The 55,954-nt window shown below is 67.2% G+C and carries 51 protein-coding genes, 1 tRNA gene and 2 riboswitches (2 of these 54 cut by a window edge); of the genes, 18 read left to right on the forward strand and 34 right to left on the reverse strand.

Annotated features, from left to right (window positions below; genetic code table 11):
• The 7 genes from DFLDMN_RS11365 to DFLDMN_RS11395 all read right to left on the reverse strand — a co-directional run.
• Positions 1-169, reverse strand: partial view of a GNAT family N-acetyltransferase gene (locus tag DFLDMN_RS11365; protein WP_423195066.1) — the 5' portion only. 275 nt of this gene lie to the left of the window's left edge; 169 of the gene's 444 nt are visible here — the first part of the coding sequence; it begins with the start codon at positions 167-169; its stop codon lies off the left edge, out of view.
• A 552-nt stretch (positions 170-721) separates the two neighbouring features.
• Positions 722-796 (reverse strand) — tRNA-Cys (locus tag DFLDMN_RS11370).
• Between the two features lie 80 nt (positions 797-876).
• Entirely contained in the window at positions 877-1,362 is a 486-nt protein-coding gene (gene bfr / locus DFLDMN_RS11375; RefSeq protein ID WP_423195067.1) for a bacterioferritin, read from the reverse strand.
• A 223-nt stretch (positions 1,363-1,585) separates the two neighbouring features.
• Positions 1,586-2,041: a PA2169 family four-helix-bundle protein gene (locus DFLDMN_RS11380; RefSeq protein ID WP_423195068.1), complete on the reverse strand. Its 456-nt coding sequence runs from the start codon at positions 2,039-2,041 to the stop codon at positions 1,586-1,588.
• A gap of 182 nt (positions 2,042-2,223) precedes the next feature.
• Positions 2,224-2,820: a GTP cyclohydrolase II gene (gene ribA / locus DFLDMN_RS11385; protein ID WP_423195069.1), complete on the reverse strand. Its 597-nt coding sequence runs from the start codon at positions 2,818-2,820 to the stop codon at positions 2,224-2,226.
• A gap of 265 nt (positions 2,821-3,085) precedes the next feature.
• Positions 3,086-5,440 carry a catalase gene (locus DFLDMN_RS11390; protein WP_423195070.1) on the reverse strand — a complete coding sequence of 785 codons (2,355 nt, stop codon included), beginning with the start codon at positions 5,438-5,440 and terminating at the stop codon, positions 3,086-3,088.
• A 158-nt stretch (positions 5,441-5,598) separates the two neighbouring features.
• Positions 5,599-6,495, reverse strand: coding sequence for a LysR family transcriptional regulator (locus tag DFLDMN_RS11395; protein WP_423195071.1), 897 nt, complete (start codon positions 6,493-6,495; stop codon positions 5,599-5,601).
• Between the two features lie 141 nt (positions 6,496-6,636).
• Between DFLDMN_RS11395 and DFLDMN_RS11400 the strand changes: the two genes are divergently transcribed.
• Both DFLDMN_RS11400 and DFLDMN_RS11405 read left to right on the forward strand, forming a co-directional pair.
• Positions 6,637-7,803, forward strand: a complete 1,167-nt coding sequence (locus DFLDMN_RS11400) for a mandelate racemase/muconate lactonizing enzyme family protein (protein ID WP_423195072.1) — start codon at positions 6,637-6,639, stop codon at positions 7,801-7,803.
• Between the two features lie 112 nt (positions 7,804-7,915).
• Positions 7,916-8,920 carry a tripartite tricarboxylate transporter substrate-binding protein gene (locus DFLDMN_RS11405; RefSeq protein ID WP_423195073.1) on the forward strand — a complete coding sequence of 335 codons (1,005 nt, stop codon included), beginning with the start codon at positions 7,916-7,918 and terminating at the stop codon, positions 8,918-8,920.
• 267 nt (positions 8,921-9,187) lie between these two features.
• Here DFLDMN_RS11405 and glmS read toward each other — a convergent pair whose 3' ends face one another.
• Both glmS and glmU read right to left on the reverse strand, forming a co-directional pair.
• Positions 9,188-11,026, reverse strand: a complete 1,839-nt coding sequence (gene glmS, locus DFLDMN_RS11410; protein ID WP_423195074.1) for a glutamine--fructose-6-phosphate transaminase (isomerizing) — start codon at positions 11,024-11,026, stop codon at positions 9,188-9,190.
• Positions 11,027-11,054: 28 nt separating this feature from the next.
• Positions 11,055-12,425: a bifunctional UDP-N-acetylglucosamine diphosphorylase/glucosamine-1-phosphate N-acetyltransferase GlmU gene (gene glmU / locus DFLDMN_RS11415; RefSeq protein ID WP_423195075.1), complete on the reverse strand. Its 1,371-nt coding sequence runs from the start codon at positions 12,423-12,425 to the stop codon at positions 11,055-11,057.
• 381 nt (positions 12,426-12,806) lie between these two features.
• On the opposite strand from glmU, the gene DFLDMN_RS11420 reads away from it, so the two are divergent.
• Positions 12,807-13,643, forward strand: coding sequence for a DUF6279 family lipoprotein (locus tag DFLDMN_RS11420; RefSeq protein ID WP_423195076.1), 837 nt, complete (start codon positions 12,807-12,809; stop codon positions 13,641-13,643).
• 61 nt (positions 13,644-13,704) lie between these two features.
• Here the strand turns inward: DFLDMN_RS11420 and ttcA are convergent, their stop codons facing one another.
• The 3 genes from ttcA to DFLDMN_RS11435 are packed head-to-tail and all read right to left on the reverse strand — an operon-like array spanning position 13,705 to position 15,984.
• On the reverse strand, positions 13,705-14,670 hold the full coding sequence (gene ttcA, locus DFLDMN_RS11425) for a tRNA 2-thiocytidine(32) synthetase TtcA (protein WP_423195077.1): 966 nt from the start codon (positions 14,668-14,670) through the stop codon (positions 13,705-13,707).
• Positions 14,671-14,717: 47 nt separating this feature from the next.
• On the reverse strand, positions 14,718-15,119 hold the full coding sequence (locus DFLDMN_RS11430; RefSeq protein ID WP_423195078.1) for a dihydroneopterin aldolase: 402 nt from the start codon (positions 15,117-15,119) through the stop codon (positions 14,718-14,720).
• A 10-nt stretch (positions 15,120-15,129) separates the two neighbouring features.
• Positions 15,130-15,984 (reverse strand): SDR family oxidoreductase, encoded by an 855-nt coding sequence (locus tag DFLDMN_RS11435; protein WP_423195079.1) that lies wholly within the window; start codon positions 15,982-15,984, stop codon positions 15,130-15,132.
• A 16-nt stretch (positions 15,985-16,000) separates the two neighbouring features.
• On the opposite strand from DFLDMN_RS11435, the gene DFLDMN_RS11440 reads away from it, so the two are divergent.
• Together DFLDMN_RS11440 and DFLDMN_RS11445 are read left to right on the forward strand one after the other, a co-directional pair.
• A complete protein-coding gene (locus tag DFLDMN_RS11440; RefSeq protein ID WP_423195080.1) occupies positions 16,001-17,230 on the forward strand; it encodes a class I SAM-dependent methyltransferase in 1,230 nt (409 codons plus the stop codon).
• A gap of 2 nt (positions 17,231-17,232) precedes the next feature.
• Positions 17,233-17,427, forward strand: coding sequence for a DUF2905 domain-containing protein (locus tag DFLDMN_RS11445; RefSeq protein WP_423195081.1), 195 nt, complete (start codon positions 17,233-17,235; stop codon positions 17,425-17,427).
• Between the two features lie 7 nt (positions 17,428-17,434).
• Here DFLDMN_RS11445 and DFLDMN_RS11450 read toward each other — a convergent pair whose 3' ends face one another.
• From DFLDMN_RS11450 to DFLDMN_RS11465, 4 genes are all read right to left on the reverse strand, one after another.
• On the reverse strand, positions 17,435-18,673 hold the full coding sequence (locus DFLDMN_RS11450; RefSeq protein ID WP_423195082.1) for a multifunctional CCA addition/repair protein: 1,239 nt from the start codon (positions 18,671-18,673) through the stop codon (positions 17,435-17,437).
• Positions 18,674-18,687: 14 nt separating this feature from the next.
• Positions 18,688-19,371 carry a glutathione S-transferase family protein gene (locus DFLDMN_RS11455; protein ID WP_423195083.1) on the reverse strand — a complete coding sequence of 228 codons (684 nt, stop codon included), beginning with the start codon at positions 19,369-19,371 and terminating at the stop codon, positions 18,688-18,690.
• A gap of 215 nt (positions 19,372-19,586) precedes the next feature.
• Positions 19,587-20,612: a complex I NDUFA9 subunit family protein gene (locus tag DFLDMN_RS11460; RefSeq protein WP_423195084.1), complete on the reverse strand. Its 1,026-nt coding sequence runs from the start codon at positions 20,610-20,612 to the stop codon at positions 19,587-19,589.
• Positions 20,613-20,690: 78 nt separating this feature from the next.
• Positions 20,691-22,640, reverse strand: coding sequence for a transglycosylase SLT domain-containing protein (locus DFLDMN_RS11465; protein WP_423195085.1), 1,950 nt, complete (start codon positions 22,638-22,640; stop codon positions 20,691-20,693).
• Between the two features lie 314 nt (positions 22,641-22,954).
• Between DFLDMN_RS11465 and DFLDMN_RS11470 the strand changes: the two genes are divergently transcribed.
• The gene (locus DFLDMN_RS11470; RefSeq protein WP_423195086.1) at positions 22,955-23,521 is read left to right on the forward strand and encodes a 5-formyltetrahydrofolate cyclo-ligase; all 567 of its coding nucleotides are present in this window, start codon (positions 22,955-22,957) and stop codon (positions 23,519-23,521) included.
• Here the strand turns inward: DFLDMN_RS11470 and DFLDMN_RS11475 are convergent.
• The 4 genes from DFLDMN_RS11475 to ahcY form a co-directional block, all read right to left on the reverse strand.
• Positions 23,499-24,296: a Mut7-C RNAse domain-containing protein gene (locus tag DFLDMN_RS11475; RefSeq protein ID WP_423195087.1), complete on the reverse strand. Its 798-nt coding sequence runs from the start codon at positions 24,294-24,296 to the stop codon at positions 23,499-23,501. The two genes, DFLDMN_RS11470 and DFLDMN_RS11475, sit on opposite strands and share 23 nt — an antisense overlap.
• 82 nt (positions 24,297-24,378) lie before the next feature.
• Complete coding sequence (gene metF / locus DFLDMN_RS11480; RefSeq protein WP_423195088.1) at positions 24,379-25,209, reverse strand: methylenetetrahydrofolate reductase [NAD(P)H]; 831 nt, start codon at positions 25,207-25,209, stop codon at positions 24,379-24,381.
• Positions 25,210-25,245: 36 nt separating this feature from the next.
• On the reverse strand, positions 25,246-25,593 hold the full coding sequence (locus tag DFLDMN_RS11485; RefSeq protein ID WP_423195089.1) for a phage holin family protein: 348 nt from the start codon (positions 25,591-25,593) through the stop codon (positions 25,246-25,248).
• 90 nt (positions 25,594-25,683) lie between these two features.
• On the reverse strand, positions 25,684-27,102 hold the full coding sequence (ahcY, locus tag DFLDMN_RS11490; RefSeq protein WP_423195090.1) for an adenosylhomocysteinase: 1,419 nt from the start codon (positions 27,100-27,102) through the stop codon (positions 25,684-25,686).
• A 203-nt stretch (positions 27,103-27,305) separates the two neighbouring features.
• Positions 27,306-27,430: riboswitch (S-adenosyl-L-homocysteine riboswitch) on the reverse strand.
• Positions 27,431-27,496: 66 nt separating this feature from the next.
• Here ahcY and thiD point away from each other — a divergent pair.
• Both thiD and DFLDMN_RS11500 read left to right on the forward strand, forming a co-directional pair.
• Positions 27,497-28,381 carry a bifunctional hydroxymethylpyrimidine kinase/phosphomethylpyrimidine kinase gene (thiD, locus tag DFLDMN_RS11495; protein WP_423195091.1) on the forward strand — a complete coding sequence of 295 codons (885 nt, stop codon included), beginning with the start codon at positions 27,497-27,499 and terminating at the stop codon, positions 28,379-28,381.
• 4 nt (positions 28,382-28,385) lie between these two features.
• Positions 28,386-28,802 carry a PGDYG domain-containing protein gene (locus tag DFLDMN_RS11500; RefSeq protein WP_423195092.1) on the forward strand — a complete coding sequence of 139 codons (417 nt, stop codon included), beginning with the start codon at positions 28,386-28,388 and terminating at the stop codon, positions 28,800-28,802.
• 103 nt (positions 28,803-28,905) lie between these two features.
• Here DFLDMN_RS11500 and DFLDMN_RS11505 read toward each other — a convergent pair whose 3' ends face one another.
• The 6 genes from DFLDMN_RS11505 to thiC form a co-directional block, all read right to left on the reverse strand.
• On the reverse strand, positions 28,906-29,277 hold the full coding sequence (locus tag DFLDMN_RS11505) for a PaaI family thioesterase (protein ID WP_423198386.1): 372 nt from the start codon (positions 29,275-29,277) through the stop codon (positions 28,906-28,908).
• A gap of 185 nt (positions 29,278-29,462) precedes the next feature.
• Complete coding sequence (locus DFLDMN_RS11510) at positions 29,463-30,683, reverse strand: thiamine phosphate synthase (protein WP_423195093.1); 1,221 nt, start codon at positions 30,681-30,683, stop codon at positions 29,463-29,465.
• The gene (locus tag DFLDMN_RS11515) at positions 30,680-31,519 is read right to left on the reverse strand and encodes a thiazole synthase (protein WP_423195094.1); all 840 of its coding nucleotides are present in this window, start codon (positions 31,517-31,519) and stop codon (positions 30,680-30,682) included. The genes DFLDMN_RS11510 and DFLDMN_RS11515 overlap by 4 nt, the downstream gene beginning before the upstream one ends.
• 3 nt (positions 31,520-31,522) lie before the next feature.
• On the reverse strand, positions 31,523-31,720 hold the full coding sequence (gene thiS / locus DFLDMN_RS11520; protein ID WP_423195095.1) for a sulfur carrier protein ThiS: 198 nt from the start codon (positions 31,718-31,720) through the stop codon (positions 31,523-31,525).
• A gap of 9 nt (positions 31,721-31,729) precedes the next feature.
• Positions 31,730-32,947, reverse strand: coding sequence for an FAD-dependent oxidoreductase (locus DFLDMN_RS11525; RefSeq protein WP_423195096.1), 1,218 nt, complete (start codon positions 32,945-32,947; stop codon positions 31,730-31,732).
• A gap of 3 nt (positions 32,948-32,950) precedes the next feature.
• Positions 32,951-34,831, reverse strand: a complete 1,881-nt coding sequence (gene thiC / locus DFLDMN_RS11530; protein ID WP_423195097.1) for a phosphomethylpyrimidine synthase ThiC — start codon at positions 34,829-34,831, stop codon at positions 32,951-32,953.
• An 88-nt stretch (positions 34,832-34,919) separates the two neighbouring features.
• Positions 34,920-35,021, reverse strand: a riboswitch (TPP riboswitch).
• A gap of 209 nt (positions 35,022-35,230) precedes the next feature.
• Between thiC and DFLDMN_RS11535 the strand changes: the two genes are divergently transcribed.
• Together DFLDMN_RS11535 and DFLDMN_RS11540 are read left to right on the forward strand one after the other, a co-directional pair.
• A complete protein-coding gene (locus DFLDMN_RS11535; protein ID WP_423195098.1) occupies positions 35,231-36,889 on the forward strand; it encodes an acyl-CoA dehydrogenase family protein in 1,659 nt (552 codons plus the stop codon).
• 252 nt (positions 36,890-37,141) lie between these two features.
• A complete protein-coding gene (locus tag DFLDMN_RS11540) occupies positions 37,142-38,803 on the forward strand; it encodes a methyl-accepting chemotaxis protein (protein WP_423195099.1) in 1,662 nt (553 codons plus the stop codon).
• On the opposite strand, the gene DFLDMN_RS11545 is transcribed toward DFLDMN_RS11540, so the two are convergent.
• On the reverse strand, positions 38,755-40,434 hold the full coding sequence (locus DFLDMN_RS11545; protein WP_423195100.1) for a GMC family oxidoreductase: 1,680 nt from the start codon (positions 40,432-40,434) through the stop codon (positions 38,755-38,757). The two genes, DFLDMN_RS11540 and DFLDMN_RS11545, sit on opposite strands and share 49 nt — an antisense overlap.
• 218 nt (positions 40,435-40,652) lie before the next feature.
• On the opposite strand from DFLDMN_RS11545, the gene DFLDMN_RS11550 reads away from it, so the two are divergent.
• Complete coding sequence (locus DFLDMN_RS11550; protein WP_423195101.1) at positions 40,653-42,107, forward strand: coniferyl aldehyde dehydrogenase; 1,455 nt, start codon at positions 40,653-40,655, stop codon at positions 42,105-42,107.
• 34 nt (positions 42,108-42,141) lie between these two features.
• Here DFLDMN_RS11550 and DFLDMN_RS11555 read toward each other — a convergent pair whose 3' ends face one another.
• Positions 42,142-43,089: a Kdo hydroxylase family protein gene (locus tag DFLDMN_RS11555; protein ID WP_423195102.1), complete on the reverse strand. Its 948-nt coding sequence runs from the start codon at positions 43,087-43,089 to the stop codon at positions 42,142-42,144.
• A gap of 196 nt (positions 43,090-43,285) precedes the next feature.
• A complete protein-coding gene (metK, locus tag DFLDMN_RS11560) occupies positions 43,286-44,449 on the reverse strand; it encodes a methionine adenosyltransferase (RefSeq protein WP_423195103.1) in 1,164 nt (387 codons plus the stop codon).
• Between the two features lie 329 nt (positions 44,450-44,778).
• Here metK and DFLDMN_RS11565 point away from each other — a divergent pair, with 329 nt between their 5' ends.
• The 4 genes from DFLDMN_RS11565 (at position 44,779) to DFLDMN_RS11580 (ending at position 48,312) form a co-directional block, all read left to right on the forward strand.
• Positions 44,779-45,666, forward strand: a complete 888-nt coding sequence (locus DFLDMN_RS11565; protein WP_423195104.1) for a lysophospholipid acyltransferase family protein — start codon at positions 44,779-44,781, stop codon at positions 45,664-45,666.
• Positions 45,663-46,556 carry a lipid A biosynthesis lauroyl acyltransferase gene (locus DFLDMN_RS11570; RefSeq protein ID WP_423195105.1) on the forward strand — a complete coding sequence of 298 codons (894 nt, stop codon included), beginning with the start codon at positions 45,663-45,665 and terminating at the stop codon, positions 46,554-46,556. The genes DFLDMN_RS11565 and DFLDMN_RS11570 overlap by 4 nt, the downstream gene beginning before the upstream one ends.
• Positions 46,557-46,574: 18 nt before the next feature.
• Positions 46,575-47,441 (forward strand): diaminopimelate epimerase, encoded by an 867-nt coding sequence (gene dapF / locus DFLDMN_RS11575; RefSeq protein ID WP_423195106.1) that lies wholly within the window; start codon positions 46,575-46,577, stop codon positions 47,439-47,441.
• A gap of 61 nt (positions 47,442-47,502) precedes the next feature.
• Positions 47,503-48,312 carry a polyphosphate kinase 2 family protein gene (locus DFLDMN_RS11580; protein ID WP_423195107.1) on the forward strand — a complete coding sequence of 270 codons (810 nt, stop codon included), beginning with the start codon at positions 47,503-47,505 and terminating at the stop codon, positions 48,310-48,312.
• Between the two features lie 40 nt (positions 48,313-48,352).
• Here DFLDMN_RS11580 and DFLDMN_RS11585 read toward each other — a convergent pair whose 3' ends face one another.
• Both DFLDMN_RS11585 and pyrE read right to left on the reverse strand, forming a co-directional pair.
• On the reverse strand, positions 48,353-49,795 hold the full coding sequence (locus tag DFLDMN_RS11585) for a DUF3734 domain-containing protein (protein WP_423195108.1): 1,443 nt from the start codon (positions 49,793-49,795) through the stop codon (positions 48,353-48,355).
• Between the two features lie 88 nt (positions 49,796-49,883).
• Positions 49,884-50,561, reverse strand: a complete 678-nt coding sequence (pyrE, locus tag DFLDMN_RS11590) for an orotate phosphoribosyltransferase (RefSeq protein WP_423195109.1) — start codon at positions 50,559-50,561, stop codon at positions 49,884-49,886.
• 31 nt (positions 50,562-50,592) lie between these two features.
• Between pyrE and DFLDMN_RS11595 the strand changes: the two genes are divergently transcribed.
• Together DFLDMN_RS11595 and argC are read left to right on the forward strand one after the other, a co-directional pair.
• Positions 50,593-51,369: an exodeoxyribonuclease III gene (locus DFLDMN_RS11595; RefSeq protein WP_423195110.1), complete on the forward strand. Its 777-nt coding sequence runs from the start codon at positions 50,593-50,595 to the stop codon at positions 51,367-51,369.
• A 167-nt stretch (positions 51,370-51,536) separates the two neighbouring features.
• Complete coding sequence (argC, locus tag DFLDMN_RS11600; RefSeq protein WP_423195111.1) at positions 51,537-52,484, forward strand: N-acetyl-gamma-glutamyl-phosphate reductase; 948 nt, start codon at positions 51,537-51,539, stop codon at positions 52,482-52,484.
• 96 nt (positions 52,485-52,580) lie between these two features.
• Here the strand turns inward: argC and DFLDMN_RS11605 are convergent, their stop codons facing one another.
• Positions 52,581-53,087: an excinuclease ATPase gene (locus tag DFLDMN_RS11605; protein ID WP_423195112.1), complete on the reverse strand. Its 507-nt coding sequence runs from the start codon at positions 53,085-53,087 to the stop codon at positions 52,581-52,583.
• Between the two features lie 29 nt (positions 53,088-53,116).
• Positions 53,117-54,172 (reverse strand): M48 family metalloprotease, encoded by a 1,056-nt coding sequence (locus tag DFLDMN_RS11610; RefSeq protein ID WP_423195113.1) that lies wholly within the window; start codon positions 54,170-54,172, stop codon positions 53,117-53,119.
• 225 nt (positions 54,173-54,397) lie between these two features.
• Between DFLDMN_RS11610 and DFLDMN_RS11615 the strand changes: the two genes are divergently transcribed.
• Positions 54,398-55,678, forward strand: a complete 1,281-nt coding sequence (locus DFLDMN_RS11615; protein WP_423195114.1) for a muropeptide transporter — start codon at positions 54,398-54,400, stop codon at positions 55,676-55,678.
• A 186-nt stretch (positions 55,679-55,864) separates the two neighbouring features.
• Here the strand turns inward: DFLDMN_RS11615 and DFLDMN_RS11620 are convergent, their stop codons facing one another.
• Positions 55,865-55,954, reverse strand: the 3' end of a protein-coding gene (locus DFLDMN_RS11620; protein WP_423195115.1) for an acyl-CoA thioesterase. It continues 765 nt past the right edge of the window; the window shows 90 of its 855 coding nt (coding positions 766-855); its start codon lies beyond the right edge, outside the window; it ends in the stop codon at positions 55,865-55,867.

Genomic DNA, 55,954 nt, shown 5'->3' on the forward strand with positions numbered 1-55,954 from the left:
AGCGTTCCGCACAGGCGCAGCCGACCAGCTGGCCTTCCAGCACCGCGACATGGAATTGCTCCATGAGCCGGGAAACCTCGCCACACGGCAGGCCGCACCGCTCCAGAACGGCCTCGATGGCAGGAATGTCCGCGGGTTGGGCCGCACGGAGCTGCATGTCTTTGATCATCGGGAGCCTCTGTCTCGCTTAAACGCTATGGGTCGCTTTTACGCCGCCAACGTTGCCTGTTGTAGACGCTTGCAAAACGCTTAACGCTATGGACAACGTTCGCCATGGAAGCCCTGCATGGTGTCCGCATGCGCACGACATGGGAGGATGTCGTACGACGACGCACTTCGCGTGAGCGGAGCGATGCTGGCCAACACGAAGCGCGCGGCCTCACAGTAGCGCAATCGGCCGCGGCTTGCCAGTGGTGCGTGGCGTTCAACGGTGAGGGCGGATCACACCTCGGTATAAACCGCACCATTGGCGCCCCGGCGCCGGGGTCTGGCGCTGACTGCGAGCATGAACCGCGCCAGCCGCGCGCCATGCCGGCAAGCACGATTGCAACGGCATGTCGCAAAGGCACAGCGCAAAGGTACCGCGCAAGGACGTACGGGAAACGACGGGGAACGCGGGAACACCCGACGCGATGCCCCAGGCCCGCAGAGAGACGCGCAAGGATCAGCTAAGCAGCGAAGGGCCCGGACCGATCGGAGGGACTGGAGAGACTGGAAGGACTGGAGGCGGGGATACGGAATCGAACCGTCGTAAACGGCTTTGCAGGCCGTCGCATAACCACTCTGCCACCCCGCCCTGGATGACATTCTTCGTGGAAGAACGTTTGTTGCGGGCCGCAGTGTAGCCGAAGATGGAGAATCGTGCAGAAGCCCGCGTCAGTCACCCGAATCCGGGCCGCCCATCGCGGACTGCAGGTAGTTCTGCAGGCCAACCTTGCGCACCAGTTCGAGCTGCGTCTGCAGCCAGTCGATATGGTCCTCGGTATCGTCGAGGATGTCGCACAGGATATCGCGCGACACATAGTCAGATACCGACTCGCAGTATTTGATGGCCTCCTTGAGGCTTGTCTGCGAGACGAGTTCGAGCTTGAGGTCGCAGCCGAGCATTTCCTCGGTGTTCTCTCCGAGCAGCAACTTGTCGAGGTCCTGCAGGTTGGGCAGCCCATCGAGCATCAGAATCCGCTCGATCAGCCGATCGGCATGCTTCATCTCCTCGATCGATTCCTCATACTCGTGCTTGCCGAGTTCGCCGAGGCCCCAATGCCGGTACATGCGCGCATGGAGAAAATACTGGTTGATCGCAGTCAGCTCGTGCCTGAGCTGGCCATTCAACAACTGGATAACTTTCTTGTCGCCTTTCATGATGGCATCCTGAGCGCGTCGCGATCCTTTGCATGGTAATCACGATTACCGGAAGATCAAGCCGGCAGCGGCCTGGCAGGCTGCTCACGGCGACGCCAGAAGCAAACGCGCATGATTGCGATTCACGTTCCGTCGATTTACCGCACACTATGACCCGCGATGCGGGCACCAAATGCGAATGGCGCTCCGCAGAGCGCCATCCAGCATTATCGGTTCAGTCCAATCAGCCGCCGCTTGCACGATAGCGATTACGCAGGTCGCGAATCAGATCGTGGTTGCGCAGCACGCCCTGGTACTGGCGTTCGATCAGCGCGCGGATATCGAAGCTGAGATCGGCTTCCTGCAGCGCGTCGCCATACTTTTTCTTGGCCACGTCCTCGCCCTTCTCGGTTTCTTCGAGGATGGCGAGGTCCGTGCGATCGGACACGGCGCTACGCAGGCTCACCCAGCCGCGATGCAGCGCACCGGCCATGCTGCCATGATCGGCCGGCTTGCCGCCAAGGGCCTCGACTTGCGTCTGGAGTTCGCGCACGGCGGCGCCGATTTCGGCCGCGCGGCTCGAGAACAGCGTCTTCAGTTCGGGATTGCGGGCGTCCTCCGCAGCCTTGCGGAAGCCCTCCTCGCCGTCGCGCGAGACTTCGATCAGGTCATTCAGCACGGATACGTTGTTGTCAGCCATTGCTCTCTCCTTTCTCTCTGGGCGCCGCGCACGCGTGGTGCGGGTCGCATGGAACACGATCCACGCCGTGGGCTGCACGGCGCGTCCTTGTTTTCAAGATAGGAGAGTGGGCGCGCCCATACCGTCGGGCGGCTCCGCAACCGGTTGTCGGTCAATGCCTACATGCCGCTCGCGGTGGCGGATCAGTCCAGCAGGTGACCCATGCGAGACCGCTTGGTCGCGAGGTATTTCTCGTTTTCAGCGTTGGACGGCACAATGTGACGCATCTGCTCGGCCACCACGATGCCGGCTTCTTCGAGCGCGCGCTGCTTGACCGGGTTGTTGCTCATCAGCCGGATCGACTTGACGCCCCACTGTCGCAGCAAATCCGCCGCAAACGCATAGGTGCGCGCGTCGATGGCCTGGCCCAGCGCCAGGTTGGCATCCACCGTATCGAGGCCGCCATCCTGCAGCGCATACGCCCGGATCTTGTTGGAAAGACCGATGCCGCGCCCTTCGTGACCGCGCAGGTACAGCAGGATGCCGCGGCCTTCCTCGGCAATCTTCTGCATGGCAAGGTCCAGCTGCTCGCCGCAGTCGCAGCGGCAGGAGCCGAACACGTCGCCGGTCAGGCATTCGGAATGGAGGCGCGTGAGCACGTTCTCGCCGGAGATATCGCCGATAGTCAGGGCCAGGTGCTCCGTGCCCGTGTGCGCGCCCTTGAACGCGTGCGCGGTGAATTCACCGTAACGCGTCGGCAGGCGAGCGGAGCCGATCAGCTCGCTTTCTGTGTCGTTCATGATTCTGTGCGGTGCAATGGCCGCCATATGGCAGCGCATGGCGGCAAGGATACCGCACCACGACCGGACCCGCTTGAAAGTGCCGAGGGCCGGGCGGCGCACAGGGGCAAGCGCGCGACGGCAGGCACCGCGTGCGCGCGGCGCCGGCGGCGCGAAGAAAGCGCGAAGAAAGCGCGAAGAAAGCGCGGAGAAAGGCGGGGGTAGGCGCAAGGCATGCGCCCACCGCATCACCCCGCGCCGGGCTGCGCGAAGACGGCGGAGACGCTCAGACCGGAATCTTCAGCGCATCGGGCCGCGACCACCAGCGATGCTGGCCCACCGCCTCCAGGAAGGCCGCATGCTGGCCAGGCTGGTCGTCGTCCGCTACCAGCACGCCCGGGCCTTCAAAGCCGTTGGTCAGCCCGACCGCGCGCGCGGCCGCCGCCACCAGCATGGCGCCGCTGCCGCCCGCACCCACCGCCTTGTAGTGCTTGTAGCTTTCGCCGATAAACAGCAGCGCCGCCGCGTCCGGCTCGGTGGGCGGATTGTCGCCATCGGGTACATAGACTGCGTCGAACAGCACCGAGCCGACCGAGTACAACGCGTGGTCCACCGCGATCGACCGGCCTTGCGCCGAGGTCACGGCGCTGGCGCGCGGGCCGATGATCTTGAGGATCGCGCCGGACTCCTGCGTGGCCGCGCGCAGCGAGTCGATGACCTCGTCGCGCACACCGTCGTTGACGAGGACCGCGATCTGCCGGCCCCTGATATCGCCCTTCGGCTGCGCATCGAGGCTCAGCGCCGGCGAGCGCTCGATGCCGTAGTCGTTGATTTGCACCTCGGGCCCGACCGGCTCCACCGGCATGCCAAGCTTGGCTGCCACGCGCTCGGCCAGTTCCGCGGCGATATGGTGGATCTGCCCGATCACGCGTGCGCGGATGGCCGGGTCGAACACCTTCGACAGTTCGAACACGTAGGCGTCCACGATCTGGCCCTGCTCGACCTCCGACTGGCTGCGCCAGAACAGGTTGGCCTGCGAGAAATGATCGGCAAAGGTATGGCTGCGCATGCGCACCTTGACCGCGCCATCCTCGGCCGGCTGCGCAAAATGGCGGTACGCGTCCGCGTCGCCGGCAAGGAACGGACAGCCCCCGCTGACCGAGTTCGGCTGGTAGCTCTCGCGCCCCTGCACCACGGTCTGGCGCATAAAGCCGTCGCGCTGGTTGTTGTGCACCGGGCAGAGCGGCCGGTTGATCGGCAACTCGTGGAAGTTGGGACCGCCCAGACGCGTGATCTGCGTGTCGGTGTACGAGAACAGACGCGCATGCAGCAACGGATCGTTGGTGAAGTCCATGCCCGGCACGATATGGCCAGGGTGAAAGGCCACCTGCTCGGTCTCGGCGAAGAAGTTGTCCGGATTGCGGTTCAGCACCATCCGGCCGATCCGCCGTACCGGCACCAGTTCCTCGGGAATGATCTTGGTGGGATCGAGCAGGTCGAAGCCGAACTTGAGCGCATCGGTCTCGGGCACGAGCTGCACACCGAGTTCGTACTCGGGATACAGGCCCGCCTCGATCGAGTCCCACAGGTCGCGCCGGTGGAAGTCGGGGTCCTTGCCGTTGATCTTGAGCGCTTCATCCCAGATCAGCGAATGCGCGCCCCCCACCGGTTTCCAGTGATACTTGACCAGCGTGCCGTTGCCACTTGCGTCCACCAGGCGGAAGGTGTGGACGCCAAACCCTTCCATGGTGCGGAAGCTGCGCGGAATGGCGCGGCCGGACATGGTCCACAACACCATATGCATGGACTCCGGCTGCAGCGAGACGAAGTCCCAGAACGTGTCGTGCGCCGAAGCCGCCTGCGGAATCTCGTTGTGCGGCTCGGGCTTCACCGAGTGCACGAAGTCCGGAAACTTGATGCCGTCCTGGATAAAGAACACCGGGATATTGTTGCCGACGAGGTCGAAGTTGCCCTGGCGCGTATAGAACTTGGTGGCAAAGCCGCGCACGTCGCGCGCAAGGTCCGCCGAGCCGCGCGATCCGGCCACGGTGGAAAAGCGCACGAACACCGGTGTCTTGTCGCCCACGCGCGTGAACAGGTCGGCGGTGGTCACATCGGCGAGCGATTCGGTGAGCTCGAAATAGCCATGCGCCGCGGCGCCGCGCGCGTGCACCACGCGCTCCGGAATGCGCTCGTGGTCGAAGTGGGTGATCTTCTCGCGCAGATGGAAGTCTTCCAGCAGCGTGGGGCCACGCAGTCCCATCTTGAGCGAGTCGTCGTCCTGCGGAATCTGCAGGCCCTGATTGGTGGTCAGCGTACGGCCCTGGTTCGAGACGAGGTTGCCGACGGTTTCCGAGCCCAGCCGCCGTGGCCGCTCGGCCAGCCGGTCGGCCACGGCGCGCTCGTAGCTGCCATCGTCGTTGTTGCCGGCGCCTTGCGGCTTGGGCGGCGTGGTATCGCCACGCGGCCCGGGCGGCTTGCGCGTGCCGCCCGCCGGCGTGGCCGCCTGCATGGCCTGGGTGGCGGTGGCGTCCTTCGTGCCCCTGGCACCTTTGGCGGCCTTCACGTGCTGGCTGCTGTTCTGGCTGCCATTGCCATTGGATGGGGTGACGCCGTCGGAGGGGGCATTTTTCTTGGTCATGGCGCATTTCCGTGGAGTGGTCGAGCCATGGGCTACCGCAGTTTGTATGCCATCCCGCCGCGGGCGGGCCGACGCAGGTTTTCGCGGCGGACGCCGCACGGCTTCGTACTGCTTTTTACATCGCCATGTAATTCCTGCGGCCACGCGTCGGTCGCGCTTCACTCCCTGGCGAACGCCTCCACCAGAAAGTCGATAAAGGCGCGTGCGCGCGCGCTCTGGTTGCGCCGGTTGGGGTAGTACACGAACAGGTCGGCCGACGGCAGGCTAAATTCCGGCAGCACCACCCGCAGCCGTCCGCTCTCGAGGTACTTGGCCAGATCCCACTCCGAGCGGATCAGGATGCCGTGGCCATCGAGCGCCCACCCGAGCACGATATCGCCGTCGTTGCTCGACAGACTCCCGTCCACCTTGACCGCTTCGCTGTGGTCCTGGTGCAGGAAGCGCCAGATGCCATAGGCATCGTCGTTCTGGCGATGGATGATGCAGCGATGCCGCGCCAGGTCGGACAGCGCCTGCGGCGTGCCATGCCGCTCCAGGTACGCCGGCGACGCGCACAGGAAGCGCCGGTTCGACATGATGCGGCGTGCATTGAGCCGGCTGTCCGGCAACGTGCCAAAACGAATGGCGAGGTCGAAGCCGCTCTCGACCAGGTCGATCGGGCGATCGGTCACCTGCAGCTGCACCGCGACTTCCGGATAGCGCCGCGCAAACTCCGATACCAGCGGCGCGATGGTCGTGCGGCCGAACCCGAGCGTGGCGTTCACGCGCAACAAGCCGCGCGGCGCGGTGCCGCGGCTCGACACCGCATCTTCCATCTCGTGCAACTCGGCCAGGATGCGCGTGGCATAGGCGAGATAGGTCTCGCCTTCGTCGGTCAAGCTCACGCTGCGCGTGGTGCGGTTGACCAGCCGCACGCCCAGGCGCGCTTCCATCTGCGCCAGCCGCTTGGTGGCCGCCGGCGGCGTCAGGTCGAGCTCGCGCGCCGCGGCGGACAGGCTGCCGCGCCGGGCCACCTGGACGAAGAATTCGAGTTCGGATGCGAGATCCGCTTTCATGCGCACGGTCCCTTCGGTTATTCACCCAAAGTAAATAATCATATGACTGGCGGTGAATTCTAGGCCTGTTGGCGGCACCTATGCTAGCGGCTCGCACCCTCAGTCCATTTCTTTTCAGGGTGCCCCTGGAGACACATTCCGATGAGAATCGTTGAAATTCGCGAAAAGACGCTGCCCATCAGCTCGCCCATCCGCAACGCCTATATCGACTTCAGCAAGATGACGCTGAGTCTGGTCGCGGTGATCACCGACGTGATCCGCGACGGCAAGCCGGTGGTGGGCTACGGCTTCAATTCGAATGGCCGCTATGGCCAGGGCATGCTGATGCGCGAACGCTTTATCCCCCGCATCATGGAAGCCGACCCCGAGTCGCTGGTCGATGCGACGGGCCACAACCTCGATCCGCACAAGGTCTGGGACACGATGTTCAAGAACGAGAAGCCGGGCGGCCATGGCGAGCGCTCGGTGGCCATCGGCACCATCGACATGGCCGTATGGGACGCGGTGGCCAAGATCGAAGGCAAGCCGTTGTTCCAGCTGCTGGCGGACCGCTACGGCGACGGCAAGCCCAACCGCAAGGTGTTCGTCTATGCCGCGGGCGGTTACTACTATCCGGGCCAGGATCACAGCAAGCTCAAGGACGAGATGCGCAGCTATCTCGATCGCGGCTACACCGTGGTCAAGAAGAAGATCGGCGGCGCGTCGCTCGACGAGGACCTGCGCCGCATCGACTCGATCCTCAGCATCCTGCAGGACGGTCAACGGCTGTGCGTGGACGCGAACGGCCGCTTCGACCTCGACACCGCGATCCAGTACGCCAAGGCGCTCTCGCAATACGACCTGTTCTGGTACGAGGAAGCTGGCGACCCGCTCGACTTCGAGCTGCAAGCCACGTTGCGCAATTACTACGAAAAGCCGATGGCGACCGGCGAGAACCTGTTCTCGATGCAGGATGCGCGTAACCTCATCCGCTATGGCGGCATGCGCCCCGACCGCGACTGGCTGCAGTTCGACTGCGCGCTCAGCTACGGCCTGGTGGAATACCTGCGCACGCTGGACATGCTCAAGCAGCACGGCTGGTCTGCCAGCCGCTGCATTCCGCATGGCGGCCATCAGATGTCGCTCAACATTGCGGCGGGCCTCGGCCTCGGCGGCAACGAGAGCTATCCGGACCTGTTCCAGCCCTATGGCGGCTTCCCCGATGGCGTCAAGGTCGAGAACAGCTACGTGACCATGCCCGACCTGCCCGGTATCGGCTTCGAGGGCAAGTCCGACCTGTACAGCGTGATGCAGGCCCTGTCGTCGTAAGGGGGGCTGGCACACGCTTGCGGGGCTGAAACACGCTTGTCGCAAGCCAGCAGTAGCGTCGTACCAACGTAGTACCGCTCACCGTAGTACAGCAAACAACAAGGAGACAACCATGCTGCACCCGCGCGCGATCTTTCGCGCCGCAGGCCTTGCCGTGGCCTGTGGTATCGCTGTTCTTCCCGCGGTTTTGCCCGGGACCGCCCTGGCGGAGTACCCGGAAAAACCTGTCACCCTCGTCGTGCCGTTCGCGGCCGGCGGTCCCAGCGACAAGATCGCGCGCGACGTGGCCGAAGCGTTGCGCAAGACGCTGAACCAGACCGTGGTGGTGGAGAACACCACCGGCGCTGGCGGCACCATCGGCACCGCGCGCGTGGCGCGCGCCAATCCGGATGGCTATACGCTGCTGGTCCACCATATCGGCCTGGCCACGGCGCCCTCGCTCTACCGGAAGCTTGGCTACAAGAGCGACGAGCTCGAATTCCTCGGCCTGATCAATGAAGCCCCCTCCACGCTGATCGGCAAGCCGCAGCTCACGCCCAACACGCTGGCCGATCTGCGCAAGCTGATCGCGGCCGACGGCGACAAGCTCAACCTCGCCAATGCCGGCGTCGGCTCGGCCTCGCACCTGTGCGGCCTGATGCTGCAGAACATGCTCAAGAGCCATATGACCTTCGTGCCGTACAAGGGCACCGGCCCGGCCATGTCCGATCTCATGGGCGGCCAGGTCGACCTGATGTGCGAGCAGGCCACCAACAGCACGCCGCAGATCGAAGGCAAGAAGGTCAAGGCCTACGGCGTCAGCAGCCTGCAACGCTCCGCCGTGCCCGGCCTCGCCAACGTGCCGACGCTCAACGAGGCCGGCCTGCCTGGCTTCAACTTCACCGTCTGGCACGGCCTCTACGCCCCGCACGGCACGCCGCCGGCGGTCCTCGCCAAGATCAACACCGCCCTGCGCGCCGCGCTGAAAGACCCGGAACTGATCAAGCGCGAGGAAGCGCTCGGCATCACGATGGTCACCGACGACCGCCTGACCCCGGCCGGCCACAAGAAATTCTACGAAGCCGAAGTCGCCCACTGGGGCAAGATCATCAAGGACGCGGGGATCCAGCCGGAGTAATCCGGAGTCCGGCCCCGGAAGCCGGTCGGCGCCAGGGTCTTCGCGCGAGGCGCCGCAGGCGCGGCACAAGCGGGGCCATCCCCCGTGATGGTTCAGAGAGCCCTTCACATGAAGGGCTTTCGTATTTTCGGCGCATGCGCCGGCATGCAACGTGCGCCCATGAAGCGCAAAGGCCTCCGACATGCGGAGGCCTTTGCCGATACAACGGGTGTGCCGCGCCGTCTGTTCGTCGCGGGCGGGAGACCGCCCGGCGTGGCGCAAGAACCGTTACTCCACCGTCACCGACTTCGCCAGGTTGCGCGGCTTGTCCACGTCGGTGCCGCGGGCGCAGGCCGTGTGGTAGGCCAGCAGTTGCAGCGGCACCACGTGCAGGATCGGCGAGAGCGGGCCGTAGTGTTCGGGCATGCGGATAACCTGGATGCCGTCCGACGACTGGATGTGCGTGTCGGAATCGGCAAACACGTACAGACGGCCGCCGCGGGCGCGCACTTCCTGAATGTTGGACTTCAGCTTTTCCAGCAGCGCGTCGTTCGGTGCCACCGTCACGACCGGCATGGCTTCCGTCACCAGCGCCAGCGGGCCGTGCTTGAGCTCGCCGGCCGGATACGCTTCGGCGTGGATATACGAGATTTCCTTGAGCTTGAGCGCGCCTTCGAGAGCGATCGGATAATGCAGGCCACGACCAAGGAACAGCGCGTTCTCGCGGCGGGCAAAGTCCTCCGACCACGCGATGATCTGCGGTTCCAGCGCCAGCACGCCATGCAGCGCGGCGGGCAGGTGGCGCAGGTTGGTCATCGCCTTGGCTTCGTCCTCGGCGCTCAGGTGACCCCGCACCTTGGCCAGCGCCAGCGTCAGCATGTACAGCGCCGCCAGCTGCGTGGTGAAGGCCTTGGTCGAGGCCACGCCGATCTCGGTGCCGGCGCGCGTCAGAAAGCGCAGCTCGGTTTCGCGCACCATCGCGCTGGTGGCCACGTTGCAGATCGCGAGCGTATGGGTATGACCGAGCGAACGCGCGTGACGCAGCGCGGCCATGGTATCGGCGGTCTCGCCCGATTGCGAGATCACCACCACCAGCGCGCGCGGGTTGGGCACGGTGTCGCGATAGCGATATTCGCTGGCCACTTCCACCTGGGTTGGGATCCTGGCCACCGACTCCAGCCAGTACTTGGCGGTGCAGCCCGAGTAATAGCTGGTACCGCAGGCGAGGATCAGGATGCTGTCGATGTCGGCAAATACCGCCGGCGCGGCCTCACCGAACATGGACGGCTCGATGCCTTCCACGCCTTCCAGCGTATCGCCGAGCGCGCGCGGCTGCTCGAAGATTTCCTTCTGCATGAAATGGCGGAACGGTCCCAGTTCCACCGCGGCAGCGTGGGCTTCCACCACGCGCACTTCGCGCTCGACCTCGTGGTCGCGTACGTCGCGGATGCGCGCGCCTTCCAGCGTGATTTCGGCGACGTCGCCTTCTTCCAGGTAGATGATGCGATTGGCGGTGCCGGCCACGGCCAGCGCGTCCGAGGCGAGGAACGCCTCGTTGTCGCCCAGCGCCACCACCAGCGGCGAGCCGGCACGCGCGCCGACCACGCGCTGCGGCTGGTCCCTGGCGATAACGGCGATTGCATAGGCGCCATGCAGGCGCTTGGTCACCACGCGCACGGACGCGAACAGGTCGCCGCGCGTCGCACTGCTCGGATAGGTATAAGCCTGGTGAATCAGGTGGGCCACCACCTCGGTATCGGTCTGCGACTCGAAGCCGTAACCGGCGGCGCGCAGTTCCTCGCGCAGCGGCTCGTAGTTCTCGATGATGCCGTTGTGCACCAGGGCGATGGTCTCGTCCGAAAAGTGCGGGTGCGCATTGAGCGTGTCGGGCTTGCCGTGCGTGGCCCAGCGCGTGTGCGCGATGCCGGTATGCCCCGCCAGCCCCGACGACTGCGTCTGCGTGTCGAGATCGGCCACGCGCGACACCGTACGCGCGCGCTCCAGCATCTCGTCGCGCACGATGGCCACACCACACGAGTCATAGCCACGATATTCGAGGCGCCGCAGGCCTTCGATCATGACCGGTACGATATTGCGGGTCGAAACCGCGCCGACAATGCCACACATACTTTGAACCCCCGATAGAGATATAGCTTTACTTGACGACCTTGGGCTGCTTGACCGGACGCTTCCAGCCGTCGACCGTCATCTGCCTGGCGCGCGAGATGGTCAGCTTGTCGGCCGGCGCATCCTTGGTCAGCGTGGTGCCGGCACCGATGGTCGCGCCACGGCGCACCGTGACCGGCGCCACGAGTTGCGTGTCGGAGCCGATAAAGACATCATCCTCGATGACCGTGCGCAGTTTGTTGGCGCCATCGTAATTGCAGGTGATCGTGCCCGCGCCGATATTGACGCGCTGGCCCACCGTCGAATCGCCGACGTAGGCCAGGTGATTGGCCTTGCTGTGATGACCGATCTGGCTGTTCTTGACCTCGACGAAATTGCCGATGTGCACATCCTCGCCAAGCTCCGCCCCGGGACGCAGACGCGCATACGGCCCGATGCGCCCGGCCGGCCCGATTGTTGCTTCGTCGATGTGGCAGAACGGTTGCAGCCGGGTGCCCGCGCCGATGGTCGCCTGCCGAATCACGCAATGCGCGCCGATATGAACGCCATCCTCGATACGCACGCGGCCCTCGAATACGCAGCCTACGTCGATGGTCACGTCGCGGCCGCAGGTCAGCTCGCCGCGCACGTCGATGCGGGCGGGGTCCAGCAGCGTCACGCCGGATTCGAGCAACCGCTGCGCGATGTTGCGCTGATGGATGCGCTCGATCTCGGCAAGCTGCACCTTGCTGTTGACACCGAGCGTCTCCCACAGCGCGGCGGGCTGGGCCGAGACCACCTCGACGCGGTCCTTCGCGGCGCGCTCGATGGTATCGGTAAGGTAGTACTCGCCCTGCGCGTTGTCGTTGCGCAGCGTGGCCAGCCAGCGGCGCAGATGGCCGGTGGGGCAAACGATGATGCCGGTGTTGATCTCGCGGATGGCGCGCTCGGCCTCGTTCGCATCCTTCTGCTCGACGATGCGCACGATGCTGCCGGCGGCGTCCCGTACGATCCGGCCATAGCCAGTGGGATCGGGCATCTCGACCGTCAGCACGCCCAGGCGCTCGCCACCGGCGGCATCGAGCAGCGCCTGCAGCGTGGCGGCGGAGGTCAGCGGTACGTCGCCATAGAGCACGAGCGTGGGATGCGCGTCATCGAGCAGCGGCAAGGCCTGCATGACGGCGTGGCCGGTGCCGAGCTGTTGGGCCTGTTCGGCGAACTGGACATCGCTCGCACCGACGGCGGCGCGGACCTGTTCGGCACCGTGTCCCACCACCACGACCAGGCGCGCGGGCGACAGCGAGCGGGCGGTGGCCAGCACGTGGGCGAGCATGGGCTGACCGGCGACCGGATGGAGAACCTTGGGCAGCGCGGAATTCATGCGCTTTCCCATGCCCGCGGCAAGAATGACGATATTCACAAGGAGGCCTAAGTGAGTGTGTCTGGAGAGAAACTGGAAAATCCGCGCCACGGATCGTTTCACCGTCCACTGCGGCGAAATCGTTATCTAACCCGGCATCCGACTGGCTGGCTGGCCCGTGTGCTGCCGGGGTTGCCATCCGGCTTGCCCTCTGGGGTGCCATCCGGGGTGCCATCCGGGGTGCCATCTGGCTTGCCATCTGGTGCGCGAACGGCCAGTCAAACCCGTTGTAAAACCTGGGCTGGCGGACTTCTGAAGCGTTCCTGCAGCCGGGTAAACATGCGCGCCGATTCTAGCATGGCGGGTTATGCCCAACCGCCCGCGGTTTCCAAACTTCACAATTGGCGAACGCGCGTTTTTGCATGGTTTGCAGCATTTACCATGGGCGTCGCCGTGGTCGGCCTGGCCGGTTGTAATGCGATGAAACTGGGCTACCAGCAGGGTGACCGGCTGGCCTACTGGTGGGTCGACCGCTACGTGGACATCTCGGATGCCCAGGAGCCCCCCACGCGCGAAGCGATCCACCGCTTCTTTGTGTGGCATCGGCGCAACCAGTTGCCCGAAATTGCCACGGTGCTCACCCGGGTCAAGGGCGAAGTGACGCAGACCGTGGACGCCGGCATGATCCGCCATGTGCAGCAGGACACCCAGCGCCTGGGCCGCCAGGCCTTCGAGAATGCCGTGCCCGACGTGGCCAGCCTGATGCTGACGCTCACGCCCGAGCAGATCCGGCACATGGAAGGCAAGTTCGACGAGAGCAACGCCAAATATCGCAAGGCATTCCTGCGCGGCAATGCCGAGGCCCGCACCGATGCGCGCCTCGACAAGATCATGGAATATGCCAAGCTGATCTACGGCCGCTTCTCGCGTGAGCAGGAGAAAGCCATCCGTGACGCGATGGGCCCCTACATGCAGGGCGCGGAAGCCCGCTACGCGGAACGGATCCGGCGCCAGAAGGACTGGCTGGCGCTGGCGCGCGAGGTGCAGTCGACCCATCCGCCCAAGGCGCAGGTCGAGCAGATGCTGCGCCACTACGGCGAACAGTGGAGCCGTCCCGGCCCCGAGCGCGGTCAGGCCGGCGTCGACCTGACGGTGACCATCGCCAACCTGACCACGCCGGAACAGAAGGCCCATGCGGCCGACCGCTTCCAGAAATGGATCGACGACACCCGCTCGCTGATGCGCGATGGCGGCAGCTCGGAGCAGGCGGCTAACTGAAAAATGCGGGTGAATCGGGCCGGGCGCCGTCCACCGGACGCGGTGGCCCCCGGCGCGGCGGTCAGCCTTCGGCGATCTCGGCGGGGGCGGCCGGAGCCACAGGCGTCGCAGGCGTGGTGGGCCCGGCCGAGGCGCGCTCGAACCGCACGAACTCCATGCGATTGGCTTCGGCGCTGCCGGCAAACACCAGCGGCTGCTGCGAGAACGTGGTCTCACCGAACAGCGAGGCCTCGTCCACCTTGGCCAGCCCCGTCGCCAGACCCGTGAACGGAAACAGCTCGGTATCGGCCAGGTGGGACGGCACCACGTTGCGCAGCGCCGCGAAGATATTGTCGATGCGGCCCGGATTCTCGCGCTCCCACACCTGCAGCATCTCGCTGACCTTCTTGCGCTGCAGGTTCTCCTGCGAGCCGCACAGGTTGCACGGAATGATCGGGAATGCCATCGCGCGCGCGTAGCTGGCGATGTCCTTCTCGGAGCAGTACGCCAGCGGGCGGATCACGATGTGCTGGCCGTCGTCGGTGGCCAGCTTGGGCGGCATGGCCTTCATCTTGCCGCCGAAGAACATGTTCAGGAAGAAGGTCTGGACGATGTCGTCGCGATGATGGCCAAGCGCGATCTTGTTGGCGCCCAGCTCCTTTGCGGTGCGGTAGATCACCCCACGGCGCAGGCGCGAACACAGCGAGCACGTGGTCTTGCCCTCGGGCACCTTCTCCTTGACGATCGAATAGGTGTCCGCTTCCACGATCACGTACTCCACGCCCACCGACTTCAGGTAGTCGGGCAGCACGTGCTCCGGGAACCCCGGCTGCTTCTGGTCCAGGTTCATCGCGATCAGCTTGAACTGGATGGGCGCGCGCTTCTGCAGCGCCATCAGGACCGACAGCATGGTGTACGAATCCTTGCCGCCGCTCATGCAGACGAGCACGGTATCGCCGTCCTCGATCATGCCGAAGTCGCCGATCGCCTTGCCGGTCTGGGACTGGAGGCGGGTTTCGAGACGATAGAAGTTAGCGGAGTGGCTCATAAGGCATTGTGGAACAGGGTCGGCCGGGGGGCGCGCGGGCCGGTATTTTATAGCGGCTTGATGTGGAACACCTCCACGCCCACCGAATCGCAGTCGGGGTAGACGTCCGGCTTCTCGGTCGAGACGCGCACGGCGCGCACCTTCGGATGCTGCAGCATGGCGCGCGCGACGTCGTCGCACAGCGTTTCCTGCAGGTGGATATGGCCTTGCGCCATGCGCGCCGCCACGGTGTTGCGCATGAAGTCGTAGTCGACCACTTCCTCGAGCCGGTCGGCCTGCGGCGTGGTGTCCGCCAGCGGCACGAACAGGTCGATATTGACCAGCACACGCTGCTCGCCTTTCTTCTCGAATTCATGCACGCCAATGTTGATCTGCACTTCGTAGTTGCGCAGGAACATCCGGCGGCAGTCGGACAGGCTGGGGTGGGTAAGGGCTGCGAGCATGGTCATTTCAGGGGGCTTATTCGGTCAGGAACATCACGTCACGGTGCAGCGGCATCAGATGCTGGCCGCCATCGACGTAGAGCGTGGTGCCGGTGACGGCGCGCGCGGTGGCCAGGTAGGCCACCGCCTGCGCAATGTCTTCCGGCGTCGACGACTGGCCCAGCGGCGTCATCTGGTGCGCGCGGCTGAAGCCGGTATGGCTCTGGTCACCGGACACCAGCGTGATGCCGGGCGCCACGCCGACCACGCGCAGGCGCGGCGCGAGCGCCTGCGCCAGTTGCAGCGTGGCGGTCTGCAGCGCGGCCTTGGACAGCGTGTACGACAGGAAGTCGGGATTGAGGTTGTCCAGCTTCTGGTCGAGCAGGTTGATCACCACACCGCGCGGGGGCTCGGGGGCCTGGGAGGCAGCTTCGGCGTGCGCATCTCCGGCGGCGACCCCGGCACCAGCGGCAAGCGCCTTGTGCATCTCGCGCGCGAGCAGCAGCGGCGCCGCCACATTGGTACGCATATGCGTATCGAGCGAGGCGTACGAAAAACTCGTGGCCACGTCGTACTGGAACAGCGACGCGTTGTTGACCAGGCAGGTCGGCGTACCGAGCGCCACCGCACAGTTGGCGATCAGGCGGGCAGTCTCGGCCTCGTTGGCAAGGTCCGCGCGCAGCACCGCGGCCCGGCGCCCGCGCGCCCGGATCTGCGTGGCCAGCGCCTCGGCTTCGGCCACGGAGCGGTTGCAGTGGACCGCGATGTCCCAGCCATGCGCGGCCAGTTCGAGCGAGATCGCGCGTCCCAGCCGGCGCGCGCCGCCGGTCACGAGCGCGACGCCGCGTGCGGGCGGAATTTCGGGGGTGGCGGGGGTAGTTGAAGCAGCCATTGCTACAATTCGCGATATGCAGAAAGTCGCTAGTCTACCCCTTCCCCCCGCCGACGCGCTCGACGCCTCCCATGCCCTTTCCGCCTGCATTGCCGACGCCATCGACGCAGCCGGCGGCTGGATCGGCTTCGACCGCTACATGTCGCTGGCGCTCTACACGCCGCGGCTGGGCTACTACAGCGGCGGCGCCGCCAAGTTCGGCCGCGATGCACGCGACGGCAGCGACTTCATCACCGCGCCGGAATTGTCCCCCTTCTTCGCCCGCACGCTGGCGCGCCAGTTTGCGCCGCTGATTGCGCAGGGACTGCCCGCCGTGATGGAATTCGGCGCCGGCACCGGTCGCCTGGCGGCCGACCTGCTGCTCGCGCTCGAACAGGAAAATGCCTTGCCGGCCCAGTACGCCATCGTCGAACTGTCCGGCGAACTGCGTGCACGCCAGCAGCGGACGCTCAACGAGCGCGCCCCGCACCTGGCCGCGCGCGTGCTCTGGCACGATGCGCTGCCCGAGCGCTTCGAGGGCGTGATCGTCGGCAACGAGGTGCTCGACGCCATGCCGGTGCGGCTGTTCGCGCGCCAGGGCGGGCGCTGGTACGAGCGCGGGGTGGGCCGCAAGACCGGCGCGGATGCGATGGCGGAGGGCAACGCCGGCGATGCATTCGAATACGAGGACCGGCTGCTGAGCGCGGACGAAGTGCCGGCCGCCGTCGCCGCGATCCCCGGCGACCATGACCTGGTGACCGAGACCCATGCCGAAGGCGAAGGTTTTGTGCGCGCCGTGGCGGCGATGCTGGCGCGCGGGGCCGCGTTCTTCATCGACTACGGCTTTCCGGCCGCGGAGTACTACCACCCGCAGCGCACCGGCGGCACGCTGATGTGCCACTACCGGCATCACGCGCATCCCGATCCGTTTCTCTATCCGGGCCTGCAGGACATTACCGCCCACGTCAACTTCAGCGGCATCGCGGAAGCCGCGGTGGATGCCGGCCTGACCGTGGCCGGCTTCTGCTCGCAGGCGCGCTTCCTGATGAACGCGGGCATTACCGATCTGCTGATGACGCTCGACCCCGCGGACGCCCGCACCTTCCTGCCGGCCGCCAACGCCGTGCAGAAGCTGCTGTCGGAGGCCGAGATGGGCGAGCTGTTCAAGGTGATCGCGCTCACCCGCGCGCTGGACAGTGGCAGCGCCGAGGCTGACGCTGCGACCCTGGCCGGCTTCGCCCGTGGCGACCGCACGCACGCGCTCTGATCATGCTGCGCTGGACCCTGACCATCTTCCTCTGCGTGCTCGTGCTGTCGGCCACCTTGCCCTGGCTGCAGAAAATCGGCCTGGGCCGCCTGCCCGGGGACGTGCGCTTCCGGCTGTTCGGCCGCGAGTACGTGCTGCCCTTCGCCTCGACCATCCTGCTGTCGCTGCTGGCGCTGGTGATCGGGCGCCTGCTGTAGCGGCGGTTCAGTCCAGTCCGAGCTGCTGCGCCACCGCCGCCACGCGGGCCTGATGCACGCGTTCCTTGATCTGGCTGACATTGTCCGCGCAGGCCCTGGCGATGGCGCCCGCATCGACTGCCGCGGCCGCCTCGCGCGCCGCCAGCAGCCGCGCCGCCTGCGGATAGTCGCGTTGCGCAAAGCCGAGCCGGCCGCGCGCGTCGGCCTCGCACGCGCGCAGCGCCTCGGCAAAGCGCTCGGGCTTGCGCAACGCGTCGCAGCGCTCCAGCAGGCGCGTTACCGCCGCCGCGCCGAACGCCATCGAGCGATGGATATTGCCGTGTTCGCGCGCCACCACCAGCGCCAGTTCGCGGCATTCGTTGGGTACGCGCAGGCGCGCGCAGACGCCTTCCAGCAGCTTGACGCTGCGCTCTTCGTGGCCGATGTGGCGCGGCAGCACGTCGGCGGGCGTGGTGCCCTTGCCCAGGTCGTGCACCAGCGCGGCAAAGCGCACCGGCAGCGAGGCCCCGTGCGCGGCCGCATGGTCGATCACCATCATCACGTGCACGCCGGTATCGACCTCGGGGTGGTACTCGGCCCGCTGCGGCACGCCCCACAGGCGGTCCAGCTCGGGCAACAGCCTGACCAGCGCGCCGCATTCGCGCAGCACCTCGAACATGCGCGACGGCCGCGCCTCCATCAGCCCGCGGGCGAGTTCCTGCCAGACGCGCTCGGGGACCAGCGCATCGACCTCGCCGGCCTCGACCATCTTGCGCATCAGCGCCACCGTGTCCGGCGCCACCGTGAAATCATGAAAGCGCGCGGCAAAGCGCGCCGCACGCAGAATGCGCACCGGGTCTTCCGCGAACGCCGCCGACACATGCCGGAAGCGCCGCGCGGCCAGATCCTGCCGGCCGCCATACGGATCGATCACGGGTCCGACCAGATGGCCGTCCGCATCGACCGCGCGCGCCATCGCATTGATGGTGAGATCGCGCCGCACGAGGTCGTCCTCGAGCGTCACGTCGGCGCCGCAATAGAACGCAAAGCCCTTGTAGCCGACCGCGGTCTTGCGCTCGGTGCGCGCGAGCGCGTACTCGGCTTTGGTCTGCGGATGCAGGAATACCGGAAAGTCCTTGCCGACGGCCTTGTAGCCCAGCGCTTCCATCTCGGCAGGCGTCGCGCCCACCACCACGTAGTCGCGGTCCTGGCTCGGAATCCCCAGCAATTCGTCGCGGATGGCGCCGCCCACGGCATAGACCTGCATGCGTGCTGCCCCGCTCAGAGAATGATGGCGTCGTCGCGATCCGGGCGGGTGCGGTAAGGCTCGTCGGCCACCACGAAATCGCGTTCGGCGCGTGCGCCCGCGGCCCATTCCTGCATCGCGGGCCGTGCCAGGATGAAGTCAGCATACGCCTTGGCATCCTCGGGCAGATGGATGCCGTACGTGGCAAAACGCGATACCACCGGCGCGTAGAACGCGTCGGCCACCGTGAACGCGCCAAACAGGAACGGACCTTCGCTGCCATACCGCTGCCGCAGGCCGCCCCAGATCGCGGCCACACGGTCCACTTCGCGCTGGACCGCGACGCTCCAGCCCAGGCCCGGCAGCATGGCGGTCACGTTCATCGGCAACTGGTTGCGTATCTGATGGAAGCCCGCATGCATCTCGGCGCAGATCGAACGCGCATGGGCGCGCGCGCCCGCATCGGCCGGCCACAGTTGCTGGTCGGGAAAGCGCTCGGCCACGTATTCCGAGATCGCCAGCGAATCCCATACGTGCACGTCGCCATCGATCAGCACCGGCACCTTGCCGGCCGGCGAGTAGCGCGCGATCTCCGCGTCGAACTCCGGCGTGAACAGGCGTACCGCGATTTCCTCGAACGGAATGCCCGCTTCACGCAGCAGCAGCCAGGGGCGTAGCGACCAGGAAGAGTAGTTCTTGTTGCCGACGACGAGCTTCATGTCGCGAAATCCTTGGGGGAAAAGAGGTTCATCCGGCGCATTGGCCGTGCCGGCCATTGTAGCCAGAGCGGCCGGCGCGCATCAAACGAATTACGCTCGCAACGCTGCTAGATGGGTTCACATCGGGCACGCCCGGCGCCGATCTTTTGCGCCGATCTTTTTGCGCCGTCTTTCTTCCCACCCGCGCCGCGGCCTGCTCCCCGCCCTTGCCCGCGCTACCGATGCACGCTGCCGCGCATGACCTGCAGCCGTGCATCGCGGTTGCGGCCCGCCAGCACATCGGTCATCACCGACTCGAGGCTGGCCGGATGCAGGTTCAGCTCGCTCGCGACCGGATGCTCAAGCACGTTGTCGAGGCGCATCGAGTCGAGGTTGTCGCGCGACATCACCGGGCCGCCCGGCAGGTGTTCGAGCACCGCGGCCTGCACGCGCGCGAGCGCATCGGGCAACGCGATCACCGGGCGCGGGTGTCCCGAGGCGCGGCCGGCAAAGCGCACCAGCTCCTCGAGCGTATAGACGGTGGGCCCGCCCAGATCATAGGCGTGGCCGATCGTACCCGGCGTGACCATGGCGTTCAGGAAGGCCTGCACCACGTCCTGCACGAACACCGGCTGGAAGCGCGCATGCGCGCACGCGAGCGGCACCACCGGCGCCATTTCCTGCATCTGCGCAAACAGGTTGAGGAAACGATCGTCGGGGCCGAACACCACCGACGGGCGGAACACCGTCCAGTCGAGGCCCGACTCGCGCACCAGGCGTTCGCCGTCGCCCTTGCTGCGCAGATACATCGACGGACCGCGACTGTCCGCGCCGAGCGCGCTCATATGGAGCAGGCGCCGGACGCCCGTGCGGCGGCACGATTCGACGATCCGGCGCGGCAGTTCCACGTGCGCGGCGGCGAAGGTCTCGCCGTACGGCTCGCCGCGCTCGCCATGCAGCACGCCGACGAGATTGACCACGATGCCGTCCACGCCGAGCGAGCCGATGGCATCGTCGAGCGCCGCATCGTCGGCAAGCCCGAGCTCGTCCACTTCCACACGCGGCAGCAGCAACAGGTGCTGCGCATGCTCGACGCTGCGCGTGCCGACCACGATGCGTTCGGGGGCGATGGGACTGTCGGTGGGATTGGAGGCGGCGTCGAGCGGGGCGCCCGACGCCGAGGCCGCGCCAGCCAGGCGCGAAACGAGATGGCTGCCGATGAAACCGGCGCCACCGATGACGAGGACGTTGCAGGTCTGCATGGTTGGCTCCGTGGCGGTGAATTCACGCGGCCACGGGGCCAACCCTCCCTGCGGGCCGCGCAGGCTAACCTCCGCGCATCAGGGCAGGCTGGTCGTCGTGACCGAAGACGGTGCGACCAAACCCAGGCGATCCTTCAGCGACTGGGGCCGGCCACTCATCAATGCAGCATAGTACGTCGCATTGGAGAGTACGTTCTTGACATAGGTTCGCGTTTCCGAGAACGGAATCGTCTCTGCAAAGATCGCGCCTTCCACGGTACGCGGCAGGCTGCTGCGCCAGTTCTTGGGCCGTCCCGGGCCGGCGTTGTAAGCCGCGGAAGCCAGCGTCCACGAGCTGTCGAGGTCCGTAAATACCATGCTCATGTAATTCGTACCGAGCTGGATATTGACATTCGGATCGCCCATCATCGACGGCGAGAAGTTGCCCATGCCGATCTTGCGCGCGACGTACCTGGCGGTAGCCGGCATGACCTGCATCAGGCCATGGGCACCGGCCGACGAACGCGCATTCATGATGAAGCGCGATTCCTGGCGAATCAGGCCGTATGCCCAAGCCATGTCGAGGCCGACGTCGTCGGTGGCGCGCTGCATGATGTCGCGATACGGCATGACGAAGCGCAGCGAGAAATCATGCTCCGCCTTGGTGCGGTCGGCCGTGTTGACGGCGCGGTCGAGCAGCTCGATGCGGCGCGCGTATTCGGCCGCGGCCAGCAGCTCGCGATCGCTCATGCCGCGCAGCTCCCAGTTCCATTCGCGATTGCCTTCAAAGCGCAGATTCAGGTCATAGAACTTCTGCGCGCGCATAAAGCCCGGGCGCGTGCGCATGGCCATGGCCTCGGCCTCGCTGACCGTGGTACGTACCGGCAGCGTGATGCGGTTGCCCAGTTCCTCGGTGGCGAGCTGACCGTAGAAATTGAACTGGCCCGCGATCGATTCGTAGCGCGCGCGCGCTTCGTCGGGACGGTTGTCGGCGGCGAGCGCGCGACCGTACCAGTAGGTCCAGGCCGGATCCTTGGCGCGCAATTCCGGCCGCATCAGCTCGATGGCCGAACGCACCTGCTTCCAGTCGCCCTGGCGCAGCGCGGCGCGCACGCGCCATTCCTGCGTTTCATCGGACAGCCACTGGTTGCCGCCGAGATCCATCTGCCGGCGGAAATAGCCGGCCGCCTCGGGCGCCAGCTTCTTGGCCGCAAACTGGCCAATCACGCCCCACGCCGCACCCTGCTCGTCGCGCGACAGGCTGCCGGCACTGGCGTTGAGATACGCGGCCGCCTGGCTGGGATCGCTGCGCGCCATCTTGACGATGGTCGCGAGCGTGTCGCTGTCGGCACGCGCGTCCGGCACGGCCGCCGCGATGCGCGCGGCCAGCGTGGTGTAGTTCTGCTCGAGTGCCTGGCGCGCCTGGAAAGCGACGTCGCTGCGCTGGATCTGCTGGCTCTGCGCGAGATAGCTGATCAGGTCCACACAGCCTTCGCCGTAGTAACGCACGTCGGAGAGCGCCGCGCGCGACTCGGCGGCGACGTTCTGCCCCTTGAGCGCGCGCGACAGCAATGCGTAGCACTCCACCTGCGTATCGTCCTTGAGCACGAACTTGGGATACTCGGCGTCGAAGTTGGCCCAGTCCCGCTTCTTGCCGAGCACCAGCAGCCAGTCATTGCGCATGCGGTCGGCGATCGCCTCGCCCTGATAGCGCAGCAGGAAGGTGCGGACCTGGTCGTCGGGCGCATCGATGCGCGCCAGGCCGCTGCTGTCGAACATCTGCGGCTTGATGCGGAAGTATTCGACGTAAGACGGAATCGGATAGTCGACCAGCGTGGCCGAAATCGCGGCGGCGCGATCGGCGTCATTCTTGCGCGCGGCCTCGCGCAGCGCGACGAAGGCATCGTCGGGATTGCTCGGAATCGTCAACGCGGGGGGCTGGGGCGGCGCGGCGCGCTTCTGCGCGTAACCCGGCGTGGCCAGCAGCGCACCCGCGAACACGATCCAGGCGGCGCGTCCGGCACGGCGCAGATATACTCCCTTCGACATGCTTGTTGTTCCTCTTGTTCGATGGCGCGCGGCGCGGACTTGCCCGGGCCGCCGCACCGGTGTTTCATGGTTTCGGCGAGTCTGTCTTGCCTGACCTGCTCGTCGCGTACTGGCTGTCGAAGCTGTCGAAGCGGTCGTCGTAACCTTCGTCGCAACCATCGGACCATTGGCCAGACATTATTGCACGCCATGCCCCTCGCCAAAGCGCCGGACAACTCCCCTGACAGCCCTCAATTCGCGCGCGGCGCCGCTCCCCGCGTCACGTCCGGGGGTGGCGACCTGATCCGCACATGAGCGCCGGGCCGAGTACCGACATGACCAGCGACATGAGCGACCGCCGTGCCCTGCGCGCCATGCTGCTGGCCCGGCGCGCGCAATTGCCCGGGCGGGCGGCGGCGGACGCGCGTATCGAACGCGCGCTCGACACCCTGCTCGAGCGGCTTGCCGTGCACTGCGTGGGGTTCTACTGGCCAATCCAGCAGGAATTCGACGCGCGCGCGGTCGTCGCGCGCTGGCTGCAAGGCATGCCGGGGCGGCAGGCGGCATTGCCCGTGGTCAGCGCGCCGGCCACGCCCCTCGATTTCCACCTGTGGACCCCGGATACGCCGATGCGCACCGGACGCTACGGCATTCCCGTTCCCGATGGCACCGACGCGGCCGCGCCCGACGCACTGATCATTCCCTGTGTCGGCTTCAGCGCCGATAAGTTCCGCCTCGGCTATGGCGGCGGCTTCTACGACCGTACGCTGGCCGTGTATCCGGCCCGCGCCAGACGCCCGCTGGCGATCGGCATTGGTTTTGAGGCGTGCCGCATTCCGCTGCGGGCCGGCGCGCATGACCTGCCGATGGACTGGATCGTCACCGAGGCGGGCTGCTTTTAGGCGCCCCGTCGGGGCGGTCGGCGGGACCGGCCGGGCGCGCCGCGAGCAGATCGTCGACCAGCGCGCGCATGCGGCGCCAGTGCGATCCCTCCCAGAACACGCGCTGGCAATGCGCGCAGCGCACGAAGTGCTCGTGCCGGCCAAGCACGCCGTCGGGCACATGTTCCGCGGCTTCCGCCCTGGCAATCCGGTGCAGCGGCGCATTGCAGTCGAGGCACAGCGAGAACGGCCGTGCGCCGCGCGCGAGGTCGAGGCGGTCGAAGATCTCGCGCACCTGCTGCACCGGCCGCAGCGCGCGAACATAGCAGCCATGCGTGATGCCGCGCCGCTTGAGCAGCTCGCGATCGCGCGTCAGCACCACGCGGGCGGACACCACGGCAATGCGCTCGATCTCGCTATCCTCGAAGTGATTGTCGTAGAGCGTGTCGAAGCCCGTCATGCGCAGCAGATGCGCCAGTCCGCCCAGATGGGCGTCGGCGACAAAGCGCAGCGTGCGTAACGGCTGCGCACGCACGCGCAGCAGCGGCGTAACGTCCAGCGCCTCGAACTTGGGATAGACGGCAACGCGGTCGCCATCGGCGAGGGCATGGCCGAACGGCACCGACTCGCCGTTGACGAGAATCAGTTCGACCTCGGTATGCGGCACGCCGAGGGCCTCGATCATGTGCTTGACCGTGGCCGCGCGCGCGCATGGACACGCCAGGTCGCGCCAGCGTTGCGCCGGCCGCAGAAAGTCGTTGAGCTCTTCGTAGAAGCGGAAGGTAGCGGTGACCATCGGTACAGTATGCACCTCCGGACGCGCCGCCGCGCACGGCTGGCGGCGGCGCCGCACGCCCCTGCCGGCCCGGCCGGCAGGCTTACAGCTTGAGCCGCTCCCAGATCGCCTTGGTCGCGCCCGCCGTGTTGAGCGTATAGAAATGCAGCCCCGGTACGCCGGCCGCCAGCAGCCGCTCGCACAGACCGGTCACCACGTCGAGACCGAACGCGCGGATCGACTCGCGGTCGTCGCCAAAGCCCTCCAGCCGCTTGGCCACCCAGCGCGGCACCTCGGCGCCGCACATCTCCGAGAAGCGCATCAGCTGCGAGTAGTTGGTGATGGGCATGATGCCCGGCACGATCGGCACGTCCACGCCGAGCGCACGCACGTCGTCGACAAAACGGAAATACGCATCCGCGTTGAAGAAGTACTGCGTGATCGCGGAATCGGCGCCGGCCTTGACCTTGCGCGCGAAGTTGTCGAGATCGTGACGCGGCGAACGCGCCTGCGGATGGTACTCGGGATAGGCCGCCACCTCGATATGGAACCAGTCGCCGGTTTCGGCCCGGATAAACTCCACCAGCTCGTTGGCATAGCGGAACTCGCCGATCTCGCCCATGCCCGACGGCATATCGCCGCGCAGCGCGACGATATGGCGGATGCCCGCGTCGCGGTAGGTCTGCAGGATCTGGCGGATGCTTTCGCGCGTGGAGCCGACGCACGACAGGTGCGGCGCGGCCTCGATGCCGTCGCGCTGGATCTCCAGCACGGCGTCGAGCGTGCCCTGTTGCGTGGTACCGCCGGCACCGAACGTCACCGAGATGTATTTCGGCTGCAGCGGCGCCAGTTGCGCACGCGTGTTGCGCAGCTTCTCCGCGCCCTCGGCCGTCTTGGGCGGGAAGAATTCGAAGCTGTAATAGCGTTCAGTCATGACATGTCACGCCGCCTGGCGGCGCGGGAAAATGCATCAGTCGCGGTCGCGCAGCAGCAGGCTGGCCAGCAGCCACGAGATCACGCTGTACAGGATGGAGCCAAGCAGCGCGGCGCCGAACCCCTGCACCACGAAGCCCTGCAGCAGGTTGCCCACAAACAGGAACAGCAGCGCATTGATGACGAAGATAAACAGGCCCAGCGTCAGCAGCGTGACCGGCAGCGTCAGGATGACGAGGATCGGCCGGATCAGCGTGTTGACCAGGCCGAGCACCAGCGCGGCGATCATGGCCGCGCCAAATCCGCGCAGCTCGATGCCATTGATGACGCTGCCGACCAGGAACAGCGATGCGGCATTGATGATCCATACGGCCAACAGTCTCATATCGACTCCTCGTCAAAGGGGGAAATACGGGGGACGCCGGTCGGCGCGCCGGCCCCGCCGCGACACCGCGCGCGGGGCCGCCGTTACCGCTTAATAACGGTAGTGATCGGCCTTGTACGGGCCTTCCTTCTTCACGCCGATGTACGCGGCCTGCTGCTCGGTGAGCTCGGTCAGCTGCGCGTTCAGCTTCTTGAGCTGCAGGCGCGCGACCTTCTCGTCCAGATGCTTGGGCAGCGTGTACACGCCCACCGGATACTTGCCGCTGTCGCGCTCCTGCCAGAGTTCGATCTGGGCGATGGTCTGGTTGGCGAACGAGCTGCTCATCACGTACGACGGATGGCCCGTGGCGCAGCCCAGGTTCACCAGGCGGCCCTTGGCCAGGATGATCAGCTTCTTGCCGTCCGGGAAAACCACGTGGTCGACTTGCGGCTTGATCTCGTCCCACTCGTACTTCTCGATCGAGGCGATATCGATCTCGTTGTCGAAGTGGCCGATGTTGCAGACGATGGCCTGGTCCTTCATCCTGGCCATGTGGTCATGCGTGATGACGTGGTAGTTGCCGGTGCAGGTCACGAAGATATCGGCCTTGTCGGCGGCGTACTCCATGGTCACCACGCGATAGCCTTCCATCGCGGCCTGCAGGGCGCAGATCGGGTCGATTTCCGTCACCCACACCTGGGCCGACAGCGCGCGCAGGGCCTGGGCGCTGCCCTTGCCCACGTCACCGTAACCGGCCACGACCGCGACCTTGCCGGCGATCATCACGTCGGTGGCGCGCTTGATGCCGTCCACCAGCGACTCGCGGCAGCCATACAGGTTGTCGAACTTGCTCTTGGTCACCGAGTCGTTGACGTTGATGGCCGGGAACTTGAGTTCGCCGCGCTGTGCCATCTGGTACAGGCGATGCACGCCGGTGGTGGTTTCCTCGGTCACGCCGCGGATGGCGTCGAGGTTGCGGCTGTACCAGGTCGGATCCTTGGCCAGCTTTTCCTTGATGGCGGCAAACAGGTACGTTTCTTCCTCGCTGCCCGGCCTGGCGATGACCGAGGCGTCCTTTTCCGCGCGCGCGCCCAGGTGCAGCAGCAGCGTGGCGTCGCCGCCGTCGTCGAGAATCATGTTGGGGGTACCGCCATCCGCCCAGTCGAAAATGCGGTGCGTGAAGTCCCAGTATTCCTTGAGGGACTCGCCCTTGAACGCGAACACCGGCGTGCCCGAGGCCGCGATGGCCGCGGCGGCATGGTCCTGCGTCGAGAAGATGTTGCACGAGGCCCAGCGCACGTCGGCGCCGAGCGCGCGCAGCGTCTCGATCAGCACGGCGGTCTGGATGGTCATGTGCAGCGAGCCCGCGATGCGCGCGCCCTTGAGCGGCTGCGCGGCGGCGAATTCGTCGCGGATTGCCATCAGGCCGGGCATTTCGGTTTCGGCGATGGCGATTTCCTTGCGGCCCCAGCCGGCCAGGTTGATATCGGCGACGAGATAGTCTTGCTTGAGGTCGGTCACAGCGTTCATGTTTCACTCCGGTGAAGAGTGGCGACGGTGACGAGTGGTGACAAGCCTCAATACGCGTGCGCAGCCGGGCTTGGCTGACATGGCACCGCATTGGCATGGCGCGCCTGCAGGCATGAGGCAGTCATCACGGATGACGTGCACAACATGAACAACGTGAACAACGTGCAGGCAGATAGGTCGAACTCGCCCCCGTGCAAACCACGGATCAGCGAGCGCCGTTGAAGACATCCGAGCCTGGCGAATGGGTCTTCGTGGGTCTTGATGGATCCTGTCCGGACTTGGCGGACCATCATGGGCGAGACCATTCGTTGCAACGCTCCTCGGAGTGGCGGTATTGTAGCGTGCCCGGCGACAGGCTTGCTGCCCCGCCCAAGATTTTTTTTCTGGCCACGACATGTCCCCCACGCCACCCCGGCCGCCCCGCGCCACCTGCTCCCGCACGCCGCCCCGCACCCTCACCATCGCCGGCTCGGACTCCGGCGGCGGGGCCGGCATCCAGGCCGATCTCAAGACCTTCGCGGCGCTCGGCTGCTTCGGCATGAGCGCGATCACGGCCATTACGGCGCAGAACACGCGCGGCGTGACCGGCGTGCATGCCGTTCCGGCCGACATGGTCGGCGCCCAGATCAACGCCGTGGCGAGCGATATCGGCGTGGATGCGGCCAAGACCGGCATGCTCGGCACCGCCGCCATCGTCGAAGCCGTGGCCGGCGCGGTCGACCGGCACGGCATCGCGCGGCTCGTGGTCGATCCCGTGATGATTTCCACCTCGGGGGCCACGCTGTCCGACGACTCCACCAGCGCGGCCATGGTGCGGCTGCTGTTTCCACGCGCGCTGCTGGTCACACCCAACCTGCCGGAAGCCTCGTACCTGCTGGGCCGCCGCATTGCGCGCCGCGGCGAGATGGAACAGGCCGCGGCGGACCTGCTCGCGCTCGGCTGTCGCGCCGTGCTGCTCAAGGGCGGGCACCTGGAGGACAGCGAACAGCTCGACGACCTGCTGATGCGCGCCGACGGCAGCGTCCGTGTGTTCTCGCATCCGCGCATCGATACCCGCAATCTGCATGGCACCGGCTGCACGCTGGCGGCGGCCATCGCGGCGCAGCTGGCGCACGGCGCGCGCGCTGGCGAGCCGCCCGACCCTGCGCGCGCCCTGGACGATGCCGTCGCGCACGCGTTGGATTATGTTGCCGCGGCCATCGCCGCCGGCACCGGACTTGAACTGGGCACCGGCAACGGGCCGCTCAACCACACCTTCGCGCCGCGCGCGCTGGGCTGAAGCCATGACCCTGCTGACCGATATCGATCTGCGTCGCGACGACGCGGCCAACCTGTACGTCAAGGAAGAAGTGGTCCAGGTGATCTTTGCCACCGAGCCCGGCGAACTGGTCAGCCGCGAAGGACCGAACCGCTATCGCGTGGGCGATGCCATCGTGACGGGTAGCACCGGCGATCGCTGGTGCGTCTCGCGAGAACGCTTCGACGCGCGCTACGACCCGGTGCCGGGCATGGCCGGCGCGTATCGCAACAAGCCGGTGCCGGTGCTGGCCAGGGAAATGGAGCAGGCCTTTTCGATCGCGCGCTCGGCCGGAGGCGACGTACTGCATGGCAAGCCCGGCGACAGGCTGATGCAGTATGCGCCCGGCGACTACGGCATTACGGAACGGGCGCGCTTTCTTGCGGTATATCGACGCGCCTGAGGCACGCCTCGGGCACGCCTCGGGCACGCCCTGGGCGCGCTCTGGACGCCTCCTGGACGCCTCCTGGACGCGCCCGCGACGTTGATGAGGAACGCCTGACGCCTCAGTTGCCGCCGCCGGCCGACATCGGCACCAGCTTGAACGCGGCGCGCGCCACGCACACCACCGTGCCGCCGGCATCGCGCGCCTCGCCTTCGCAGAACGCGATCTTGGCGCCGCGCCGGATGCAGCGGGCCTCGAAAGTCAGCTCGCCGCGCGCGGCGGCCAGGAAGTGCGTGGACATGTCGATGGTGATCACGCCGACATCGAGCGGCGCATGCGAGCGGGCCGCGCCGCTCAGGGTGAAATCGAGCACCGCCATCAGCGTGCCGCCATGCACGTCGCCCCGGCTGTTCACCAGCGCGCCATGGGCCGGCAGGCGTGTGCGGCACTGGCCGTCCTCGATATGGACGGGCTGCAGGCCGAACAGCCGCATGAGCGGAATATCGATACCGAAATAAGGTTTGTCGGGCGTGCCCGGCGCCACCGGGATGATCTGCGTATCCAAAACGAAAGTCCTCTGTGTGTTCCGCAGCACGGAACCGTGGCCCGTGATGCGTAACCTCAGAGGATATGCGCAATCGGCGCCCGCCTCCAGCGGCGGCAGTGCCGCCACCGCATTCAGCGTTCGAACATCGACTTGAGCCGCGCCACGGCCGCGGCCACGTCGGCAGCCTCGGTGACGGCGCGCACCACGGCGGCGCTCCCCACGCCGACCGCGAGCACCTCGCGCAGATTGCTCTCGTTGACGCCGCCGATGCCGACCAGCGAGGGGATTACCGGCTGCATCAGCCTCACATACGACTGGAAGCGGCCCATGCCCTGCGGCGCGGTCGGCATGACCTTGGTGGTGGTCGGGAAGATCGCGCCGAGCGCGAGGTAGCTCGGCGCCAGCGCCGCCACGCGCAGCATCTCGGCATAACCGTGCGTGGACACGCCCAGCCGCAGGCCCGAGGCGCGGATCGCATCGAGGTCGGCCTCGTCCAGATCCTCCTGGCCCAGGTGGATACCGTAGATGCCGCTGTCCCCGCCCTGCGCCGCGTGATAGTCGAGGGCCACGCGCCAGTGGTCGTTGATGAACAGGCGCGATGTCGACCCCTTGGCTGCCGCCTTCGCCGCGCGCGCGGCGCGCTCCACCTCGGCGCTCACCGCCGCCGCATCGCCAGACTTGAAGCGCAGCTGCACGGTCGGCACCGCCAGCGGCACCAGACGCTCGATCCATGCCGCATCCGGCACCACGGCGTACAGGCCGAGGTCGGGCGGACACGGTGCGAACGGCGGCGGCCGCCGTGCCGGCGACGCCAGCGCGGGTTGCCGCACGCACGGAAACCGCGCAAAGTCGGCCGGCCAGTCGAGCGAACCCGCCTGCCAGGCGCGCGCGATGCACAGCGCATCGTGCGCGGGAAAATGCATCGACAGGCTGGCCAGCAGCACGGCCACGAAGGCGGGGCCATGCGGCGCCTCACCCTCGGCCTCGCTGTCGAGTACCCAGGTGCCCATTGGCGAGTGCACGGTGTCGATCCAGCGCGTGCCCTCGCGCACGGTGGCGATCAGCGTGGCGCCCGCCGCGGCGACACGGGTACCCAGTGGAGCGCTGCCGGTGTCGCTGCCGGTGTCGCTGCCGGTGTCGCTATCGGTGCCGGCCTCCGCACCATCTACCAGCCCGTCGAGCAGTACCACATCGTGCCGCGTCAGCGCCGCCGGCGCAGCGGCCCGCGGCCACGCGCGCCACGGCGCATCGTCATGGCCGAAGGTGGTACCGAAGCGCGCGAGGACGGCACGGTACAAGGCGGCATCGAACACGGCAGCCAACCCCTCCATCGTCGAACCCGGCGTCGTCATGCGCGATCCTCCGCATGCCAGAACGGCATGCCCACCACCGGCGTGCTGGCCTGCGCCACCTCGCGCTCGGGCATCGGCCCGGCCAGGTAGGCGGTGCGCCCGGCTTCCACGGCCTGCGCGAACGCGCGTGCCATATTGACCGGATACGCGGCCTGCGCCACGGCGGTATTGAGCAGCACGCCGTCATAACCCCATTCGAGGACCTGCGCCGCGTGCGACGGCAGGCCCAGGCCGGCGTCGACGATCAGCGGCGTATCGGGCAGCCGCTCGCGCAGCATGCGCATCGCGTGCGGATTGACCGCGCCGCGACCGGTGCCGATCGGCGCGGCCCAGGGCATCAGCGCCTGGCAACCGACGTCGAGCAGGCGCCGGCACAGTACGAGGTCCTCGGTACAGTACGGCAATACCTTGAAGCCGTCCTTGATCAGCGTTTCGGCGACCGCGGGCAGGTTGAGCGTATCCGGCTGCAGCGTGTAGTCGTCGCCGATCAGTTCCAGCTTGATCCAGTCGGTCTCGAAGACCTCGCGCGCCATCAGCGCGGTGTTGATGACTTCCTGCGCGGTGAAGCAGCCGGCCGTATTGGGCAATACCGGCACGCCCAGCGTGCGCAGCATCTGCCAGAACGACTGGCCGCCGAGGGTCTGGCCCTCGCCGCTGCCGACCGCGGTCTGGCGCCGCAGCGCGACCGTGATCATGGCCGGGCGCGCGGTGTCGATGGCGGCCTCCAGCGTGGCCGGCGACGGATAGCGCGCGGTGCCGAGCAGCAGCCGCGACGCGAACGATTCCCCGTACAGCACGAACGGATCGCGCACGGTTTCGGCGGGTTGGAATGTCATGGGTCAGCCTCCCGTCACGGGTTGCACGAGGTCGATCTTGTCGCCAGTTGCAAGCGGCGTCGCCGCATGCGCGGCGCGCGGCACGAACTGGCCGTTGACCGCGGCCGCAAAGGGCGGCGCGATGGCCGCCGCGGTCACCGCATCCGCCAGCGTGGCGGAGTCGGCAAGGACCAGCGGATGGCCGTTGAGCACAATTTCCATGATGTCTTTCTAATGAAGCGACGTGCTGCCTTCCACCATCGAGGAGACCGGGTGGGATGGCGCGGCCGGTTCGCTCACGGCCTCGATCATGCCTGGCCAGCGCAGCGCCGCGGGCACCGCGTGCGCGGCGGGATCGCCGCCCAGCAGCGCGCGGACGACTTCGCACGCGGCCTCCGTCACCGCCGGCGAGATCATCCAGCCATGGCGGTAGAGGCCGTTGACGCGCACCACGCGCGCCTGCTGGTCGACGCGGATCGAGGGCAGGTGGTCGGGCCGCGTCGGCCGGCGCTGCACGTTCAGCTCCAGCACGCGCGCCTCGCCAAACGCCGGATGCAGCGAATGAGCGGCCGACAGCAGTTCCAGCGCCGAACGCACGCTCATCGGCGATTCATCCTCGCTCTCGAGCTCGGTGGCGCCAATCACGTAGAGGTCGTTCGGCTTGGGGGCGATATAGATCGGATAACGCGGATGCAGCAGCCGCACCGGCCGGTGCAGCGACACGTCGGGCGCATGCACGCGCACCACTTCGCCACGCAGGCCGCGCAGACCCGGCATAGCCGTGGAGCGGCCCGGCACGGTCTGCGCCGGCCACGCGGCCCGCGCGCCGAGGCCACGACAATCGAGCACCACATCCGCGCGCAGGCCGAGTGCCGGCAAGGCATCGGCATCGATCTCGCCGGCCTCCCACACGCAACGCAGGCCCTCGCCCACCGCGCATGCGAGGAGCGCGCGCATCGCGCCGCGATTGTCGAGCTGTCCCTCGCCCTGCAGCAGCAGGCCCTGCGTAAAGCGGCCCGCGAGCTCGGGTTCGACCGCGGCCACGCCGCCGCCGTCCAGTGCCCGCATGCGCGCCGACAACAGCTCCGGCGGCGCCACCGCGCGCATGCGGCTGGTGAACAGCGACACCTCGCCGCGATCGCGCGCGTGCCAGACCACCAGCGTGCCGTCTTCCTGGAAGAACACGGGCTCCGGCAGCTCCTTCAGCCACGTGCGCCAAAGCTCGAGGCTGGCCACGCCGAGATCGACGATACGCCGCTCGGAGATGGCCGACTCCGCCAGCGGCGCCAGCATGGCGGCCGCCACATGCGCGGCCGAGCCGGTGCCGTCGGGCCCGCCGCGCTCGACCAGCGCCACCCGGGCACCGGCGCGCACCAGCAGCCAGGCGCACAGACGGCCGGCCAGGCCGGCACCGAGGATCACGACATCGAAGGACTGCACGGCGCTCATGACTCAGGTGTAGATCTTGCTGCCCTGCTTGACGAACTCGATCGATTTCTCTTCCATGCCGCGCTGGGCTTCGGGCAGCGACGCGGCGTAGTCACGCACTTCCTGCGTGATCTTCATCGAACAGAACTTGGGACCGCACATCGAGCAGAAGTGGGCGATCTTGGCGCCTTCCGCCGGCAGCGTGGCATCGTGGAACGAACGCGCGCGCTCCGGATCGAGCCCGAGGTTGAACTGGTCTTCCCAGCGGAACTCGAAGCGCGCCTTCGACAGCGCGTTGTCACGCAGCTGCGCGCCGGGCCACCCCTTGGCGAGGTCGGCGGCGTGCGCCGCGATCTTGTACGTGATGATCCCCTCGCGCACGTCTTCCTTGTCCGGCAGGCCCAGATGCTCCTTCGGCGTGACGTAGCACAGCATGGCGGTGCCCATCCAGCCGATGTTGGCGGCGCCGATGCCGCTCGTGATGTGGTCGTAGCCCGGCGCGATATCCGTCACCAGCGGTCCCAGCGTATAGAACGGTGCCTCGTAGCAGTGCTTGAGTTCCTCGTCCATGTTGGCCTGGATGCGCTGCAGCGGCACGTGGCCCGGGCCTTCGATCATCACCTGCACGTCATGCTCCCACGCCTTGGCGGTCAGCTCGCCGAGCGTGCGCAGTTCGCCGAACTGGGCATCGTCGTTCGAGTCGGCGATGCAACCGGGACGCAGCCCGTCGCCGAGGCTGAACGACACGTCGTACGCCTTCATGATTTCGCAGATCTCGTCGAAGTGCGTGTACAGGAAGTTTTCCTTGTGGTGGGCGAGACACCACTTGGCCATGATCGAGCCGCCGCGCGAGACGATGCCCGTCACGCGGTCGGCCGTCAGCGGCACGTAGCGCAGCAGCACGCCCGCGTGGATCGTGAAATAGTCCACGCCCTGCTCGGCCTGCTCGATCAGCGTGTCGCGGAACATTTCCCAGGTCAGGTCCTCGGCGATGCCGCCGGTCTTGTCGAGCGCCTGGTAGATCGGCACGGTGCCGATGGGCACCGGCGAATTGCGCAGGATCCATTCGCGCGTTTCGTGGATGTGCTTGCCGGTGGAGAGATCCATGATGGTGTCCGCACCCCAGCGGATCGACCACACCATCTTTTCCACTTCCTCGGCCAGCGACGACGTCACCGCGGAATTGCCGAGGTTGCCGTTGATCTTGACGCGGAAGTTGCGCCCGATCGCCATCGGCTCGAGCTCGGTATGGTTGATGTTGGCCGGAATGATGGCGCGGCCCGCGGCCACTTCACGGCGCACGAACTCGGGCGTGATGTCTTCCGGACGCAGCGGCAGCGCCGCGCCGAGCGCGTTGCCCGCATGCTGGCGCAGCAGCGCCTTGTACTCGGGCTTGTCGTAGAGCGCCTGCAGGTTCAGCGATTCGCGCAGCGCCACATATTCCATTTCCGGCGTGACGATGCCGCGGCGCGCGTAGTGCATCTGCGACACATTGGCGCCGGGCTTGGCGCGGCGCGGGTTGGTCAGCTGGGCAAAGCGCAGGTGCGCGGTGGCCGGATCGTTGGCGCGGTCGCGGCCGTAGTCCGACGACAGGCCCGGCAGCACCACGGTATCGCCACGCTCCTCGATCCACCTGGCGCGCACGGGCGGCAGGCCGGCCTTGAGGTTGATGTGCACGTCCGGGTCGCTGTACGGGCCCGACGTGTCGTACACGGGAATCGGCGGATTGGGCATCTCGCCCTTTTCCGTGCGCGTCGAGGTCTGCAGGATGGTGCGCATTGGCACGCGCAGATCGGGCCGGCTGCCGGTGAGGTAGGTCTTGCTGGAAGCCGGATAGGCGAATTTCTGGTCGAGATCGCTCTCGAGCGATTCGAACGATGCGGCGGGGGCGGTGTTTCGGGCCATGGGGTTCGTCCTCTCTTGCGGGGGATGGACGAAACCAGGAGCCCTGTGAGCCTGCCTGAGGCAGGGTCCCATTGCGGGACTGGAGCCATTCGGTCTATATGAAACTTCCCACGCCGGTACTAGCCGGATCGGGTTCGAAGGGACTCTCTCAGCCGCACGGCCCATCCGTACGGCACCCCTGTTTCATCCAACGGGGTGAATTTAAGCACAAGGGCGGGGGTACCGCCAGCCAGAAAATTGTTTCAGCAGGATTGCGTCCTGGTTTGGAATCGCCGTGCGGACCGCTCATGCTGCATTGCGGCACGCCCGGATTGCGGCCGCTGTCACAGCTTGTGACGCGGTTCCGCACGCGCGCGCGTTGCCGTACCATGGGCCCAGCCATCCGCCCACGGAGATGCCATGACCGCCGACACCCATCGCGTGTTCAATCAGGTACCGGACCTCGCCCACTACAACCTGTACGAGTCCGACCCGGGCCTGCGGGCCGCGCTGGAGCGGCTCGGCGGCGGCTGGCATGCGGCCGCACTGGCGGCGCATGGCGCGCGCCTGGGCGAGCCCGAGGTGCAGCATTGGGCGGCCGAGGCCAATCGGCTCACGCCTGAACTCCACACGCATTCGCGCACCGGCGAGCGTATCGATCAGGTCACTTTCCAGCCCGGCTGGCACCAATTGCTGGGACTGCTGCGCGCGCAGCAGCTGCAGGCCCTGCCCTTTGCCGAGCCGCGCGCGGGCGCCTGGGCCGCGCGCACCGCCGGGTATTTCCTGCAGGCGCAGGTGGAGGCCGGCTCGCTATGCCCGGTGACCATGACCTTTGCCAGCATCCCGGTGCTGCGCAAGGAACCGCGCCTGTATCGCGAGCTGGAGCCGCGCCTGCTGGCGCCCGAGCACGATGCGCGCGACCTGCCGTGGCGCGCCAAGCAGGCCATCATGATCGGCATGGGCATGACCGAGAAACAGGGCGGCTCCGACGTGCGCGCCAACAGCACGGTGGCCATGCCCGTCGCCGGCGAGGGGCGCGGCGCCGAGTATCTGCTGACCGGCCACAAGTGGTTCTTCTCCGCGCCGATGTGCGACGCCCATCTGGTGGTGGCGCGCATGGGCGCCGCCGACGGGCCGATCTCGTGCTTCTTCGTCCCCCGCTTCCGCGACGACGGCAGCAAGAACCCGATCCTGATCCAGCGGCTCAAGGACAAACTCGGCAACCGTTCCAACTCGAGCAGCGAGGTCGAATTCCGCGAGGCCAGCGGCATTCTGATCGGCGAGGAAGGGCGCGGCATCCCGACCATCATCGAGATGGCCACCAGCACCCGGCTCGACTGCGTGATCGGCAGCGCGGCGCTGCTGCGCGCGGGCTGCGTGCAGGCGCTGCACCATGCGCGCCACCGGATGGCATTCGGCAAGCTGCTGGCCGACCAGCCGCTGATGCGCAACGTGCTGGCCGACCTCGCGCTGGAGAGCGAGGCCGCCACGCTGCTGATGATGGCCCTTGCCGACGCCTTCGAGCGTGCCGACGACGATGCGCTCGCCGCGGCATGGAAACGCGTGCTGACGCCGGCCGCCAAGTTCTGGATCTGCAAGCGCGCGCTGGAAGCCACCGGCGAGGCGATGGAGGTATGGGGCGGCAACGGCTATGTCGAGGAAGGACCGATGGCGCGGCTCTATCGCGAGGCCCCGGTCAATTCGATCTGGGAAGGCTCCGGCAACATCATGTGTCTCGACGTGCTGCGCGCGCTGCAACGCAATCCGGACGACGGCGCGCGGCTGCTGCATGACCTCGCGCGGCTGTCCCATGGCCATGCCGCCGTGCGCGCCGAGCTTGCGTCGCTGCAGGCCATGTTGCGCGAGCCGCCCGAGCACCTGGAAACGGGCGCGCGCCGCTTCGCCCAGGGCCTCGTGCTGACCGCGCAGGCGGCGCTGATGCTGGCGCACGCCGATGCCGAATCGGCCGAGCTGTTTGTCGCCAGCCGGCTGGGCCGCCAGCATGGCCGCGTGTTCGGGACCCTGGATGCCGGACCCCCGACGCTGCACCGCATCATGGAGCGTGCTTTTCCGCAATAACCCGGCGGCCACGATGCCGGCCACACCGGCGTCGCGCGCTGATGCACCCCACGAGGGGCGTTGCAACATTTGCCCCTCAAGTTCATCCACTGGCTTGCCGTAAACCATGGCGTTCGTCCCGACGTGCGCGCCATCCGCGCCCGTGCCGTCCGCACAGCCGGGACACACCAGCCCGCATTCGCGTCCACCAACGCCCGCTACGGGAGGGCGCACGCCACGAGCGCGCGCCGCCACATGCCATATGAACGCCATATGAACATCAGCAAACGACTGCTTCTCACGCTTTCCATTGCGACCCTGGCGCTGCTCTGCGTCGGCCTGGGCGGCCTCTGGCAGCTCCAGCGCTCCGAAGATCGCTTCGAATATTTCAACGACAACACGCTGGCAAGCGTGCGCCACCTGAACGAGATCGCGGACGCCTTCGCCGATACGCGCGTGGCCACGCTGCACCACGCGATGACCGACGACATCAACGGCAAGGGCCAGGCGGAACAGGCCATCGCGGCGGCCGACCGGCATTTCGACGCGCTGCTCGCGCGCTACGGGCAGAACGACATTTCCGACGACACCGACCGCAAGCTGCTGGCGGCCGATCGGGCCGCCGCGCAGGCGTTTCGGCAGGTACGGATCGAGTTCCTGCGCAAGTCGAACGACAACGACTACGCCGGCGCGCAGGAGATGGCCACCACGGGCGCGCTCAATGCGGCCGCCAATGCGCTGCGCAAGGCCATCGACGAGCATCTCGCCTACAACGTGAAACTGGGCGAGCAGGCCGTGGCCGAAAATCTGGCGCAGCACCGCTGGACCGTGCGCGTGTTCCTGCTGGTGATCGCGGCCGCCGTGCTGTTCCTGGGCGCGATGGCGGCCGCGCTCTATCGCCGCATCCGCGGCAGCCTCGACGACATGCAGCGCACGCTGGAGTATGTGAGCGAATCGCTCGACCTCGACCATCGCGCGCCGGTCGGCCGCCTCGACGAGGTGGGCCTGACCGCGCGCGCCTTCAATGCGCTGGTCGCGCGCGTCGGCCATGCCATGCGCGACGTGCGCCAGTCGAGCGAATCGGTGAGCGTGGCCGCCGCGCAGATTGCCGCCGGCAACACGGATCTGTCCGCGCGCACCGAACAGCAGGCCGCCTCGCTCGAGGAAACCGCCGCGAGCATGGAAGAGCTGACCGCCACCGTGCGCCAGAACGCCGAGAACGCGCGCCAGGCCAACGCGCTGGCCGCCAATGCGGCGACCGTGGCGGACGCCGGCGGCCACGCGGTCCAGCGCATGGTCGAGACCATGGGGGCCATCAGCGGCAGTTCGGCGCGCATTGCCGAGATCACGAGCCTGATCGAGGGCATCGCGTTCCAGACCAACATCCTTGCCCTCAACGCCGCGGTGGAAGCGGCGCGCGCCGGCGAACAGGGGCGCGGCTTCGCCGTGGTGGCGGGCGAGGTGCGCAGCCTGGCGCAGCGGTCGTCGACGGCGGCCAGGGAGATCAAGGAGCTGATCGAGGCTTCGGTCGATACGGTGCAGACCGGTGCAGACCAGGCCGCCGGCGTGGGGCGGACCATGGACGAGGTCCGCCAGGCGGTACAGCGGGTGTCGGACATCATCGCCGAGATCTCGGCCGCCTCGCAGGAACAGCGTGGCGGCATCGAGCAGGTAGGTCACGCGGTGAGCCAGATGGATCAGGTGACGCAGCAGAACGCGGCGCTGGTCGAGCAGGCCGCCGCCGCGGCGCAATCGCTCGACGAGCAGGCCCGGCGCCTGCGCGATACCGTGGCGCAGTTCCGCGTGGCGGACATCGACGATGGCGATGGGCCGGACGGGCGGGGTGGGCGCGACCGTGGCGCCGCGCCAACGCAGTCCGGCCGCCGTCAGGCTTCGGCCACCTCGCGGATCCTCAGCATCACGCGCGGCGCATAGCGGATCAGGTCGTGCGCGCGCTCGCCGATCATGATGGCGGGCGCGTTGGTATTGCCACCGATCAGCGTCGGCATGATCGACGCGTCGACCACGCGCAATCCCTCCACACCCCGAACCCGCAACTGCGGGTCCACCACCGCCATCGCATCCATGCCCATGCGGCAGGTGCCCACCGGGTGGTAGATGGTATCGGCGCGCGCCCGGATATACGCCCGCGCGGCGTCATCGTCGCTGTCGTCCAGGCGCAATCCGGCCGAATACAGTTCCGTGCCGCCGAAACACGCGAGTTGCGGTTGCGCAAAGATGCGCCGCACGATCTTCATGCCGGCCAGCAGGCCGTCCATATCGGCGGGATCGGACAGGAAGCGCGGATCGATGCGCGGCGGTTGCCGCATGTCGGCCGAGGCCAGCCGCACCTCGCCGCGGCTGCGCGGCCGCAGTACGCAGACATGGCACGAAAACCCATGGCCCCAGTTGAGCCGCCGCATATGGTCGTCGGCCATGCCCACCACGAAATGCAGCTGCAGGTCCGGCTCGACCAGCCCGGGCGCGCTGCGCACGAAGCCACCCGCCTCGGCGAAATTTGACGTCATCAGGCCGCTGCGCTCGCGCCGGTAGCGCCGGAACTCGCCGAACAGGCGCGCCAGCGCGCCCAGCGACACCCCGAACAGTTCGGGCGCGGCAACGCGCTTGTGCAGGATGGCATCGAGATGATCCTGCAGGTTCGCGCCCACGCCGGGCAGATCGTGCACCAGCGCGATACCGTGCTCGCGCAGGTGGGCGGCCGGGCCGATGCCGGAAGCCATCAGCAGTTGCGGCGAGCCGAATGCGCCGGCCGATACGATGACTTCGCGGCGCGCGCGCAGCACCTGTTCGCGACCGTCGCGCACCACCACCACGCCCACCGCGCGGCGCCCTTCGAACAGGATGCGCAGCACCTGCGTCCCGGTCAGCACATGCAGGTGCGCGCGTCCGCCGTTATGGGCGCGGTCCGCGGCGTTGCCGCCGTGCAGATAGGCGCGCGCCGCATTCCAGCGCTCGCCGTTGTGCTGCGTGACCTGGTACCAGCCCACGCCTTCCTGCTCCACGCCATTGAAGTCGTCGTTGCGCGGCCACCCGGCCTGCTGGGCCGCATCGATAAAATGCTGCGCAAACGGATTCGGGGTGCGCAGATCGCTCACATGCACCGGCCCGGTGCCGCCGTGGAGCGGATCGTCGTCGTGGCCCGCCACGCGCTCGTTGCATTCCGCGCGGCGAAAGTAGGGCAGCACGTCGTCCCACGACCAGCCGTCGCACCCCGCGCTGGCCCAGTCGTCATAGTCGGACGGCCGCCCGCGCATGTAGATCATGGCGTTGATCGACGAGCTGCCGCCCAGGCCCCGGCCACGCGGCTGGTAGCCGCGGCGGCCGCCCAGGCCCGGCTGCGGCGTGGTCTGGTAGCCATAATTGCGCGCGCCGCCACGCGGCAGTACCGCCGCGCAGCCGGCCGGCATGCGCACCAGCAGATGATGATCGTGGCCGCCGGCCTCGATCAGGCCGATGCTGTCATGGCCGCTGTCGGCGAGCCGTCCCGCGAGCGCACAGCCGGCCGAGCCGGCGCCCACGACGAGATAGTCAAAGGTGGTGTCCATCTGTCTCCCCGCGCGTCCGCGCGCCGGGCGCCGCCGCCCGGTCCGTGCCACGAAAATCCAGTGTAGGCGCTTGGCCCGTGCCGGTGAAGCCGGGCAACTCCCCACGCAGCGATGTGCCGCGATGTTTGGTAGCCATCCTCCATTGTGTTGGCGTGAGCGCTGGCATATCGTGATGAGCCCGCCGCCGGCATGGCCGTTGTCGGGCCCCAGGAGCCACCATGATAAGAGAACTGCCCGCCATGTCGTCGCTGTCGTCCATGGTTTCGCTGTCGTCACGGTTCGACGCCATGCGCACCGCGTCGCGGCAGGACCAGTACCCGGCCTGGGCCATCCGCGCCGACCGGCTGCGGCGCCTGCGCGAGCTCGTGCGGGTCAATCGCCCGGCAATCGCCGCGGCCATCCATGCGGATTTCTGCAACCGTCCCGCACAGGAAACCGCGCTGCTCGAGGTCTTTCCCAGTCTGGCCGCCATCGATGACGCGCTGCGGCACGGCAAGCGCTGGATGCGCGTGCGGCGCGCGCGCACGGGACTGTGGTTCCTGCCCGGCCGCTCGCGGCTGATGCCGCAGCCGCTCGGCGTGATCGGCATCGTGGTGCCATGGAACTATCCGCTCTATCTCGCCATCGGCCCGCTCGCGGGCGCGCTGGCCGCGGGCAATCGGGCGATGGTGAAGCTGTCCGAGTACACGCCGCGTTTTGCCGCGCTGTTTGCCACGCTGGTCGACCGCGCATTTGCCGCCGACGAGGTCACGGTGGTGACCGGCGACGCCGAGGTCGCGCGCCAGTTCAGCGGACTGCCGTTCGACCATCTGTTGTTTACGGGCTCGACCGCGGTCGGTCATGAAGTGATGCGCAGCGCCGCCAACCATCTGACGCCGGTCACGCTGGAACTGGGCGGCAAGTCACCCGCCATCATCGGGCCGCATGCCGATTTCGAACATGCGGTGGAACGCATCCTCTTCGGCAAGCTGATCAACGCCGGCCAGACCTGCATCGCACCCGACTACGTACTGGTGCCGGCGGCCCAGCGCGAGCGCTTTGCGCAGGTGGCGGCACGCTGTGTGGCGCAGAGCTATCCGGCGCTGGCGCGCGACGATGGGAGGGGCGAGGGCCAGGGAGACTTCACCAGTATCGTCAGTCCGCGGCATTTTGCGCGGCTGGTGTCGATGGTCGAAGCGGCGCAGGCGGCCGGCGCGCGCAGCGTGGCGCTGTCGGCCGCGCTGCCCGATGCCGAGACCCGCCGTTTTCCGCCCGTGCTGCTGTTCGACGTGCCGGCGGACACCATGGCCATGCGCGAGGAGATTTTCGGCCCGGTACTGCCGGTGATCGGCTATGCATCGATCGAGGAGGTCATCGCGTTCGTCAATGCCCGCCCGCGGCCGCTGGCGCTATACGTATTCGACCGCGAGCGCCGCGTGATCGACGCCATCACGCAACAGACGGTGGCGGGCGGCGTGACCGTGAACGATACGCTCTATCACGTGGCGCAGGACGACCTGCCCTTTGGCGGCGTGGGCGCAAGCGGCATGGGTGCCTATCATGGCAAGGCCGGCTTCGAGACGTTCTCCAAGCTCAAGCCGTTGTTCCTGCAGGCCCGCCTCAATGGCGCCGGCCTGCTCAAGCCGCCTTACGGCAAGCGCTTCGAGGCCATGGTGAAACTGCTGATCCGCTAGTTCGTCGCCGGTTCGTCGCCAGTTCGTCGCCAGCTCAGCCCGCCAGCATCGGCCGCCCGAGCATGCGCGACAGCACCGCCTCGGGCGAATGGGTATGGTCGCCGATGGCCTGCGGATCGAGGTAGATGGTCTGTTCCATCATGGCCTTGCCGCGCATGGCGGCGTGCAGCAGCTGGTCGCTGAACACGATCCAGGTGGCGCCGGGCGGGAAGTGGAATTCCTGCTGCGGCACCGACTTCTGGTAGTCGAGATCGGCCTTGGCCAGATCGTGCAATTGCAGCATGCGATGGTCGTACTCGGAGCGGCGGCGCTTGGTGATGTGCAACTGCTCCATCAGCCAGGCCTGGCCCGGCCACATGCCGCGCGTTTTGGGCACGAAGCGCGCGGCAAAGTCGGCAAACGGCTCGCCCACGCGCCACACCCGCGGTGCCTGTGGATCGATGTTGTGAAACACGCGCAGCAGGCGCTTGCCCAGCATCGGATTGGACGGAAACGAATCGACGTGCAGGCGCGTATCGTCCTTGCGCCAGCTGACCGGCCGGCCTGCGATCTCGCTCGGGCGCAGCGAAGTGCCCGCGCGCACCATGTGCGGCACGTATTCGGGAAACAGCGCGCGGATCAGCGACTCGCAGCTCTCGGCATAGCGCCGGATCAGCGCGTGGATGTCGGCAAGGTCCTGCTCGCTACCCTGCGCGCCGCGCACCGCGGCCTCGTTCGCACGCAGGTTGATGTTCTTGGACTTGCCGTCGGACCAGCGGCTGTCGAGGAAGCGCTCCTCGCCGGGCTGGAAGTGGAAGTGCAGGTTGGGGAAATACAGGACCGCCCCCTGCTCGAGTTCGCGGCGCAGCGCGGCGCGCGTCTCGGCGGAAACATCGGGCGCCCAGTCGGTATAGGGCTGGGTACGGATCAGGTCCAGGCCGGCCGCGACGGGAGTCGCGGTGGCCGGACGCTGGTGCAGGGATTCAGGCGTGGCAACAGTCATGGCGGACTCGATGGCAACGATGTGCCGCGATTCTACTCCGCGGCGCATCCTTACCCCACCCGCACCGGCCGCCGATCCCTGACCATGGCCGTGGTACCCGCCCGTGGTGCATGCGCGTGGCACCTGGCCATGGCGGGGGGCGGTGCCTCTCGCCCGCGCATGCACGCCGGGCGGGGGGTCGCGCCGGGACCGGGCCTTACAGGCCGGCCGCCGCGCGCAGGGCAGCTGCCTTGTCCGTGGCTTCCCACGAGAATTCCGGCTCCTCGCGGCCAAAGTGGCCGTAGGCGGCGGTCTTCTGATAGATCGGACGCAGCAGGTCGAGCATCTGCACGATGCCCTTCGGACGCAGGTCGAAGTGCTCCTGCACCAGCTCGGCGATCTTCTCGTCCGAGATCTTGCCGGTGCCTTCCGTGTACACGGTCACGTTGATCGGACGGGCCACGCCGATCGCGTAGCTCACCTGCACCTGGCACTGGCGCGCCAGGCCCGCGGCCACCACGTTCTTGGCCACGTAACGCGCGGCGTAGGCGGCCGAACGGTCCACCTTCGACGGGTCCTTGCCCGAGAACGCGCCGCCACCGTGCGGCGAAGCGCCGCCGTACGTGTCGACGATGATCTTGCGGCCGGTCAGGCCGCAATCGCCCTGCGGGCCGCCGATCACGAAGCGACCGGTCGGGTTGACCAGGTACTTGGTGTCCTTGAGCATATCGGCCGGCAGCACCGGCTTGATGATCTCTTCGATCACGGCTTCGCAGATCTGCGCCTGGGTGATGTCCGGATGGTGCTGGGTCGACAGCACGACGGTGTCCACGCTATGCGGACGGCCGTCAACGTAGCGCACCGTGACCTGCGACTTGGCGTCCGGGCGCAGCCAGGGCAGGCGGCCGTCGCGGCGCAGCTGCGACTGGCGCTCGACCAGGCGGTGCGAATAGTAGATCGGGAACGGCATCAGTTCGGGCGTCTCGTCGCACGCATAGCCGAACATCAGGCCCTGGTCGCCGGCACCCTGGTTCAGGTAGTCGTCCGACGCACGGTCGACGCCCTGGGCGATGTCGGGGGATTGCTTGTCGTAGGCGACCAGCACCGCGCAGCCCTTGTAGTCGATACCGTAGTCGGTATTGTCGTAGCCGATGCGCTTGATGGTGTCGCGGGCGACCTGGATGTAGTCGACGTTGGCCGTCGTGGTGATCTCGCCGGCCAGCACCACCAGACCGGTGTTGCACAGCGTCTCGGCCGCCACGCGGGCGTACTTGTCCTGCGCCAGGATGGCGTCGAGGACGGCGTCCGAGATCTGGTCGGCGACTTTATCGGGATGGCCTTCGGAAACGGATTCCGAGGTGAACAGGAAGTCGTTTGCCACGAGTATGTTTCTCCAGGTTGGCAGGTTGGCTATTGCGTGCCACCCTGAGAAACGGTGCGGCGACGCTTTAGCGGTATTTTTCTGGCCACGGGATCGTTGCTGCCGGATCCTGGGCATCGCCCCGCAAGTTGTCAGTTAACTCGGCGATAGGCGGTATTATACGCGCCTGCTGGCGGCCATGCAGCGCGTCAAAATGTCGAACTGCGCGGTGGCACGGCCGCTAATCCCTGAATTGCCCCGTTTTTTGCGCAAGCGGTTCCCGGCCCGTCCGGGCGGCCGCGGTCCGACCGCGGCGCGGCTTGCCTACAGCTATTGTCCCTCTCGGCGTCATGACTTTTCTTTTCTGGCTGATTTCACGCTTGCCCCTGCGCGCGCTCCATGCGCTGGGGGGCCTCCTGGGATTGCTGGTGGCGCGCCTGCCTGGCCGCTATGGCCGCCGGCTGGTCGAGAACTTCCGCCATGCGTATCCCGACGCGAGTGACGCCCTTATCGACGAGGCCGCACGCGCGACCGGCCGCATGATCCTCGAGATGCCCTACTTCTGGAGCCGCAAGACCCTCCGCGTGCCGTTGCACGGTTTCAACGACCACCTGTGGCCGGAGCTGGCCAGGCTGGAGGCGCGCGGCAAGGGCGTGATCGTGCTGACGCCGCACCTCGGCTGCTTCGAGGTCCTGCCCCAGTCCTTCGCCCTGCAGCGCCCGGTGACCGCGCTGTTCAAGCCGCCGCACCAGCCGTGGCTGCGCGAGTTCGTCGAGCGCATGCGCACCCGCCCCAACTTGACGATGGCGCCCGCCAACCCGCGCGGCGTGCGCATGCTGGCCAAGGCGTTGCGGCGCGGCGAGGCGGCCGGCATCCTGCCCGACCAGGTCCCGAGCGGCGGCGAAGGCACCTGGGCACCGTTCTACGGCAAGCCCGCGTACACCATGACGCTGGTGCAGCGCCTGCAGCAGATGAGCGGCGCGCCCATCGTGATGGTGGCCGCCGAGCGCCTGCCGCGCGGCGCCGGCTACCGTGGCCATCTGCGCGTGCTGTGCGACGGCGGCATGCTGCCCGACGATCCGTCCGCGGCCGCCGCCATCGTCAATGCGACCATCGAGGACCTGATCTCGGTGGCGCCCACGCAATACCTGTGGGGCTACAACCGCTACAAGACCCCGGCCGGCGCCGGCCAGCCGGACGCGGCGGTGACGCCCGCCACCTCCACCACGCATTCATGAGTCGCATCCTTACCTGGCTGGGCATTGCCTTCCTGACCGCGCTCGGCAAGCTGCCGTATCCGCTCGTGGCCCGTTTCGGCGAGGCGCTCGGCGGCCTGCTCTACCGCCTGCCGCACGGCCGCCGGCGCGTGATCGAGGCCAACCTGCGCCTGTGCTTCCCCGAGAAGAGCGACGCGGAAATCATGGCGATGTCGCGCGCGACCTTCCGCCATATCATCCGCAGTTTTGCCGAGCGCGGCATCTTCTGGACCGGCAGCGAGGCACAGATGCGCCGCTGGGTGCAGATCGACGACCAGGCCGACCTGCCCTCGCTCGACGGCACGCCCCATATCCTCGTGACCATGCATCTGTCCGGGGTGGAAGCGGGCGCGATCCGGCTGACCATCCACCTGCGCGATCATGTCGGCCGCTCGGGCGCCTCGCTGTACACGAAGCAGAAGAACGCGCTGTTCGACGACTTCCTCAAGCACGCGCGCGGCCGCTTTGGCGCCAACATGATCTCGCGCAACGACAGCGCGCGCGAAATCCTGCGCAGCCTCAAGAAGGGCGAGGCGCTGCAGCTGATCGCCGACATGGACTTCGGCGAGCGCGATTCCGAATTCGTGCCGTTCTTCGGCGTGGAGGCGCTGACGCTGACCTCGGTATCGCGGCTGGCGCGCCTGACCGGCGCCAAGGTGGTGCCGATCTACTGCGAGATGCTGCCCGACTACCAGGGCTACGTGCTGCATATCCTGCCGCCGTGGGAGAACTATCCCGGCGCCAGCGTGACCGACGACACGCGCCGCATGAACGCGTTCTTCGAGGAAGCGATTCGCCCGCGCATCACCGAGTATTACTGGGTGCACAAGCGCTTCAAGCACCGCCCGCCCGGCGAGCCGGAAATCTACTAAGCGTTTACAATCGCCCGCATGAAACTCCAGTTCACCAAGATGCACGGCGCCGGCAACGACTTCGTCGTGCTCGACGGCATTCACCAGCGGCTCGACCTGACCGAAGCCCAGTGGCGCGCGCTCGCCAGCCGGCATTTCGGCGTGGGCGCGGACCAGATCCTGATCGTCGAGAAGTCGGACCGCGACGACGTCGATTTCCGCTACCGCATCTTCAATGCCGACGGCGGCGAAGTCGAGCATTGCGGCAACGGCGCCCGCTGCTTTGTCCGCTTTGTCACCGACAAGGGCATGACCGACAAGCGCTCGGTGCGCGTCGAGGTGATGAACGGCGTGATCACGCTCACGCTGCAGGACGATGGCCAGGTCACCGTCGACATGGGCGCGCCCGAACTGGAACCCGCGCGCGTGCCGTTTATCGCCGACGGCGTGCCCACGCGCACGGAAGGCAGCGACACGCTGTTCGGACTCGAGATCAACGGCCGTACCGCATGGATGTCGGTGGTCTCGATGGGCAATCCGCACGCGGTCCAGGTGGTCGACGACGTCGAGTGCTTTCCGGTGCTGCAGGACGGTCCCGTGATCGAGCATCACCAGACCTTTCCCAAGCGGGTCAATGCCGGCTTCCTGCAGATCGACGATCGCCACACGGTGCACCTGCGCGTCTTCGAGCGCGGCGCGGGCGAGACGCTGGCGTGCGGCACGGGCGCCTGCGCGGCCGTGGTGGCCGGCATCCGGCGCGGCCTGCTCGACTCCCCGGTGCAGGTGCACACCCATGGCGGCGTGCTGACCATCGCCTGGGATGGCGTGGACCAGCCCGTGCGCATGACCGGCCCGGCCACGACCGTCTTCGAAGGAACCATTGACCTCGCCGCCCTGCCGGCGTGACCATAGGGGCACGGCGCCCGCAGCCGTTCAGAACCGGGGCGCCGCCTGAATGGAGCGCCTTATGTCGCTGGACGATTTCCGTATCACTTCGGGCAAGCATTTTCGCCTTGCCGACTTTACCCCCGATGCCAAGCCGTTTTCGCTTGGCAGCAAGAGCGCCGACGACAACCGGCTGACCGAGCTCAGTACCTGGCTCGACGCCCAGCAGGACATCTTCTACGCCCAGCACAACCGCAAGCTGCTCGTGGTCCTGCAAGGCATGGACACCAGCGGCAAGGACGGCACCGTGCGCGGCGTCTTCCGCAGCTTCGACCCGCTTGGCATCCGTGTGGTCAGTTTCAAGTCGCCGACCAGCGAGGAACTCGCGCGCGACTACCTGTGGCGCGTGCATGCGCAGGTGCCGCGGCTTGGCGAGATCGCCGTCTTCAACCGCAGCCATTACGAGGAAGTGCTGATCACGCGCGTGCACGGCTGGATCGACGAGGCGGAATGCGAACGGCGCTACAAGCAGATTCGTGCCTTTGAGACGCTGCTGACGGAGACCGGCACCACCCTGGTCAAATGCTTCCTGCATATCTCCAAGGACGAACAGAAGTCGCGCCTGGAAGCGCGCATCGCCGACCCGCAGAAACACTGGAAATTCGATCCGCGCGACCTTGAGGAGCGCCAGTACTGGAAGTCGTACCAGACCGCGTACGAGGCCGCGATCGCGGCCACCAGTACGCCGGAATGCCCGTGGTACATCGTGCCGGCGGATTCCAAGGTGCATCGCAACGTGATGGTCGCGGAGATCCTGGCCGAGGTGTTCAAGCAGTTGCGGCCCGAATACCCACCGCCCAAACCCGAGCTGGCCAGGCTCAAGGTGGAGTGACCGCGATGCCGGACGGGGCCCGCGCGGGACCCCTCCGCGCTTACTCGTGGCTGTCGCCGCGATGCACGTCGTGCGTCACGAACGGCCGGTCCGGTCCCGGCATGGCGAGCCACTTCGGATGCTGCAGCGTCTCGCGGATATCCTCGAGCCCACTGGACCAGTGCTCGTGCATGGTCAACGCGCCAAACTGGTAATCCTTGGAGCTGCCCTCGAACGACTTGTCGCGATAGATGAGCTGGATCACGTTGCGGCGCGCATCGCACGCGTGGTCGGCGGCGCGCTGGTAGGCAGGGTCGCCCCGTTTTGACGGCGGCACCAGCGCCAACACTTCGCTCAGCATGCGGCGGTAGATCTGCTGCTCGCGCATGTAGTCGGTGATGGTGCGCGTGCGGCTCGAATACTGGATGTCCTTCTGACGCTCCGCCACATCGAGCAGGCTGTGCGGCAGCTTGCCGCGCGCGCTCCACAGGTCCACCTGGAAGATCAGCGCATCGCGGCGCGGCTGCGCCGTCAGCACTTCCTGCAGCGGCGTGTTGGAGACCAGACCGCCATCCCAGTAGAACTCGCCCTCGATCTCGACGGCCGGAAAGCCAGGTGGCAATGCGCCCGAGGCCATGAAATGCTCGGGCTCCAGGCGCGTGCGCGTATTGTCGAAGTACGCAAAGTTGCCGGTGCGCACGTTCACCGCGCCCACCGATACCCGCATCTCGTGCGGACGGTTGATGCGGTCAAAGTCGGCAAAGCGCTCCAGCGTGGCCTTGAGCGGCGAGGTGTCGTAGTAGCTCGCGTTGCCGGTGTCGACGTAGCGGCCCCAAAGGTCCATCACCGAACGTGGCGAGAAGAAACCGCGCTGGCCCTCGACCAGCGCGCGTGCCGCGTTGACGCTGTCGAACCAGATACGCATCGGCTCGGGCCAGGTCGGCGCGGCTTCGGTGAGGAAGTCGAGCGGCAGACCCGGCAGCCACGGCTGCTGGCAGATGTAGTCCCAGAACGCGCGCAACTGGGCAACCCGGGTCTCGGGCGGGTTACCGGCGATAACGGCCGCATTGAGCGCGCCGATCGAGATGCCGGCGATCCAGTTCGGGTGAATGCCGCCCTCCGCCAGGCCCTGATACACGCCGGCCTGATACGCACCGAGCGCGCCGCCCCCCTGCAGCACCAGCGCGCGCACCGCATAGGCCTCGTGCGCGGGGCCGCCGTTCGGCATCGCCTCGGGCGCGCAGTGCTCGGGCGCCAGCCCGTCGGCGGCGCGCGCGGCCTTGCGGGCAGTCCTGGCGGGTTGTTTACCGGATGTGGTCGACGTGGGGGAGTGGGCGGGCCGGACGGTCTTGCGCGGCGCGCGCGCTACCGGCTCGGCGCTGGCCCGTCCGCGCTTCGCGCGAGCCGGCGTGGCCGGCGAGGCGGAGTCCTGCGGGGCCGGTCCCTGTTCGCCAAGCTCTCGCTCGACGGCCTGTACTACCTGTTGCTGCCGCTTGTCCGCCACGCCCTGCTCCTCGTGTGTCAAAACCCTGCCCCCGGCCGCGCAGCCGGGCGGCAACCATCAGACCCGGCCGCTGCCGGCGGCCGGCACCTCAGACGCCATATTGCGCACGGTACGCCGCCACCGCCTCGCGGTGAGTAGCCAGCGCGGGGTCGTTCGAGGCATCGAGATACGCCAGCAGATCCGTGAGGCTGGCGATCGCGATCACCGGGACCCCGTATTCGCGCTGTACGTCCTGTACCGCCGAGTGCGTGCCGATATGGTCGGCGGTGCCGCTCTTCTCCATGCGATCGAGCGCGATCAGCACCGCCGCCGGCTCGGCGCCCGCGGCTCGGATCATCTGCATCGATTCGCGCACCGAGGTGCCGGCCGAGATCACGTCGTCGACGATCACCACCTTGCCCTGCAGCTTTGCCCCCACCAGCGTGCCGCCTTCGCCGTGATCCTTGGCTTCCTTACGGTTGTACGCAAAGCCGACGTCGCGGCCCATGCCGGCAAGCGCCACCGCGGTGGCCGAGGCCAGCGTGATGCCCTTGTAGGCGGGACCGAACAGCATGTCGAACCGCACGCCCGAGGCCAGCAGGGTTTTCGCATAGAATTGCGCCACCTGACCGAGCATCGCGCCCTGGTTGAACAGCCCGGCATTGAAGAAATACGGCGACTTGCGGCCCGCCTTGGTCACGAATTCGCCAAATGACAGGACGCCCGCGTCCAGCGCGAAGCGGATAAAGGTCTGGCTGAGGTCATCCGGCGTGGTCTGCTGCGTCATCTTTTTTCTCTGAATACAAAAATTTCCCGAGATGTTACGGATTATCAGCGCCAACCTCAACGGCATCCGGTCTGCCTCGAAGAAAGGCTTTTTCGACTGGATGGGCAAGCAGGACGCGGACATGGTCTGCGTGCAGGAGCTCAAGGCCCAGGAAGCCGACATGACCGAAGCCTTCCTCGCGCCACATGGGTACCACGGCTTCTTCCACTATGCGCAGAAGAAAGGCTACAGCGGCGTGGGCCTCTATACGCGCCACCAGCCGGACCGCGTCATCACGGGCTTTGGCAACAGCGAGTTCGATAGTGAAGGCCGTTACGTCGAGGTGCAGTATCCGCACCTCGCAGTCATTTCCGTCTACGTGCCATCGGGCTCCAGTTCAGAGGAGCGGCAGGCGGCCAAGTTCCGCTTCATGGAAGCCTTTCTGCCTCACCTGCTGCAGCTCAAGGCAAGCGGGCGCGAAATCGTGCTGTGCGGCGATGTGAACATCGCGCACAAGGAAATCGATATCAAGAACTGGAAAGGCAACCTCAAGAACTCGGGCTTCCTGCCCGAGGAACGGGCCTGGATCGGCGCGCTGTTCGACAGTCACGGCTATGTCGATGTGTTCCGCCAGCTCGATCCGCGTCCCGAGCAGTACACGTGGTGGAGCAATCGCGGCCAGGCCTACGCCAAGAACGTCGGCTGGCGCATCGACTATCACCTGGCGACCGCCAGGCTGGCGGCCACGGCCAAGGCCTGCGCGATCTACAGGGACGAGAAATTCAGCGACCACGCGCCGCTGTCGATCGACTACGATTTCCCGCTGTAAGCGGGGCGGCGTCCCGGCGCACGCCCGGGCGCGACGGGTCCCGACGACCGTGACCGGTCACCAGACCGACACGCAGGTTTCCTGCGACCGGGGGGCATCCCCGCTACAATTCAGTGTCTGCGTCGCATGCGAGGCAGACATTTCGCATTTTTCAGAGTGAGTCCGCCATGGTTTTCAAAGTGTTCGTCGACGGTCAGGAAGGCACCACCGGTCTCCGGCTGCTGGACTATCTTTCGGGTCGCTCCGATGTGGAGCTGTTGCGCATTGCCGATGACAAGCGCAAGGATCCGCAGGAACGGGCACGCTTCCTGAACGCCGCGGACGTGGCCTTCCTGTGCCTGCCAGACGTGGCCTCGCGCGAGGCGGTGTCGCTGGTGACCAATCCGGACACGTGCGTGATCGACGCCAGCACCGCCTTCCGCACCGCCGACAACTGGGCCTATGGCCTGCCCGAGCTCACGCGTGGCCAGCGCGAGAAGGTGCGCGCGAGCAAGCGTATCGCGGTGCCGGGCTGCCACGCCAGCGCCTTTATCCTGGCGGTGCGTCCGCTGGTCGAAGCCGGTCTGATGCCGGCCACCTATCCGCTCACGGCGTTCTCGCTGACGGGCTACAGCGGCGGCGGCAAGAAGATGATCGCCGAGTTCGAGGCCGGCGGTAACCCCAGGCTCGACAGCCCGCGCCCGTACGCGCTCGCGCTGGAACACAAGCATCTGCCCGAAATGCGCGTGCAGGCCGGCTTGTCGCAGGCGCCGATCTTCAACCCGATCGTCGGCAACTTCTTCAAGGGCCTCGCGGTGACGGTACCGGTGTTCCCGGCCATGCTGTCGCGCCAGGCCGATGCCGAGGCGATTCTGGAGATCTATCGCAAGCACTACGAGGGCGAGCAGTTCGTGCGCGTGCATCCGTATAACAGCGATGCCAATCTCGATGGCGGCTTTTTCGACGTGCAGGCGAGCAACGACACCAATCGCGTCGACCTGTTCGTGTTCGGCAATGCCGAACGCCTGAACCTGGTGGCGCGCCTCGACAATCTCGGCAAGGGCGCGGCCGGCGCGGCCGTGCAATGCATGAACGTGCATGTGGGCGCCGACGAGGCCACGGGTCTGGTCGCCTGAGGCCGGCGCGGCCCAGCGCGGCATACCAAAAAAAACGCCGGATTCGTCCGGCGTTTTTCATTGGCGATCTGCCGCCACCAGCGGCCCTCGCCCGCGTCAGCCAGGCACCTTCACCAGCACCGCCTTGAGCGCCACGCCCATATACACGACGCCCTTCGCGCACACGTAGGTGGTCTCGCTCGCGGTCTCGTCATCCTTCCAGTTGCTGCGGATCTGGACCACCGCGTTGCGGCCTTCGCGGCTGGCGGTCTGCTGGAATTCCTGCAGCGCCTGTGCGAACAGCGTGCTGCACATCTCCTCGTCACTCTTGCGCGCCTCGCGGTCGACCGGGCGGCGCATGCGCTTGACCACCTTGACGAGGTGAGCCTCCTGCGCACCCTGCGGCTTGTCGAAGCCGAACGAGAGCGGAATCTTGGGATCGATGCGCTCCCTGGCGGCGTCCGAGGCCAGCGCCTTGTCGATCGGCATCGTCAGGCGATCGTCGGCGGCCAGGGCCGGCCCGCTGCGCAGCAGGCCAGCCGCGGCCAGCACGGCGCCGCACAGCGTGACAACCAGCGCGGCCCGCGCGCCTGGCAGGCGCGTCATCACGGCATTCTCGGTCATGGAACTCTCCTTGCGGTACGTTATGTTCGTTACTTTTTCTTCGCCTTGAGCGGGTGCATGCGGTCCTCGTCGCCTTCGTCGACCGGCGCATCGCCGAGGTTGGCCATGTTGGCCTGGTGCGGCGGCAGCATTTCCATCGGCATGTTCATCGAGGCCGCATAGAGCAGCAGGGCCTCCTTCATGTGCTTGTCGAGCACCGCGATCCGGCTGCGGCCCGACGGATGGGTGGACAACATCTCCTCGGCGGGATCGAGCATGGTGCCCATCTTGCGCCAGAGCGTGATCGAGGCACGCGGGTCGAAGCCGGCGCGCGAGGCCATGTCGAGGCCGATCAGGTCCGCCTCGGTTTCTTCCAGCCGCGAGAAGCGCAGCGTGATCAGGTGCGCGTTGTGGCCGATATCCATATTGCCGAGATTGCCGAAACCGGTCAGCTGCGACATCACGTTGGCGCCAAGATTGGTGATCTCGGCCTGCGCCGCGCGCTGGCGCGCGTGCTCCTCCAGCGCGTGGGCAATCTCGTGGCCCATGACCATCGCGATCTCGTCGTCGGATAGCTTCAGTTTGTCGATCAGGCCCGAGTAGAACGCGACCTTGCCGCCGGGCATGCAGAACGCATTGATCTGGTCGGCATGGATCAGGTTGATTTCCCATGCCCAGTTGGCGGTGGCCGGATTCCAGCGCGTGGTCTCGGGCAGCAGGCGCTTGCCGATGGCACGCAGGCGCTGCAGCTGCGGATCGTGGTCCGGCGCCAGCGCACGATGGGCGATCGCTTCCTGTTTGATCTGCTCGTACTCGCGCGCGGCCTGCCGGTCGATCATCTCCATCGGCACGATCTCGCGAATGCGCGACTTGCGCAACTCGACCGTCACGCCACCATCGACCGACACGACCGTGGTGGTCGAGCCCGGCGCCGAGGTTTCGGTCGAGGGCGGGGCCGACTGCGACATCGAGCGCGGGATCAGTGGGGCGAGCGGAGACGCGGCGCCGGGCGGCGCCACGTCCTGGTTGCTGATCTGCCCGGACGGCTGTACCGGCGGCTGGGCCGCCAGCGGCGGCGCAAACATGGCGGCAGCGAGCACCCACATGCGCCATGGACGGACCCGCGGGTGCGGGCGTCCATGCAGCGCTCCATCGCGGCGCCGGTGCGGGCGCCGCGATGAGGACGAAACGGGATGCGACGGGGGCGGTTGCGACGAAGGCGCATTTCCGCGGGCGAGGACGGTCACGGCGAGCGATCCGGTGAGAAATGGGGGTGACGCGAAGACGTGATGCAATAATACACGGCAGCCTCGCACCGCCCGCACCCGGCCATGACGTTTCAAGCCTATCTCGATATCTTCCGCAACCGCCGCATCGGCGCCATGCTCACGCTGGGCTTTGCCTCGGGCCTGCCGCTCGCGCTCACCTCGGGCACGCTGCAGGCCTGGATGACCGTGGAGGGACTCGACATCAAGACGATCGCGTTCTTTTCGCTGGTGGGCCAGGCGTATATCTTCAAGTTCCTGTGGGCGCCGCTGATGGACCGCTTCACGCCGCCCATGCTTGGCCGGCGGCGCGGCTGGCTGCTGCTGACGCAGCTCGGCCTGGTCGGCGGCATTGCCGGCATGGCCTTCTGCCCGCCGCACGAGGCGCTGTGGATGCTGGCCGCGCTGGCCACGCTGGTGGCGTTCCTGTCCGCGTCGCAGGACATCGTGTTCGACGCGTACAGCACCGACGTGCTGCGCACGTCCGAACGCGGCGCGGGCGCGGCGGTGAAGGTGCTGGGCTATCGGCTGGCGATGCTGGTATCGGGCGGCCTGGCCCTGTACCTGGCCGACCGCGTGCTCGGCTGGCCGCAGATGTACCTGCTGATGGCCGCGCTGATGGGCGTGGGCCTGCTCACGCTGCCCTGGGCGCCCGAACCCGATACGCCGGCACGGGCACCGCGCACCATGGAGGATGCGATCGTGGGGCCGCTGCGCGACTTCTTTTCGCGCAAGGGCGCATGGTGGCTGCTGCTGCTGATCGTGCTGTACAAGCTTGGCGACGCCTTCGCGGGCAGCCTCTCCACCACGTTCCTGATCCGGGGCCTCGGTTTCGATCCTGGCCAGGTCGGCATCGTCAACAAGACGCTCGGCCTGGCGGCGACCATCGTTGGCGCGCTGTTCGGCGGCTCGCTGATGGTGCGGCTCGGGCTCTATCGCTCGCTGATGGTGTTCGGCGTGCTGCAGGCGGTGTCCAATTTCGGCTACTGGATCCTGGCGGTGACACCGCCGCACCTGTGGACCATGGGCGCCACCATCGCCGTGGAAAACCTGTGCGGCGGCATGGGCACGGCTGCGTTCGTGGCGCTGCTGATGACGCTGTGCAACCGCTCGTTCTCGGCGACGCAGTATGCCCTGCTGTCGGCGCTGGCCTCGATCGGGCGCGTCTATGTGGGGCCCACCTCGGGCTATATGGTGGAAGCGTGGGGCTGGGCGCCGTTCTATCTCTCCACCGTGGTGGCGGCGATCCCGGGCGTGGCGTTGCTATGGGCGATGCGCGGCACGGTCGACCGCTACGAGGCGCAGGCGCGCGAGCCGGCCGAGGACGCCGTGGCGCGGCCGGCGTGAGGTGGCTACCTGAAGTGGCTACCTGAAGTGGCTGCCTGAGGTACCCACCTGAAGTGGCCTCCCGAGGTGGCTACCTGGGGTGACCTCCCGAGGTGGCTACCCGAGCCGGTTTCCCTGCGCCGGCCTGCCCCCGGGGCCCGGACTCCGGGCCGGACCCAGGCCTGTGTCCGGCACCGCCCGTCCCGCTTATTCCTTGTAGTAGACGATCTGGTGCGAGCTCGCGAGCAGCACTCCGTCCGCGCGCCAGATCTGCGCGCTCTGGTCGAAGAACCCCTG

Origin of the sequence: Cupriavidus sp. H19C3 (assembly GCF_049393815.1) — a bacterium.
Lineage (GTDB): Bacteria > Pseudomonadota > Gammaproteobacteria > Burkholderiales > Burkholderiaceae > Cupriavidus.

Coding starts and splice junctions, on each gene's coding strand:
- bfr (WP_423195067.1), bottom strand. CDS start 1,362: ATGAAAGGCGACAAGAAAGTTATCCAGTTGTTGAATGGCCAGCTCAGG.
- DFLDMN_RS11380 (WP_423195068.1), bottom strand. CDS start 2,041: ATGGCTGACAACAACGTATCCGTGCTGAATGACCTGATCGAAGTCTCG.
- ribA (WP_423195069.1), bottom strand. CDS start 2,820: ATGAACGACACAGAAAGCGAGCTGATCGGCTCCGCTCGCCTGCCGACG.
- DFLDMN_RS11390 (WP_423195070.1), bottom strand. CDS start 5,440: ATGACCAAGAAAAATGCCCCCTCCGACGGCGTCACCCCATCCAATGGC.
- DFLDMN_RS11395 (WP_423195071.1), bottom strand. CDS start 6,495: ATGAAAGCGGATCTCGCATCCGAACTCGAATTCTTCGTCCAGGTGGCC.
- DFLDMN_RS11400 (WP_423195072.1), top strand. CDS start 6,637: ATGAGAATCGTTGAAATTCGCGAAAAGACGCTGCCCATCAGCTCGCCC.
- DFLDMN_RS11405 (WP_423195073.1), top strand. CDS start 7,916: ATGCTGCACCCGCGCGCGATCTTTCGCGCCGCAGGCCTTGCCGTGGCC.
- glmS (WP_423195074.1), bottom strand. CDS start 11,026: ATGTGTGGCATTGTCGGCGCGGTTTCGACCCGCAATATCGTACCGGTC.
- DFLDMN_RS11420 (WP_423195076.1), top strand. CDS start 12,807: ATGGGCGTCGCCGTGGTCGGCCTGGCCGGTTGTAATGCGATGAAACTG.
- ttcA (WP_423195077.1), bottom strand. CDS start 14,670: ATGAGCCACTCCGCTAACTTCTATCGTCTCGAAACCCGCCTCCAGTCC.
- DFLDMN_RS11430 (WP_423195078.1), bottom strand. CDS start 15,119: ATGACCATGCTCGCAGCCCTTACCCACCCCAGCCTGTCCGACTGCCGC.
- DFLDMN_RS11435 (WP_423195079.1), bottom strand. CDS start 15,984: ATGGCTGCTTCAACTACCCCCGCCACCCCCGAAATTCCGCCCGCACGC.
- DFLDMN_RS11440 (WP_423195080.1), top strand. CDS start 16,001: ATGCAGAAAGTCGCTAGTCTACCCCTTCCCCCCGCCGACGCGCTCGAC.
- DFLDMN_RS11445 (WP_423195081.1), top strand. CDS start 17,233: ATGCTGCGCTGGACCCTGACCATCTTCCTCTGCGTGCTCGTGCTGTCG.
- DFLDMN_RS11450 (WP_423195082.1), bottom strand. CDS start 18,673: ATGCAGGTCTATGCCGTGGGCGGCGCCATCCGCGACGAATTGCTGGGG.
- DFLDMN_RS11455 (WP_423195083.1), bottom strand. CDS start 19,371: ATGAAGCTCGTCGTCGGCAACAAGAACTACTCTTCCTGGTCGCTACGC.
- DFLDMN_RS11460 (WP_423195084.1), bottom strand. CDS start 20,612: ATGCAGACCTGCAACGTCCTCGTCATCGGTGGCGCCGGTTTCATCGGC.
- DFLDMN_RS11465 (WP_423195085.1), bottom strand. CDS start 22,640: ATGTCGAAGGGAGTATATCTGCGCCGTGCCGGACGCGCCGCCTGGATC.
- DFLDMN_RS11470 (WP_423195086.1), top strand. CDS start 22,955: ATGACCAGCGACATGAGCGACCGCCGTGCCCTGCGCGCCATGCTGCTG.
- DFLDMN_RS11475 (WP_423195087.1), bottom strand. CDS start 24,296: ATGGTCACCGCTACCTTCCGCTTCTACGAAGAGCTCAACGACTTTCTG.
- metF (WP_423195088.1), bottom strand. CDS start 25,209: ATGACTGAACGCTATTACAGCTTCGAATTCTTCCCGCCCAAGACGGCC.
- DFLDMN_RS11485 (WP_423195089.1), bottom strand. CDS start 25,593: ATGAGACTGTTGGCCGTATGGATCATCAATGCCGCATCGCTGTTCCTG.
- ahcY (WP_423195090.1), bottom strand. CDS start 27,102: ATGAACGCTGTGACCGACCTCAAGCAAGACTATCTCGTCGCCGATATC.
- thiD (WP_423195091.1), top strand. CDS start 27,497: ATGTCCCCCACGCCACCCCGGCCGCCCCGCGCCACCTGCTCCCGCACG.
- DFLDMN_RS11500 (WP_423195092.1), top strand. CDS start 28,386: ATGACCCTGCTGACCGATATCGATCTGCGTCGCGACGACGCGGCCAAC.
- DFLDMN_RS11505 (WP_423198386.1), bottom strand. CDS start 29,277: ATGCGGCTGTTCGGCCTGCAGCCCGTCCATATCGAGGACGGCCAGTGC.
- DFLDMN_RS11510 (WP_423195093.1), bottom strand. CDS start 30,683: ATGACGACGCCGGGTTCGACGATGGAGGGGTTGGCTGCCGTGTTCGAT.
- DFLDMN_RS11515 (WP_423195094.1), bottom strand. CDS start 31,519: ATGACATTCCAACCCGCCGAAACCGTGCGCGATCCGTTCGTGCTGTAC.
- thiS (WP_423195095.1), bottom strand. CDS start 31,720: ATGGAAATTGTGCTCAACGGCCATCCGCTGGTCCTTGCCGACTCCGCC.
- DFLDMN_RS11525 (WP_423195096.1), bottom strand. CDS start 32,947: ATGAGCGCCGTGCAGTCCTTCGATGTCGTGATCCTCGGTGCCGGCCTG.
- thiC (WP_423195097.1), bottom strand. CDS start 34,831: ATGGCCCGAAACACCGCCCCCGCCGCATCGTTCGAATCGCTCGAGAGC.
- DFLDMN_RS11535 (WP_423195098.1), top strand. CDS start 35,231: ATGACCGCCGACACCCATCGCGTGTTCAATCAGGTACCGGACCTCGCC.
- DFLDMN_RS11540 (WP_423195099.1), top strand. CDS start 37,142: ATGAACATCAGCAAACGACTGCTTCTCACGCTTTCCATTGCGACCCTG.
- DFLDMN_RS11545 (WP_423195100.1), bottom strand. CDS start 40,434: ATGGACACCACCTTTGACTATCTCGTCGTGGGCGCCGGCTCGGCCGGC.
- DFLDMN_RS11550 (WP_423195101.1), top strand. CDS start 40,653: ATGATAAGAGAACTGCCCGCCATGTCGTCGCTGTCGTCCATGGTTTCG.
- DFLDMN_RS11555 (WP_423195102.1), bottom strand. CDS start 43,089: ATGACTGTTGCCACGCCTGAATCCCTGCACCAGCGTCCGGCCACCGCG.
- DFLDMN_RS11565 (WP_423195104.1), top strand. CDS start 44,779: ATGACTTTTCTTTTCTGGCTGATTTCACGCTTGCCCCTGCGCGCGCTC.
- DFLDMN_RS11570 (WP_423195105.1), top strand. CDS start 45,663: ATGAGTCGCATCCTTACCTGGCTGGGCATTGCCTTCCTGACCGCGCTC.
- dapF (WP_423195106.1), top strand. CDS start 46,575: ATGAAACTCCAGTTCACCAAGATGCACGGCGCCGGCAACGACTTCGTC.
- DFLDMN_RS11580 (WP_423195107.1), top strand. CDS start 47,503: ATGTCGCTGGACGATTTCCGTATCACTTCGGGCAAGCATTTTCGCCTT.
- pyrE (WP_423195109.1), bottom strand. CDS start 50,561: ATGACGCAGCAGACCACGCCGGATGACCTCAGCCAGACCTTTATCCGC.
- DFLDMN_RS11595 (WP_423195110.1), top strand. CDS start 50,593: ATGTTACGGATTATCAGCGCCAACCTCAACGGCATCCGGTCTGCCTCG.
- argC (WP_423195111.1), top strand. CDS start 51,537: ATGGTTTTCAAAGTGTTCGTCGACGGTCAGGAAGGCACCACCGGTCTC.
- DFLDMN_RS11605 (WP_423195112.1), bottom strand. CDS start 53,087: ATGACCGAGAATGCCGTGATGACGCGCCTGCCAGGCGCGCGGGCCGCG.
- DFLDMN_RS11610 (WP_423195113.1), bottom strand. CDS start 54,172: ATGTGGGTGCTCGCTGCCGCCATGTTTGCGCCGCCGCTGGCGGCCCAG.
- DFLDMN_RS11615 (WP_423195114.1), top strand. CDS start 54,398: ATGACGTTTCAAGCCTATCTCGATATCTTCCGCAACCGCCGCATCGGC.